The organism is Pseudomonas sp. NFACC43, from assembly GCF_900119645.1.
Classification (GTDB): Bacteria; Pseudomonadota; Gammaproteobacteria; order Pseudomonadales; family Pseudomonadaceae; genus Aquipseudomonas.
This window is the reverse complement of record NZ_FPKK01000003.1, coordinates 223,849-280,626: the sequence shown is the minus strand read 5'-3', so window position 1 is coordinate 280,626 and position 56,778 is coordinate 223,849. Positions and strand designations below refer to the sequence as shown.

Sequence of the window (56,778 nt, the reverse complement as noted above, 5' to 3'; positions counted from 1 at the left end):
GCCATCGTCAACCTGGCCTCGACCCGCGCCGCGCAATCGGAGCCCGATACCGAGGCCTACGCGGCGAGCAAGGGCGGCTTGCTGGCCCTGACCCACGCTTTGGCGATCAGTCTGGGGCCGGAAATCCGCGTCAATGCCGTCAGCCCTGGCTGGATCGACGCCCGCGACCCGTCCCAGCGCCGCGCGCAGCCGCTGACCGACGCCGATCACGCCCAGCATCCGGCGGGCAGGGTAGGGACGGTCGAGGACGTGGCGGCAATGGTGGCATGGCTGCTGTCGCGTAACGCCGGTTTCGTCACGGGCCAGGAGTTCGTGGTGGACGGCGGCATGACCAAGAAAATGATTTATGAATGAACAGCAGCCACAAGTCGCGAGCTACAAGCGGCAAGTGGTTATGCGGTGCTGGGGCTTGCGAGTTGCCGCTTGAAGCGTGCAGCTCGAAGCTGTTTTTGAAAAAAATCCAACCCTGCTATTGACTTAGCTTCGGCACCTGCGTAAATTTCGCGGCCTCAGCGAAGCAAAGGGTGATTAGCTCAGCCGGGAGAGCGTCTGCCTTACAAGCAGAATGTCGGCGGTTCGATCCCGTCATCACCCACCATGTTCCATGAGAGTCTTGCGAAAGCAAGATGGAAGCCGTCAAAAGCCTCCACCGACGCGCAGCGGTAGTTCAGTCGGTTAGAATACCGGCCTGTCACGCCGGGGGTCGCGGGTTCGAGTCCCGTCCGCTGCGCCATATTTACCGAGTCAGGTCAGCCTGGTTCGAGATCGAGGCCTCAAAGGCCCTGGTCAGACGAGTTAACTGGACGCAAGTCCATAGCGATACGCAGCGGTAGTTCAGTCGGTTAGAATACCGGCCTGTCACGCCGGGGGTCGCGGGTTCGAGTCCCGTCCGCTGCGCCATATCTGCTTCGAGGCCCACTGAACGCCTTGAAGCCAGGAAGAAAGCCGTACAGCGGACTTCTGATCGATAGCAAAGACCCTGGTCGAAAGACCGGGGTTTTTTGTTCTGCTGTAACGATATTGCGAAGATCGGAACAAGCCCGTGATAAGCGAGCTTGCTCCCGCTGGGCTGCGAAGCAGCCCTTGCTTGCTGAGTTGGCAAGACTCAGGGGGCGAGCCTCAGAATCCCAATCTATCCCGCAGCCCGTAATACCACGCACCCATCGCCGCAAACGGCGTGCGCAACAGCTGGCCGCCAGGGAACGGGTAGTGGGGCAGATCGGCAAATGCATCAAAACGCTCAGCCTGACCACGCAGCGCCTCGGCCAGGACCTTGCCTGCCAGGTGCGTGTACGTCACGCCATGGCCGCTGCAGCCCTGGGAGTAGTAGATGTTGTCGCCCAGACGCCCCACCTGTGGAAGACGCGACAACGTCAGCAGGAAATTTCCGGTCCATGCGTAATCGATCTTCACATCCTTGAGCTGGGGGAAGGCCTTGAGCATCTTCGGACGGATGATCGCTTCGATGTTCGCCGGATCCCTCGCGCCATACACGACGCCGCCGCCGAAGATCAGGCGCTTGTCGCCTGTCAGTCGGTAATAGTCCAGCAGGTAATTGCAGTCCTCGACGCAATAATCCTGGGGCAACAGACTGTGGGCCAACTCTTCCCCCAGAGGCTCGGTGGTGATCACCTGGGTGCCGCAAGGCATCGACTTGGCCGCCAGCTCCGGCACCAGATTGCCCAGATAGGCATTGCCCGCCACGATGATGAACTTGGCCCTGACCTTGCCTTGTGGCGTATGCACCACCGGGCTTGCACCGCGTTCGATGCGCACCGCCGGCGATTGTTCATGAATGACCCCGCCAAGGGACTCCACCGCAGCGGCTTCGCCCAACGCCAGGTTGAGGGGATGGATATGCCCGCCGCTCATGTCCAGCATGCCACCCACGTACTCTTCGCACGCCACCACTTCGCGAATGCGGCGTTGATCCAGCAGCTCCAGCTGGGTATGGCCGAAACGCTCCCATAGACGTTTCTGCGATTCCAGATGCCCCATCTGTTTAGCGGTAAGGGCTGCGAAGACGCCACCGTCCTTCAAGTCGCACTGGATCTGATACTTCGCCACCCGCTCACGAATGATCCGACCGCCCTCGAAGGCCATGTTGCCCAGCAATTGTGCCTGCTGCGGCCCGACACTGCGTTCGATCACATCGATGTCGCGGCTGTAGCTGTTGACGATCTGCCCGCCGTTGCGACCCGATGCGCCAAACCCCACCTTCGCGGCCTCGACAATCGTGACCTTGAAGCCGTTCTCCAGCAAAAACAGGGCAGAGGACAGGCCGGTATAGCCAGCGCCGATCACACACACGTCGGTTTCGACGTCACCTTGCAGGGCCGGGCGCGACGCAGCCGGGTTGGCCGATGCGGCGTAGTAAGACGCTGGATAAGGAGTGTTCGCCATTCTGCAACCTCTGTTTTATATTTTTTACGAATGCGCCGATCCTACCCGAGATAAAAATCCGCCGCCAGCCACCGCAAATACTTCATTGCCCCGGCGAAATTAAATATTTTGCATATTCATAGGGTTAGGTGAAAAAAAGGTGTTGACACCCCTTCGGAATTCCGTAGAATGCCGCCTCACAGCAGGCACGTAGCTCAGTTGGTTAGAGCACCACCTTGACATGGTGGGGGTCGTTGGTTCGAGTCCAATCGCGCCTACCAAACAAAATCCGCTCTGCTGGGCGGTCTAGAAGGGTCAACCGAGAGGTTGGCCCTTTTTTGTTTGCCGCTGGCAAAAGTCCAGTCCCATCCAGCCGCTCTGGCTCGGCGCAACAGTCCCAACAAACTCCTCCCTCTGCGAATAGACAGAAAAGTGGCGTAGGCGCTGTTCCGTCATTCTTTAGCCGTGAGCGACTATAGGGGGACCGTGGCACCGTAACGCTGGTTGATAGGTGGCTTCTTTTCGACAGTGGCGTACGTAGAGACTGGAAAGAGCTCATCGAACGGTGCAAGTCACTTAAGGGAACTATCGAGTAGCGATGGTGAAGGCTTGCGTTGAACCTGGATCCCGAGAAAAAGCCCGGCGCACCGGGCCTGATCGGGGCCAATTTTCAGCGGGAAATTTCTTTCTCTGTCACGCCGACGGCTGATCTTTCCCTGCGTCTGCGAAGCCAGCTATAGAGTGCATGCACGGGGTGCAGAAATGCCGCAAGCACGGCCACCAGCATGACGATGAAGATGATGATCAGTGGGACGCTTTCGTGCGAGAACATGGTGGTCACTCCTGTAGTCACTATGTTGGAACCCGCAGGGTAGACGCATCGGACCTTGCTTGCGGTGAACGAATGTTCATCATGGGACGCTTGATTTGTGCTAAGGCAGGGCTCGAAGAGTGATTGGGTCGAGTATGCAGTCCCAGCGTCGTCACGATGGAAAGCTCCGTATCGGCGAGAACCCGTGTAATGTTCGAGCATGAGGCGCTCGTGGGGGAGGGAGTGAAGGTTGGCTGCTTGCCGGCTTGGACATCCGCATGGTGTTCTGTTGTTGTGTATTCGCATTGAAGCGGGTGACGCAACACCCTGGAGATAGGTTGATCAATGCCAAAGAAACATCAGGAAAGCAAAGCAGTGACGGCTGCTGATATCGAGCGCTCTATCCAGGCGCTTAATATCATGGCGGAACGCCTCTGGGGCGATGGGCGGGAAGCGGAGGCGAAAGCTCTGCTCAATGCCCTGGATGCCTTAAACAGGGCACTGGATCGGATCAGGATTGGAGAGAGTCGCAGGGTTCTTCATTGAACGGAAAAGGCAGGGTTCTCCTGTAAAAGACTGACCGCTTCGTCAGCTTCTTGACCCGGCTAGTCCTGGGTAGACTTCGCAGGTTGGCTGGATTGGCCGGTCATCTACATGGATTTGGAAATTATGGATAATCCTGCACCTCTGGTTAGGAATATCTCACGCTCGGTCCTGGCAACCTCGCCGTGATCTACTGCCTTTTTCGTACATTCAAAAAATGCCTGCTGGCTGGTCGGCGAGGGCTGGAGCCAAGCCAGAATGGCCGATATCGCGCTCATTAGTCGGCTCCACCTGCTTGCTGCTGGCAATCGCCGGCCTGTTGCTATGGCGGCGTAGCGCAAAGTCATCCTGGGTCCTGTTGGGGGCATTGCTCCTGGGGCTGACATTGATTCCAATCATGCTGCCTGACATCTTCCAAATGCCGGCCAGCCTTTACATCCAGCTTGCCTGGTACCTGCGGCCGGTTATCCTGCAAGCCGTCCTGCTGGTTGCGGTATGGGGCTATAGCCTGCGGTTGCGTAAATCCGGTTATCTGAAATAGAGCTCTCAACTTCGAAGCCCAGCCTATCCCGCTGGGCTTTTTCGTTATGGCTGGCAGGGGTGGCAGAATGGGGCAGGAGCGTCGTATGGACAGAATGTCTCTGGCGTTTTCCCGTTAGAAATCCCTTGGAACCAAAAAACGTTGATAGGTAGCTGGTTACCCAAGTTTAAGCACTTCCGTTGCTCGCTACGACATGCGCGCACAATAAGATGGGGGGCAAATGACGGTTACGAGATGAGCCAATAGCAACGAACTCGAAACGAGCTCTGCCCCCATAGTTTTCGTATCAGGCTTGTCCTTGATAAAAGGTGATCGTCTCTTTTAGAGAGTCCGAGAACCCGTAAATATCGTCAAGCGAGCTTATCGGGTGACGCGTTTCGTTCTTGTCTTTATCGAAGACGCCTAAATATTTTTGCGTTCTATTGAAATGCAACCTTGCGATTGGTTTTCGATTGTTGTCATCCAATAGAATTCCGAAATAACTTTGTGTATCTCGGTGTGCGATCCGCTTTGCATCAATAACTGTGCGCACTATCGCTTTTATTATATGGAATCCTTCGAGTTCTTCCATGGTAGTGAGAACTCTATCTTCTGGTACATCATTAGCATCCGGTTGGGTTTCGGATACTACAACTTCGGCCGGAGTAGGAAGGGGTACGCCACTGATTGCAGATTTTAATCGATCATTTATCTGATCGTTCAGGAACTGAGCAGCGGCTTTTTTTGTAAGCAGTGCAAACTGTTCTCTTACCTTCTGGGTAATCGCGCCTTCGTAGATCCGTGAAGCAAAGAAACGCACGAAATCATCGTCGGGCTGAGTTAGTTGTGAGGCCATTTCTCTTTTGATCTGTCCTACATATTTCAGCTCGCCAGCTGCATTGATAATCGATTCAACGTCGAATGCTGATTTCGTAAGTTTTTGCAGCTCGGGAATAACGTGCTCGTCAATGTCTAAAAGATCTATTTCTAAAAATGGTTTTTCATCCATTTTGTTAGGAGCGTCTAGGTCGGTGAAAAACCTATAGAATCTGCCGTTTGTCAGGATTGAAATTCTAGCGGTTGTGACGTGGAAGTATCTGAATAGTTGGCTGGCGTGGTTTATGTTTAAGGGTTCGCCAATTTTCTTGGTTTCAATAAGAATTTGAATCTGGCCGTTCTTTAGTATTGCGTAATCAATTTTTTCGCCTTTTTTGGTACCAATGTCACATACATATTCGGGCACGACTTCAGATGGATCGAAAACATCGTAGCCAAGCACTGTATGGATGAAGGGCATTACAAACGCGGTTTTAGTTGCTTCTTCCGTTTGGATCGTTGACGCTAACTGACTTACTTTTGCCGACATCGCATTCAAGCGCTCTAAAAATTCCATTTTCCTGGCTCCACTGCAGATTCGCCCGATTGGGCTGATGGAGGCCTAACGCTACTACTTGTTAGCTGTGTTCGAATACTGTGTTTTTATACACGCTGGATACACATGCAGCTAGAAAGGCTTGTACAGCGATCATAGTGAAAGCCTCGTAAATCTGTTACCAAGTTGAACCGCCAATACTATTCAGTGGCCAAAACCCTTATCCACCCCAGAGGACACTGCAATGGCCGATGAAAAGCAAAAAGACCCGCCCAAGAACGACACCCCTGCGCATTCCACAGAGCAGGAACGTGAGCGTCTGAAGGATTTCAACAAGGACGGTATTCCACCGGGGGCGTGCTGATCTGGTGATCTGGCATGCTTCGTAATGTTTGAGGCGGTCCCTCCAATGGGGTGGCAGACGGTCGAAAATGTCTTGCTTCGATGAAGGAGCGGTGCGCGCGTCCTCAATATTCATCTCAGGTCCTTGGGGGACCGCTAGCAAGTCATGGACGTGCTAAAGGCATTGTCTGGGATACGGCGCAAGGGCGTCTTCCTGCCGTGCGGGTTGCAGTCCTTCGGGCCGAGCTTTTGTTTCCAACCGTATCTCGCTTTGTTACCGTGACGGCCTTTTGCATGCTGGGAAGAACAGAAGAGATGGTTCCATTAAGAATGCTGGCAATCGCCATTTGGGCATTGCTCAGCACTGAGGCGCGAGCGTGGTATGTCGAAAATCCGGTCGAGAGAGCATTGACCGCTACGACGCTGGTGCCGACTATGATCGTTGGCGCAACGACGGCCTTCACCGTAGATGGGCCGGCCATATTCAAGTCCGCCAAGAGTGATGCGATTGTATTCATCGGATCAGATGGCGAGATCAGAGGGGCGCATTTTGAGCAGGCCTCCCGTTACTATCGAGCGACCCACAGCTTGCCTCTGATGTCAGATCGGCAACTGGCCCGAGTGATCGTAACGTCTTACTGACCGATTCTCACCTCCCATGCTCAAGCGGCTCATGCTTGGCGACGCCTCATACTTTTCGCAGAGCCTGGCTGAAAATGTTCTGGACTCGTTCGACCTGCCGCTCAGCCTCTTCGCCGATACACTGTTCCTACCCCGTACCGTCTTTACTCGTCTTGGTTCATCCGCAACAGTATTCAGCGAATATCAGCGGTGAATTCTTTGGCAGTGGCTTCGGTACGTTCACATTGGCCTGATGCCGTGAAGCAGAAATAATCCCGCTCTCGGGTGGGGAAGCCCTGGCATATCAGCCGGGGCTTTCTTCGCCCGTGCTGGAAGGCTCCGGTTTTTCTCTAGACGCTCGTTAAAGCCGTCAGATACTCCACGGCCTTGCGATATTTCTCTACCCGCTCCAGGTCTTTCGGTCCGGGCCTGTCGATCCGTGACAAATCGCTGTTTTCCGCAAGATCGGCCAGTTTCACTCGACGAGCCAGGGGATTGCGGGCAGCCCGTTCGATGAAGATTTGGTAAGGCTCGCCTTCGTGCCTGGTGAGAGACTCGATGGCGGCGAGGATCGTTTCGCTGAAGCCATCCTTGCGCAGATCGGCGATGCTCACCCGGGTGTCTTCGATCACATCGTGCAATACCGCGACGATCCGTTCGTCCTCATGGGCCAGGCGCCGCATGACGTTCAACGGATGCAGGATGTAAGGCGCGCCGCCTTTGTCGGTCTGCCCTTCATGGGCCAGAGCGGCAATCGATATAGCCTTTTCAAGTGTGCTCACGACCTTTCCCTCGTCCGCTTTCGATTGTTGCCGGTAAGCGAGAATGTCATGCTTTTTCGACGATTACACCCCGGGACCGTCGGGCTCGTCATTCATCTGAGGTGTCTGCACAGGGACGGCGCCTGATACAGAGGGCGCATTGCACTTGATTGTTGTTCGAGGGAATGAATCCTGGCCGGACGAGACCGAACCACTGCCCAGTCGCCCGCGCAAAAGCGGGCGATGGCTTCCTCAATAGCCAGCCTCGGCAATCAGGCCACGCAGCCAATTCCCTCCGCGAAGCCATGTTCCTGCACCGCGGCCATGAAGTGCAGTGGCATGTCCTGTTTCACTTCGATGGCCGGCATTTCAAAGCCGCCCACGATTTGTCCCTGAAGCCCACTCAGCCGTATCGACTCTTCTTCCTTTGCCTTTGCCATTCTCGCGTGGTTCGCTGCGATTTCGTTGAGAGTTGACACGGTACATCTCCGATGACTGACCAAGCGGTAATTAAAAGGCCGCCGCGTCAGGGTTACGTCGTCCTGAGGCTGCCATGCCAGGTCGGTGCAAGCCTTGAGCCAGACGTGGCGGCTGACGGTGCATGCGGTTCCATTCACGACGAATGGTACGCACGCACAAATTCATACCGGTCACAGATGAATATTTGAAGACGTCAGCCGTCCGTATCGACCCCGTAGCCCTGCGGGCTGCCTTCCCTGTGGCTGAACAACACCAGTACCGCCAGGCCTGTCAGGCTGGTGGCGAGGGCCAGCAGCAGGATCACCTGGCGGGTGCCGAGTGGCGCGGCCAGCAACGCGACCAGCAGGCCCGCCAGGGGTTGCGACAGATTGTTGAGCAGGGTGATGACGCCGACGGTCTTGCCGAAGTCCTGGGGCGGAATGATTTTCTGGCGGACACTGCGCATGTACACGTTGAACATCTTGTCGAAACCGACGATCAGCAGGAAACCAACCACATAGCCCCACGCGGATGGGCTGAGCGCGGTGATGAACGCGCCTGCGGCGATCAGGCTGTAGGACAGGACTCCCAGCAATTTCAGGGGCAAGGTGGCGCGGGCCAGAAAGAACAGGATGAGAATGGTGGTCACGGCTCCGGCGGCTTGCAGTCCGGCATAGTCATCCTTCGTGGCGTCGTATTGACCGATCGCCATGGCGGCGGAAGTGGCGAGGGTGACACCGATGACCAGATTGACCCCGGCTGCCAGGCAGATGAGTTTTTTCAGCTGGGTGAATTTGCCGATGTGGCCCAAAGCAATGCGCAGCGGGCTCAGCCAGGCGTCGTAGCGTTGTTCGAAGATTTGCAGCGTGACCGGGCTGCTCCGCTGCCAGGACAGCATCGCCAGGTCCGCCAGCAGGAACAGGCCGGCAATCGCCAGCACTACCCAATGCCACGCCCATGCCTCGAGCATCAGCGCTGCCACCAGCGGGCCCAGTACCAGCCCGGCCTGGTCGGCGATCTGCGAATAGGACAGGGTCTTGGCATAGGTGTACTGCTTGAAAATGTAGGGCATCACCACTTCGCGGGCCATGATGCCCTGGGTGGTCAGCACGCCGCACAAGGCGGACAGCGCGACGATCCAGTAGATCCCGCCAAAGAGCCCGTAGAATCCCACGCCGACGATGCACGCCACGGCGCGATAGACCTGGCTGATGTGCAGGATACGAATCGGCGAGAATCTATCGCACAGCGCGCCGCAGATCGGGAACGACAAGTAACGCGGCAAGGCTTCGGCGAAGAAGGCCAGGCCCGCCCAGGACGCACTGCCGGTGGTCTGGAACACCATCAGCGGGACGATGAACAGGAGGATCTGGTCGGCCAGCCGGGAAAGAAACAATGAGACGAAAAAGGCCAGGTAATCCTTGCGCATGAAGCTCCTTGGTGACTGTGACAGCGGTTATCCGGTCCAGGCAAGCGACGCACAGTGTGATATGGAACTAATATCACCGTTAGTCTCTATATCTTTACAGGCAAACCCCTTCTTGAGAGAACGGCCATGTTCAAATCGCGTTCGTTGATTGCTGCAGTTACCTGTTTCGCCCTGGCGGCGGGCCCTGGCATTGTTGTCGCGGACCCGGGCAACGGCAAGGGAAACGCTCAATTCGATCAAGGTCCCGGTCAAGGGCAGGGAGGCAAAGGCGGGCAGGGCAACAAGGGCGGTCAAGGAAATCCCGGTCACAAGGGCAATCAGGGCGGCAAGGGAAACCAGGGAGGTGGCGGCGATTGGCACAACGGCCCGAGCATCGACCGTAGCGGCATCCTGGGGGTGATTGGCGGTTATCGCGATTATTGGAGCCCCGGCCCGGCGTTGCCACCCGGCATCCAGAAGAACCTGGCCCGGGGCAAGCCGCTGCCGCCGGGTATCGCCAAGAAGCTCGATGGCCGGCTGCTGGGGCATCTGCCGCACTATGACGGATATGAGTGGCAGCAGGTGGGCACTGATCTGATCCTGGTGGCGATCGCCAGCGGCATCATCTATGAAGTGCTCAGCGGTGCGTTCGACTGACCCTTTGCCTCAGCGACATGGCAGCCTCTTCGGAGGCTGCCTTCGTATCAGCCTTCAAGTTGTCGCAGGCGTTTGTACAGGGTGTTGCGGCTGACGCCCAGCCGTCGCGCCAGGTGTGAAATGTTCCCGCCCACCGCCTGCAACTGACGGTTCAGGTCCTCGGCATCGTTCAGGTCCACCGCCAGGGGCTCCGGCTGTTCCACGGGTTCCATTTCCAGGTCGACGAAAAAGTCGTCCGGCAGGTGTTCGGGTCGGATCGGCTGTTCCTCGGCCATGGCGAGGGCCACCTGCAATACGCTGCTGACCTGTCGCAGGTTGCCCGGCCACGGATGGCGCTCGAAGAGTTCCAGCACCTCGCGGCTCAGGCCGGCCCACTGGGTCGGTTCGCGATGATGTTCCCAGAGCCGCTTGAACAGGGCCTGCTTGTCGCTGCGCTCCCGCAGGGGCGGCAGCTCCAGGGTCAGGCCGCCGATGCGGTAGTAGAGGTCTTCGCGGAACCGGCCCAGTTGCACCTGTTCGCGCAGGGAGCGGTTGGTGGCGGAAATGATGCGGATGTCCACCGGGAACAGCTCGGCGCTGCCCACCGGTTGCACGCAGCGTTCCTGCAACACCCGCAGCAGCCGGGCCTGGGTTGGCAGCGGCATGTCGCCGATTTCGTCGAGGAACAGCGTGCCGCGGTCGGCCTTGCGGATCAGGCCGATGCTGCCCTTCTGGTTGGCGCCGGTGAAGGCGCCTTTTTCGTAGCCGAACAGCTCCGATTCCACCAGCTCGGCGGGGATCGCCGCGCAGTTGACCGCGATGAACGGTTGCTTGCAACGGGAGCTGGCCTGGTGCAGGGCTTTGACGAAGACTTCCTTGCCCACGCCCGTTTCGCCGTGGATCAGCAGCGGAATGTCTTTTTCCAGCAGGCGCTCGGCCTGGCGCACGGCTTTTTCCACGCGACTGTCACCAAAATGCAGGGTGTTGAGGCTGATGGCGTTGCCGGCGGGCGCCGGCGCAGGTGTCGGCTCGGCAAACACGCGCGGCTTGATCGACAACTGGCTCGGACGCTTGAGCATGCACTGGAAACGATTGCGCCCGGCCGCCTGCAAGGAAAACGGCAAGCCGTCGGGTTGGTTCAGCAGGTCCAGCAGCGACACCTTGAACAGGCTTTCGATGCTGACCCGGGACAGGCTCAGCCCCAGCAGGTTGTCGGCCCGGCGGTTGGCGGAAAGCACCTGGCCGGTCTCATCGAAAATCAGCAGGCCGGCCCACTGGCTGTCGAGGTTGTTCAACCCGGTGTTGAACGTCAGCTGGAAATGCTCACCGCGAAACAGGTTGAGGATCAGCCGGTTCTCCACGGTCTGGCTCATCATCTTGACCATGCCCAGGGTATGGGAGGGCGGCAGGTAGCTGTCGCTGGAGACATCCAGCACCGCGATGACCTTGCGCTCGGCATCGAAGATCGGCGCGGCGGAACCGGTCATGAAACGGTTGGCCTTGAGAAAGTGTTCATCGTGTTCGATGTGCACCGCCTGTTCACAGGCCAGCGCCGTGCCGATGGCGTTGGTGCCGGTGCAGCGTTCCATCCAGCTCGCTCCGGCGCTGAAACCATGGGCCAGTTTCGGCTCGATGAAACGCTGGGTACCCCAGGACGTCAGCACCTGGCCCTGGTTGTCCGCCAGCATGATCAGGCAATTGGAGTTGCTCAGGATGTTCTCGTAGTACGGCAGGACTTCCTGGTGAGTGGTCTGCACCAGGGAATGCTGGCTCTCCAGCAACTGGGCGACGCCCTCGGCGGGCAGCGGGTCGAAGGAGGGCACGCTCTGATGGTCGAGGCCGAAGGCACGGCAACGGGACCAGGAGGCCTGGATGATGGCGTCATGGGACAAGACTGGGGCAGGTGCGGCCATGGGGCACTCTCGCAGGAGCTGTTTATTATTGTTGTGGTAAGTCTCGCACAGACTCCTTGTGCGGGGGCAGGCCTGAATAGCACGTAATACACAGCCCCTTATGGGAGCGGGCGCCCACAGGGATCGAAGTCAGGCCAACCGAAAGCGTTCATTCAGTGTTGTTCAAAATTGTTCATTGTCAACCGGCGAATTGTTCAGTTGTTCAGTTCTGGTTGTTCATTTCTGTTCATCAACGAACGTATTTTTCCCACGATTATTGAGAAAAACCCACTACATCAACGTGTTGTGATTCCTGGCACGGCTTTCGCTTTCAAGCTTCGGTCGCTTGACTCCAAAAATAAAAAGGCCGAGCCATGTCATTAACGCTTGAGCACATCTGTCGCACCGTCGAAGGCCAGACCTGGATCGACGATGCCAACCTGAATTTCGAACCCGGATCCTTTAACGTCCTGCTGGGGCGCACCCTGTCCGGCAAGACCAGCCTGATGCGGCTGATGGCCGGCCTGGACAAGCCCGACAGCGGGCGCATCCTGATGAACGGCGTCGACGTGACCCACCGCCCGGTGCGGTTGCGCAATGTGTCGATGGTCTATCAGCAGTTCATCAACTACCCGACCATGACGGTATTCGAAAACATCGCCTCGCCCCTGCGCCAGGCCGGTGTGGCCGACGAGGTGATCCAGGACAAGGTGCTGGAAACCGCCCGGATGCTGCGCATCGAAAAATTCCTCAAACGCCATCCGCTGGAGTTGTCCGGGGGCCAGCAGCAGCGCACGGCCATGGCACGGGCCCTGGTCAAGGACGCCGAACTGATCCTGTTCGACGAACCGCTGGTGAACCTGGACTACAAGCTGCGCGAGGAACTGCGCCAGGAGATGCGCGAACTGTTCCAGGCCCGCCACACCATTGCTGTCTATGCCACCACCGAGCCCAACGAGGCCCTGGCCCTGGGTGGCACCACCACGATCCTGCACGAGGGCCGGGTGATCCAGAGCGGCAAGTCGTCGTCGGTCTATCACCAGCCGCAGACTGTCCTGGCCGCCGAATTGTTTTCCGAGCCGCCCATCAACCTCATGCCTGGTCGTATCGCCGGCAATGAAGTGAGCTTCGCCAATTTCGTGCACTTTCCGCTGAACGTCGACCTGCGTCCGGTGGGCGAGGGTGAGTTCCGGTTTGGCGTGCGCCCCAGCCATATCTCCCTGGTGCCGAGCAACGACGATGACCTGGAGTTGGCGGTGACCGTCGAGGTGGCGGAGATCAGCGGCTCGGAAACGTTCCTGCATGTTCGCAACGAGCATTTCCTCCTGGTGCTGCACTTGCCGGGAGTGCATGAGTACGACGTGGACGCGCCGATCCGCATCTACATTCCGACCCACAAACTTTTTGTCTTCGATGCCTCGGGCAAGTTGGTCCAGGCTCCCGGCCAGCGTATCGCGAGGGTTGCCTGATGGCTGAAATACGTTTGCAGAACCTCGCCCACAGCTACACCAGCACACCGGCGGGCCCAGAGGACTACGCGATCCGCGAGATGAACCACATCTGGGAGCAGGGCGGTGCCTATGCGCTGCTCGGCCCGTCAGGGTGCGGCAAGTCCACCTTGCTCAACATCATTTCCGGGTTGCTCAGCCCGTCCGAGGGCCAGGTGCTGTTCGACAGCAAGGTGGTCAACGAGCTGAGCCCGGAGCGGCGCAACATCGCCCAGGTGTTCCAGTTCCCGGTGGTGTACGACACCATGACGGTGTTCGACAACCTGGCGTTCCCCCTGCGTAACCAGGGTATGGCCGAGGCGAAGATCCACACCAAGGTGCAAGAGATCGCCGAGGTCCTGGACCTGCAGAACCTGCTGGACAAAAAGGCCCGCAACCTCACCGCCGACGAGAAGCAGAAAGTCTCCATGGGCCGTGGGCTGGTGCGCGACGACGTGTCGGCGATCCTGTTCGACGAGCCGCTGACGGTGATCGACCCGCACCTGAAATGGAAACTGCGGCGCAAGCTCAAGCAGATCCATGAGCAGTTCAACATCACCATGGTCTACGTCACCCACGATCAGTTGGAGGCGTCCACCTTCGCCGACAAGATCGCGGTGATGTACGGCGGCCAGATCGTGCAGTTCGGCACGCCCCGGGAATTGTTCGAGCGCCCCGGCCATACCTTCGTCGGCTACTTCATCGGCAGCCCGGGCATGAACCTGATCGAGGTGACCGCCCAACCGGGTGGCGTCGGTTTCGCATCCACCCATCTGCCCCTTTCCGACACCTTGCAGCGTCGGGTCGCCGAAGCGCAGGGCAAGCGCCTGAAAGTCGGTATCCGGCCGGAGTTCGTCCATGTCTGGGACGGCCCCTACGACGATGCGATGCGGGCCGAGGTGGTACACGTCGAAGACCTGGGCACCTACAAGATCATGACCCTCAACCTCGACGGCGCGCCGCTGAAGGTACGCCTGGCCGAAGACAAGCCTGTGCCGGAGGGTACGGCCTATATCAGTTTCCCGGCGCAATGGCTGATGGTCTACGCCGATGAATACCTGCTGGAACCGTTGAGCGAGGTGCAGCGATGAACAAGGTGCAGAACAACAAGGCCTGGTGGCTGGTATTGCCGGTGTTCCTGCTGGTGGCTTTCAGTGCCGTGATCCCGATGATGACCGTGGTCAACTACTCGGTGCAGGACATTTTCGACCAGTCCAGCCGCTACTTCGTCGGTGCCGACTGGTACAGGCAGGTGCTGATGGACCCGCGCCTGCACGACTCGCTGTTGCGCCAGTTCATCTACTCGGCCTGCGTGCTGCTGATCGAGATTCCCCTGGGCATCGCCATCGCGTTGACCATGCCGACCAAGGGCAAGTGGTCGTCCCTGGTGCTGATCATCCTGGCGATTCCGCTGCTGATCCCGTGGAACGTGGTGGGCACCATCTGGCAGATCTTCGGCCGCGCCGACATCGGCCTGCTGGGGTCCGTCCTGAACAACCTGGGGATCAACTATAACTACGCGGCCAACACCATGGATGCCTGGGTCACGGTGCTGGTGATGGATGTCTGGCATTGGACGTCCCTGGTGGCGCTGCTGTGCTATTCGGGGCTGCGGGCGATTCCGGACGTGTATTACCAGGCCGCGCGGATCGACCGGGCGTCCAATTGGGCGGTGTTCCGGCACATCCAGTTGCCGAAGATGAAGAGCGTGCTGCTGATCGCGGTGATGCTGCGCTTCATGGACAGCTTCATGATCTACACCGAACCGTTCGTGCTTACCGGCGGCGGGCCGGGCAACGCCACCACGTTCCTCAGCCAGACCCTGACGCAAATGGCCATCGGCCAGTTCGACCTCGGCCCGGCGGCGGCGTTCTCCCTGGTGTACTTCCTGATCATCCTGTTGGTGTCGTGGCTGTTCTATACCGCCATGACTCATTCCGACGCCAACCGTTGAGGCCCGTGCGATGAGCAAGAGAAAGCTGATTCCGTTGCTGATCTACATCCTGTTCCTGCTGGTGCCCATCTACTGGCTGCTGAACATGTCGTTCAAGAGCAATACCGAGATCCTCGGCAGCCTGACCCTGTGGCCCCAGGATTTCACCTTCCACAACTACAAGGTGATCTTCACCGACCCGAGCTGGTACACCGGTTACCTGAACTCGCTGTACTACGTCAGCCTCAACACGGTGATTTCCCTGTGCGTGGCCCTGCCGGCGGCCTATGCGTTTTCCCGCTACCGCTTCCTGGGGGACAAGCACCTGTTCTTCTGGCTGCTCACCAACCGCATGGCACCACCGGCGGTGTTCCTGTTGCCGTTCTTCCAGTTGTACTCGTCCATCGGACTGTTCGACACCCATATCGCCGTGGCCCTGGCCCATTGCCTGTTCAACGTGCCGCTGGCGGTGTGGATCCTCGAAGGCTTCATGTCCGGGGTGCCGAAAGAAATCGACGAGACCGCCTACATTGACGGCTACAGTTTCCCCAAGTTCTTCGCCAAGATCTTCATCCCGTTGATCGGCTCCGGCATCGGCGTCACGGCGTTTTTTTGCTTCATGTTTTCCTGGGTCGAACTGTTGCTGGCCCGCACGCTCACCTCGGTGAATGCCAAGCCGATCGCGGCGGTGATGACCCGCACCGTGTCGGCCTCCGGCATCGACTGGGGCGTGCTGGCGGCGGCGGGGGTATTGACTATCCTGCCGGGCATGCTGGTGATCTGGTTCGTTCGCAACCACGTGGCCAAGGGCTTTGCCCTGGGCCGGGTCTGAGGAGTCGATGATGGAATGGATGAACTGGACCGTCCCTACGGCGGCCTTCTTTGGCGTCATTGCCCTGTTGCTGGCGGGCATGACCACGTGGGAAATGCGTTCGCCGAGTATTCCTCGGCGAGGTTTCCTGCCGATTGCCACCACCCGTGGCGATCGGTTGTTTATCGGTCTTCTCGGTAGCGCCTACCTGCACCTGCTGGTGATCGGCGCGACCGACTGGAGCATCTGGATAGCGTTCGCGTTGTCTTTGGTGTGGCTGTTGGCAGTGATGCGGTGGGGCTAAGTGGCCTGTGTGGCTAATTCGTGCAGTCAGATTAACCGTACAGGCCACGTCGAAGGTTCGACGATCAGGCTCTTAAACCCAAACAGGAGGTCTCTATGTTCGATAAAAACAATAAGCTGCGACATAGCGTTTCATTGGCAGCCATGCTGGCACTCAGCGGGCTGAGCGCTGCGGCCTGGGCCGACGCCTATGAAGACGCCGCGAAAAAATGGATCGGCAGTGAATTCAAGCCGTCAACCCTGACAGCCGAGCAGCAACTTGAAGAGCTCAAGTGGTTCATCAAGGCGTCCGAGCCGTTTCGCGGCATGAAAATCAACGTGGTGTCGGAAACCATCGCCACCCACGAATATGAATCCAAGGTGCTGGCCAAGGCGTTCTCCGAAATCACGGGCATCCAGCTGACCCACGACCTGCTGCAGGAAGGCGACGTGGTGGAGAAGCTGCAGACCCAGATGCAGTCCGACAAGAACATCTACGACGGCTGGGTCAACGACTCCGACCTGATCGGTACGCACTTCCGCTACGGCAAGACCGAGTCGATCACCGACCTGATGGCCAACGAAGGCAAGAACTTCACCTCGCCGACCCTGGACCTCAAGGACTTTATCGGCATCTCCTTCACCACCGCGCCGGACGGCAAGCTCTATCAACTGCCCGACCAGCAGTTCGCCAACCTGTACTGGTTCCGCGCCGACTGGTTCGAGCGTCCGGACCTGAAGGCCAAGTTCAAGGAAAAGTACGGCTATGAGCTGGGCGTACCGGTGAACTGGTCGGCCTATGAGGACATCGCCAAGTTCTTCTCCGAGGACGTCAAGGAGATCGACGGCAAGCGCGTCTACGGCCACATGGACTACGGCAAGAAAGACCCGTCCCTGGGCTGGCGCTTCACCGATGCCTGGTTCTCCATGGCCGGCGGCGGCGACAAGGGACTGCCCAACGGCTTGCCGGTGGACGAGTGGGGCATTCGCGTCGAGAACTGCCATCCGGTGGGCTCCAGCGTGACCCGCGGCGGCGATACCAACGGGCCGGCGGCCGTGTTCGCCACCACCAAGTATGTGGACTGGATGAAGAAGTACGCACCACCGGAAGCGGCGGGCATGACCTTCTCCGAATCCGGCCCGGTGCCCTCCCAGGGCAACATCGCCCAGCAGATCTTCTGGTACACCGCCTTTACCGCCGACATGACCAAGCCGGGCCTGCCGGTGGTGAATGCCGATGGCACGCCGAAATGGCGCATGGCGCCGTCGCCACGCGGTCCGTACTGGGAAGAAGGCATGAAGCTGGGGTATCAGGACGTGGGTTCCTGGACCTTCATGAAGTCCACGCCTGAGAAACAGCGCCTGGCCGCCTGGCTCTATGCGCAGTTCGTGACGTCCAAGACGGTGTCGCTGAAGAAGACCATCGTTGGCCTGACGCCGATTCGCGAATCGGACATCAACTCCCAGGCGATGACCGACCTGGCGCCGAAACTCGGTGGCCTGGTGGAGTTCTACCGCAGCCCGGCCCGCGTGCAATGGTCGCCTACCGGGACCAACGTACCGGACTACCCACGCCTGGCACAGTTGTGGTGGAGCCATATCGCCGAAGCGGCCAGCGGCGAGAAAACCCCGCAACAGGCCCTCGACGGCCTGGCCAAGGACCAGGACGCGATCATGACGCGCCTGGAACGCTCCAAGGCCCAGGCCACCTGCGCACCGAAAATGAACCCCGAGCGCGACGCGCAATACTGGTTCGACCAGCCGGGCGCACCGAAGCCGAAACTGGCGAACGAGAAGCCTAAAGGCGAAACGGTGAGTTACACCGAACTGCTGAAATCCTGGGAGGCGGCACGCAAGTAAAACGGCATCGCCCATGAACGAACGGCACCGAAAGGTGCCGTTTCTGTTTGTGTGCCACAGGTTGGATGCAACGCCACAGACACCCCAAGTGGTCGTGGATCAACCCGCTTTGGCCGGGCTGGCCTGGGCGTTTCCGGCCACGGGCGACGGTGCGCTTTTGAGCAACGCATCCAGCGCCTGCCGGTACGTCCGGCCCGCCAGGCTCATGCTGTTGTTATGCGTGGCGCCCGGTACCAACAGCAGACGCTTGGGTTCGCGGGCGGCGTTGAACAATTGTTCGCTGAAGCGTGGCGGCACGTAGCGGTCGGCAGCGCCGTGGACCACCAGCAGCGGCATATTGATCTCGCCGATCTTGTCGATGGAGTCGAATTTCTGCGACAGCAGCCAGCGCACCGGCAGGGAGGTGTTCGCCATGGCGGTGGCGACATCCCCCAGGGACGTGAAGGTCGATTCGATCACCAGGCCTCGAGCGGGCACCGGTTTGCCATGTCTTGCCGCCTCCTGACCCAGTTCCGCGGCAAGATCCACCGCGACGGCGCCACCCAGGGAATGGCCGTAGATCAGCCGCAGGGCCGGGTCGGGTTGCAACACCTCGAGACGCTCCCAGGCGATTCTTGCATCTTCGTAGACGCTGGCTTCGCAGGGCAGGTCCCCCTGGCTTTTGCCGAAGCCACGGTAGTCGATCGCCAGAACCGAATAGCCCAGCGCCCGCAATTGCTGGATGCGCAACAGCTGCCCGGTCAGGTTCCAGCGCACGCCGTGCAGGTACAGGATCGCCGGTGCGTCCCGGCGCTCGGCCGGCCACCACCAGCCGTGGATATTTTCCCCGGCCTTGAAGTTCCTGGGCTTGAGATCGAATTCCTGGACACCGCTGGGCAGGCCGCTGAACCAGCTCGCCGTGCCCGGTTCGATGCGGAACACCAGTTCGCGCTCCTTGTGCTGCAACACCCCACAGCCCACCGGTAGCCCGACCACCATCGCGGCCATGAAAAACCAGGCCAGCCAGCGTTGCCTGAGGCGAGAGAGTAAGGATGAAGGCATCGGCGCGATTCGCTACTCGGAACGGAAACTTGCCTTTTAGCAGATTCCTGGGAGGGCCCGCAGGGATTTCGGACGGTTTGCCCATGGTGAGGGAATCTGCCGCGCCAGCCTGTCTCAGGAGGCAACCCGATCGAACTCTCGCCGTTTCGCCCCACTCGAAACTCAATACTCACCCATATCGAGGAACGATGCCATGACGAGCGAGCATTCCAAGGGGCAGGCCCAGGCCGGCAACGCTGCGCCAGCGAAGGACGCTACCGGCGAGCCGGTGGATGTGGTGGAGCGCGATATTCGCCACCCCGATCCGACCACCGACAAGGTGGATAAGACGATCACCCCCAAATCTATCAAGAGCCACGAGCAGGATGCCGAGAAATTGCGGGACAAAGCCACGGACGTGGAGAAAAAGCTCAACCGATAACCGGGTCGTCAATTTTTTCAATCAGCTTATGAACGACACCGCCTCAGGGTTCGGAACGTGTGCACCGGGTATCTCAACGGCAAGGGCGCGATGCCTGAGAGTCTTGTGAGACGGGCGTAGCTCGATCTCACAAGATAAAGGCTTTCATACCAGAGGTGTCATTACGCATCCTCAAGCTGGACGGGTTCGAGCATTCGTTCAGTTTTGCCATACCCCACCTTGGGCACCCCCGCCAGGCGCTGATGCAGTATCTTGCTCAATGAGCAACCAGGAGGCAGGTAGCTATCGCCGAAGTCCCCTTTCAGCTGCGTCGGATGAGTGATCACTTCCAACAAACCGTATTGCGGTGCCGCGGTGTGTTGCAAGTCGGCCGACGTGCAGACGTAGTCAGCCGTCGCGCCGCATAGACGACGCAGGCGGCGGTTGAGCAGGGTCTTGAAGATACGCTTGGCTACATTCAGGTTCGCCCCAACGTTGCGTGCCAGGCGAATGGGCACACCTTGCTGCGCAGCGAAGCGCGCAACCAGTTCGCCGATGGGCCAGATGTTGTGTACATGCTGATGAGAGTCCAGGTGGCTTGGACGCAAACCGTGATCCAGGCAGTGCTGCCATTGCGCCTGAAGTTCGCCCTCGATTGCCGCCAGGTCTTTCGAGCCCAGGCGCAGGCAATAGCGCGACAGGCTGAAATCGAACTGGCCGTGCGCATCGCAAAATGCCCGACGCGATTTTATGGCCTGGCTCAACGGCCACCCATGGCTGAGATTGAAATGCAGGCCGACGCGTCCTTTGAGGCGCGGCCGTCGGGACAGGACACACGCCTGTTTGAAGCCCGGCATATTGGCCATTATGGTGGCGGAACTGATGAGACCTGCTTCGAAGGCTCGAACGATTATCATGTTTTCACTGACGCACAGTCCGAAGTCGTCAGCGTTGATGATCACTTGGCGCGGCATGGGGAATCTCCTTTTCCTTGGGGATAGAAGGTGAATCTGTCGCTTTGGTTTTTTGTGGTGCTTTTTTACGAAGCCAGGGTTTAAGACTTTTCCAGAGACGCAAGGCAAGCCCGAGGACCAGGCCATCGGGTTGCCAGGAATAAAAACTCCAACGCCAATGCTCCAGTTGTCCGGTCATGCGTTCGTGCAATTGATGACTGGAGTTATCGAGACTGACCCGTGACGCATCGATCCACCGCCAGTTTTCCTCCAGTCCCCAGCGGATCCATTCCTCAAGCAATACCCGGCCACTGCCCAAGTCCGAATGCTGCGGCAGGAACGCCAGGTTGTAGTCGTACAGTCGACCTTGATCCAACAGACCGAGGCGATAGCTGATGCACTCGCCATCCAGCTCCAGCATCACTACCCGTACCAGGCCCTGGGCGGCGAGGGCGGTAAAGGCGTGGTTCATCCATTGCCGACGCATGGCGTCAGCGAAGATGCCGACACCTTCCTCGCCTTTCCAGCTGGCGGCCTCGACATCGGCAAGTGCCCGCAGCACCTGTCCCATGCTGATAGCATCCGGGGTCACTCGGCGGATCTGGGCACCGCAGGCGGCGATTCGCTTGCGCGCCCGGCGCAACTTGTAGCGTGGATCACCGGAAATTTCCTGATGATCGCTGTCGCTGATCAGGTGCACCGGCACCCGGCAACTCAGGCGCCGCTCGCCCGTGGAGCTCATGGCCATCCAGGCACTGAGCACGCTTTCTTCCCCGACCGGTTCGGTCAGCTCATTGAATTGCAGCAGTGCGTGGGGCAGGTGCTGGCGAATCTGCGTCAACGCCTGTGCCATGCCTTCGGCATCCAGGCGCACCAGCAGCGCGATGCGGTCGGCCAATGGATAACCCAGGTGGCGCAGTACCCGGAAGCGCAACCCGCCGATACGCTCAAGTCCTGATATCAGGGGCAGGCAAAGGCACAAGGTCTGATCCTGCCAGCCCAGCAGCACATGTAATTGCTGCTCGGGCGACAAGGCGAACTCCGCCGCTTGCAGCCAGGCCAGGGTATTGAACGGTGTCGCGTCGGCCACCCGGGTTCGCAGCTGTTCATAAGCTGTCGCGGGAAAATCCTCTGCGCCCAGGGAGCTACACCATTGGAACCGGATCGCCATGGAAGTCAGGCCGCCGCAGTGGATGCAACCGGCTTGGCCGGTTTGCGAAAAGAGTCGAGGAGCGAGCCGGTGTAGAACGTGTCACGGAAAAACCGCCAGCGGCCGAACAAGCAATACATGTGAGTGATCTGGCCGCGCTCCTGATAGTCCATGCGCAGATGCAGCTTGGCGGCTGGAACGTTGCTCAGTTCGAAGACATCGACCACTTTGTTGCAACCCTGCTCGGCCATGGCTTTCCACAGATCCAGCTGGATATCCACCGATAGCAGGGTCCCCCAGTAAGCGCGGTACAGCTCACCGCCGAACTCGAAGAACTCGCCCGGTCTGACCGGGAACCAGCAGCGAAAGAAATGGCGGTCGAAATAGTCCCGTGTACTGCCCCAGATGAAAGCGACGACGTCGTCCTTGTCGTCCAGATACATGAGCCCGGTATGGCCTTCGGCAGCCAGTTCGCGCATGGTCTCGACGCGGTCGCCAAAGTACGTGGCGAAGGCATCGGCATTGCCGGTGGTAATGTTCTCCCGGCGCAGCGGCGCATAGGGCCTGAGGTTATTGGGCCGTATCGGACTGACCAGATCGCGTTCCATCCACACCAACTGTTCGTGGAAATACACGTAGTGTCTGCACAGCTGATTCAGAACGGCGCGCAGACCTTTTTTGCGAATGCGATCACGCAGTTTTTGCAGAACGTTCATGGTGCCTCCTGGCGTGGGGCGGGTTGGGGATAAACCCCCTCGCGAGCATGCTCGCGAGGGGAGGTTGAAGCGTCATGGACATCAGGCCGGCGCTGTCGACGCAAGCGGCTGGGCCGGTTTGCGAAAGGCATCCAGTGCCGAGCCGCGGTAGAACGTGTCGCGGAAAAACCGCCAGCGACCGAACAGGCGATACACGTGGGTGATCTTGCCGCGTTCCTGGAAGCCCATGCGCAGGTGCATCTTGATCGCCGGGATATTTTGCAAGTCGCAGACATCGACCATCGTCTGGCAACCTTTGCCTGCCATGACCTTCCACATCTCCAGCTGCATGTCCGCCGACATACTGGAGCCCCAGTAGGCGCGGATCATCTCGCCACCGAACTGAAAGTATTCGCCAGGCTTGATCGGGAAGTTGCAGCGATAGAAATGGCGGTCGAAATAGTCTCGCGTACTGCCCCAGGCGAAACCCACGGTGTCGCCCTGAGCATCCAGGTACATCAAGCCCGTATAGCCTTCGGTTGCCAGCTCGCGCATGGTCTCGACGCGGTCGCCGAAGTGCCGGGCAAAAGCATCGGCATTGCTGGTCGTGATGAATTCCAGGCGCATTGGCGGGTAGGGCTTGAGGTGATGCGGGGGCAGTGGGGTTCGCACATCGTGCTCCAGCCACACCAGTCGGGTGTGGAAAAACACGTAGCGCCTGAACAGTTGTTTGAGGACGGCGCGCAGGCCTTTTTTCCGAATGCCATCACGTAATGCTTGCAGAACGCTCATGGTGCCTCCTGACGGGTGGCGGGTTGGGGGAAAGAGAGGGCGGTCCAGCCCAGGGCAAACACCGTTTCTGCTGGCAGGAGAAAACGGGTCTGCCCGGCCTCGCAGTTGAACGGGGCGCTACGGCTTTGGTTGTCGGGGCCGAAATACATCAGTTCGGCTTTCGCCTGGGGACAGGGCCCGCCGTCCAGGCTGACCTGTTGTGGGCGCGTGCTTTTGTTCACGCCCAGCAGGCTGCGCCTCGCGTCGGTGGCCATGGCCAGCACGTCGACTTCGAAGGCGTCGTTATCCAGGCGTAGCACCTGGCTGAGCCAATGCTGTTGGATGAACTGCTGGGCCAGCCCCACCGGCTTGAGTTCGAAGCGCTGGCTGTCCAGCACCCGGACCATGCCCTTGGGGTACTCGGGTTCGTCGGCGAGCATGAACCAGTTGAGCATGTCCAGCCAGCCGTCGGCCGAGGCGTTGACCACCACGGAGGTCCACCACAGGGCGGCGTAATGGGTTTGCTGCTCATAGGGGCTAAGGCTCGAGCCGCTGGACATGTTGGTCTGGTCCAGCAACAAGGCTTTGCGCGGGCGCCCCTGGCTATCCAATCCCACCAGGCGGGCGGCCTGACGAACGCTGTCGCGATAGGCCCGAGTTGCCAGCAGGTCGCGGATCATCCATTCGTGCCAGGCCAGGGCATCTACCTGGTCGCCGTGCTTATCCAGCAAGCGTCGCGCCCAGTCGATGCCACGCTTGTCGGCAGCGTTCTCGGCCAACGGACCGTTGGTGAAACGTGAGCTGGCCGGTATGGCGATACGAACCCCGGCGCGTGCGTTGGCAGGATCGGCGCGGACCTGAGCCGCCATGCTCTGGAAAACCTGCTGGAAGCTGGTGAAGTCCGGGTAGTTCAGGTTCGGCTCATCGGCAAAGCTGATGTAATGGATGCCTTTGCCGCCCAGGGCGCGGGTCGCGGTGAGCCAGGCTTGCAAGCCGCTGTGGCTGGTCCGGTCGGCCTGCAGGTCGGCCCGACGTTGGCTCCCGGCCAACAAGGTGATGTCCCGGTCGATGCCGAAGCGATCCTGATACAGGCGCCGGAATGCGTCTTCATGACTTGCCCTGGCCGCCATGACATCGACCAGGCTGTAGAAGGAAGCCGCTCGGGGTTTGATCGCATCGAGCAGGGGGTAGCTGGACGGCGGCGGCAACACATAGGGCAAATACACGCCCAGCCTCGGGGTTGGGCCGAGCGTCTCGTGGTACAGCATCAGGTGGGTCAGGCCCGGATCCTGGCGCAGCGGCTGCAGGTGCGCCGGGTTCTGGGCGAACAGGTTGGCGCTGCCGTCCAGCCAGAATGCCACCTTGCCATTGCCCTCCAGGCGCAGGCGCCAGATCTGCTCGACGTCGGCAACGGGCAGCGCCAGCTGGTCGAACTGCCAATAGGCGGGGTGCGGCTTGAGGTTGAGCTCAAGCTGCTTGCCGTCGGTGACGCGTCGGGCCTGCAGGCTGCGCACGCCATTGTGGTACTTGCCCGCCAGTACGGCCCGCTCGCCGGGCGCGACCTTGAAATACAGCTCATCGCCATCGTGGGTTTCGGCGCTGAAGTGCACCTTGGCCGGCGCGAACAACGCCCGGGTGCGCGCATCGTGCTCGACGCTGTAGCGACGGAAACTGTAGCCGGGAATCTCCAGGCGGTAACTGGCGTCGGCGGGCGGCAGTGGCCACGTTTGCTCGCCACGGGGCTGGGCCGGCTCCACCTGGCGTTCACCCACCAGGCGACCCTGGCCATCCAGCAGGAACAGGTGTTCGGTATTGGCGTCGGCCTGCCAGGCCGGTACCCAGCGCACGACCAGCTGGTCCGGCCGGTCGGTCTGCAGGTACAGGCTGCCGTCGCGGATACCGGTCCATTGCATGGATGCGCCCTGGGCCAGAAGAGCCAGGCTCCAGAGGCATGGAGCCAGAGCCATTCTCCAGCAGAGCCGGACCGGTCCCTTCGCGAGCCAGCTCGCGATGGCGGCTGGACTGACGATCACCTTCATGCCGATTTCCCCAGCAGCATCTGCCGCATCGGCAACAGGTCACTGGGCAGGATGATCAGCGTCTGCCACCACGGCACGCCGCTGAGACGGCAATACATCGTCAGCAGGGCCAGGGTCACACCCAGATACGCGATGGAGGAGGCGGCGGCCGCGCCGACAATGCCATAGCGTGGAATCAGCAGCAGGTTCAACGCCAGGTTCAACAGCGCGCCGGCGCCCATCAGCCACGACACCAGGCCGGGGCGGTCCTTGCCCAGCAGGTCCAGGCGCAGGATGCTGGCGTAGCACAACCCGAACAGCCCCGGCAGCAACGCCAGCAAGGCCGGGTAGGCAGGCTGGTAGGCGATGCCGAACAGTGTGACGATCAGCCACTGGCCGATCAGCGCCATGCCCAGGCACGCACCGAGCATGACCGTGGCGGTCAGGCGCAGGGCCAGGGGGGTCAGGCGTTGCATGTCCCTGTCCTGTTGCAACAGGCGTTTCATCAACGGCGTAGTGACCGCTTCCGGCACGATCAGCAACAGTTCGGCGGCGGCGCTGGCCATGGCGTAGTGACCCAGGGCCGTACTGCCCAGCAGGGCACCGATAAACAGGAAGTCCGAGCGTAGGATTATCTGCTGGAACAGCAGGTCCGGGTGACTGCGGGCGCCGTAGAGCAGCAGCTCGCCCTGGCCGCTGCGATCCCAGCGCAACGACAGGTCGTGATCGCGTCGCAGCCACATCCAACCGGCCAGCACCACCAGGCTCAGGCCCGCGAGCCAGCTGATCAGCGCCGCCTCCAGGGCGGCATCCTTCCACAGCCAGAACAGCGCCAGGAACAGCAGCAACGGCGCCAGGGATTCGATCAGCCGCAAGGCATTGAAGGCCCCCACGCCGCCGGAGGCATTGTGCAGGGTCAGCAGGCCGCTCTTGAGCACCGTCAGGGGCACGGCCAGCAACAGCAGCCAGGCCAGCAGCCCCAGCTGCGTAGTGATGTCCAGTTCGCTGCCGAACTCCCGCGCCAATGCCACCACCAGCAACGTCAGCAGCCCGGCCATCAGGCAGCCGAAGATCAGCACCTGGCTGAGCAGCAGCCCCATGGAGCGTTGCTGGGCCGCCTGATAGCCCACGGCACTGTTCAGGCCGCCGCTGGTGACGGCGCTGATCAGGTCCGGCAGGGTGCTGAGCAGGGCGAACAACCCGCGTTCGCTGGGCCCCAGGATCCGGGCCAGCAATACGTTGCGCAGCAGGCGCAGGCCGATCATCGCCAGGCGCGTGCCCATGCTCAGGAGCAGGTGCTTGAGGTAATGGGCGCGGCTCATGGGCGTGCTCCGCGGCGGATGCGCCAGGCCAGCAATTCGGGGTGTTGGGCGTTGCGCTGGCTGACACCGAAACGCGGCAGGTTCAGAGGATCGCCGTCGCTGCGATACAGCCCGGTCTCGGTGCCCAGGGCGAACGCAAAGCCATGGGCCGCTACCTGCCGGCGCACGCGTTCGTCGTGATCGCCGTTGGGGTAGCAATACACTGGCAGCGGTTGTGCGCAGCCATTTTCCAGCGCGATGCGGCTGCGGCTGAGCTCCTCATGCAGACGCTGGTCGTCCAGCGCAGTCAGGATCGCATGGCTGGCACCGTGAGGGCCGAAGCGGACCAGGCCGGAGTCTTCGAGCATGCGCACCTGGGTCCAGTCCAGCGCCTGGGGCTGGGCGCCACTGGGACAGGCCTGGTTGAGATCGCTCAACACCTGCGGGTCGAGGGTCTTGAGGCTTTGCAGGTAATGCAGCAGCGACAGGCTGCGACGCTCATCGTCCAGGTCATCGAGCATCACCGGCAACGGTCGGCCAGCCTGTTGCAATTGTTCGATCAACACATGCCGCGCCAACTGGCCATGGCTGCCCCACAGGGTTTCGCCAATGCTTTCCCACCAGAAGTGCTGGCGGCTGCCGATGAAGTCGGTGGACAGGAAAATGCTCGCCGGCACCTGGTACTGGCGCAGCAGGGGAAAGGCGTTCATGGCGTTGTCACGCCAGCCGTCGTCGAAGGTCAGGGCCACTCGCGGGCGGTCCGGGACGCTGGCGGGGTCGGCCAGCAGCAGGGTCATCAGCGGCACGCATTCGAAGTAGCGCTGCAGCCAGATCAGCAGGTGCTCGAAGGCTTCCGGTCCCACGCACAGTTCGTTGCGATGAGGCAGCTCGGCGGCGCGGTCGTTGCTCAGCACACGGTGCAGCATCAGGATGATGCCGGCGCCGCGCAACGGGCCACGTCCCAGGGACGTGTTCAGGTACAGCCAGCCGCCGGTGCGCTTGAAGACTTGTTTGATCGACATCGGCCATGCTCCTCAGCGGTTCTGCTCGGGATTCCATTGGCTGTAGCGCTGGCCGCGCAGGAACTGCCACAGGCCCAAGCTCATGCCCGTCATCGTCACCAGCACGAAAGCGGCCAGGCGAAACGGCCGGGGCAAGCGATGACGGCGGTCCAACAGGCCGACCAGCGCCATGGCATAGCCGAACAGTTGCCCGGCCAGGGTCAGGCGGTAGAACGGGTGGTCGTCCCACAGCCAGGCGTTGCTGAGCAAGAGCGGCAACAGCAATACCGGCGCCAGGCGGCGGATCAGTTTGTGGCTGATCAGGCCGACGGCGTAGAGCCCGTGACGCAGCGGGTTGAGCAACGCCCGGCGATGGGCCAGGCTCAGCAGGCCGCCGACGGTGACCCGCAGGCGCCGGCGAAACTGCTTGTCGGCCTCGTCCACACCCTGGTCGATCACCCGGGCCTGGGGCACGTAGACGATGGACTTGCCGGCCGCCGGGGCGCAGGTGCTGAGAAAGAAGTCATCGTTGACCTGCGCCGGGATCGGCTGGAACAACTCGCGACGCAGGGCCAGCAGGGCTCCGTCGGCCGACACCATGCAGTCGGTGCGGCTCTCTACCCGGCGCAGCCAGCCCTCGTAGTGCCGATACAGGCTGTCGCCCAGGCTCAGGCCCTTGCCCGGCACGGGGATCTCCATATGTCCGGCGCAGGCGCCGACTTCCGGATCGCCCAGGGGCGCCAGTAAATGGCCGAGGGTGTCGTGGGCCCATTGATTGTCCGCGTCGGTGAACACCAGGATCTCGCCACGGCTGTGGGCCACTCCGGTATTGAGGGCGGCGGCCTTGCCCAGGCGTGGCAGGTCGAGCACGCTGATGCGCGGGTCGACCACCTTGCGCGCGCAGGCCACCGTGTCATCGCTGGAGCCGTCGCTGGAGAGAATGATCTGCAGCGAACGGGCGTTGTAATCCTGGGCCAGCAAGGTGCGCAGTTTGTCTTCGATATGCCGCGCCTCGTTATGGGCGGCGATGACGATGCTGATGTCCATCGGCAGGGCCTTGCCGTAGCGCCGGACAGGAAACAAGGGCGACAGCAGGCTCAACATCAGGGGATAACCGAGGTAGGCGTACACCGGCAGCAACAGGCAGGCCCAGTAAATGAATTCAGCCACGGGCAGGTCTCCTGACAGTCCAATGACACAGGTTGAGCAGCAAGGCGGCGCCGGTCAGGTGCAGGCGCACACCATGCAGGGCCCACAATTGCAGGGTCAGTCGCGGGTCGCGTCGGCTCTGGCGCAGGCTGAGGATCAGGGCCGGCAATGACATCGCCAGCAGGATCAGCAGCGCCAGGCGCGGTTGGCCCTGCAGCAGCGCCACCAGGGCCAGGAAGTCCAGCCCCCAGGCGCCGATGGACAGCGCGGGGAAACGCAGCAGGCGCAGGCTCGGGCCATGGCTGCGCAGCAGTTGCAGATGACTGCCCTGGCGCCACAGTTCCTTGCTCATCCATTCGCGCCAACTGCCTTCATAGCCCCAATGCAGGGCCAGGCTATCGTTGACCAGCAACAGTCGCGCGCCGGCCTGGCGCAGGCGCAGGGAGAAATCCTTGTCCTCGCCGGTGCGCAGGGTTTCATCGAAACCACCCACCCGATCGAACCACGAGCGACGCATCAGCAGATTGGCGCTGGGCAGCCATTGCACCCGGTGCAGGGGGCGGGAATCGGCACGCTGGCTACGCCGTTGCCAGGCTTCGGCGAACCAGGGGGCCTGGCGCGGGGTGTCCAGGTCCAGGCCGAGCACATCGCCTTGGCCTTCCAGTTCCAGCATCAACGTGAGCCAGTCGGCCGGCATCTCGATGTCGGCGTCGATGAACGCCAGCCACTGGCCGCTCGCGAGCGCGGCCCCCCGGTTGCGCAGGGCGCCGATATGGACGCCGGGCACGATCAGCACACGCGCCCCCAGTTCGTTGGCGATGCGTGGCCCGTGGTCGTCGGAACCGTTGTCCACCACGATCAGCTCGCATTCCAGCTGTGCCTGGCGAGCGGCTTGCTGCGCCGCCAGCAAGGTGCGGCCGATGTGCCGCGCCTCGTTGTACATCGGGATCACGATGCTCACCCGGCTCATGCGCGAACCTCCTGGGGGGCGGTCTGCTCGGCGTCATGGCGCAGCACACTGGTGAGGGCGAGCATGATCCACAGCAGCTTGTGGTTCGGCGCGCTGAGGAACATCAGGAACAGTGCCAGCGACAGGAAGCTCATGCCCAGGTGGGTCAGCAGGTCCGCCTGCGCCCAATCCCGGCGACGCAACCAGAGCTGGCGGGCGCGCAGCAGGTTGTACAGGCCCAGGCCGAGCATGCCGACGAACATCAGCCCGCCGGGAATACCGATTTCGCTGAAGATCTCCAGATAGGTGTTGTGAGCCCGGCGGTACAGGTCGCTGAGCTTGCGGTTGGCCGAAAACGCCTTGGCGTAGCCGGTGGGGGCGTAGTGCAGGGGGAAGGTCCCGGGACCGGTGCCCAGCACGGGATTGTCCTGGATCATCCGACTGCCGACGACGATGTACGAGGCACGCCGGCCCAGGGATTCGTCCTGGTGGGCACGGGCGCCATTGCTCAGGATGCTCAGGGACTGGATGCGCGCTACATAGCCGTCCGGCATCACGGCAATCGCCACGGGAATCAGAAGGGCCAGCCCGAGCATGGCGAATCCCAGGTGCCGCGGGCGGATGCGCGGCAGTTGGGCGCGATAGTGATACAGGCCGATCATCAGGCTGAGCATCAACACAACCAGTCCGGAGCGTGACTCGGTCTTGGTCATGCCGCCCAGCAACAGGATGAAGCAGCCGCCCCAGAACAGTCGATGCAGCAGGTTCGGGCCGCGCACCACCAGCAGCAACGCCAGGGGGATGGTAAAGGCAATCAGCAGGGCGAAGGAGTTGGGGTCTTCCAGCAGCCCGGAGGCGCGGCCCTGCTCCTGGTACCGGGCCGAAAACATCGCCAGCACGCAGGTGGTGGTCACGCTCAGGGTCACCAGCCGGCAGAACAGGTCGAGGTTCAGTTCGCGACCGATCAGCAAGGTGATCACGAAGAGAATCAGGCCCACCCTCAACTCGCGAAAATGGGTCAGGGACAGGTCCATGTTCTGCGACAGCAACAGGCTCAGGCCATAGAGCATCATGAAGCCCACCAGAGGGCGCCAGATGTTGCTGCGCAGGCGGGTCCCGGGGATCTGGTGCAGGGCCAGCTGCAACATCAGGATCAGGATCAGCGCCACCCCAAGGAACTTGCTGCCGGAAAGGGAGTTTTCCTTGAACAGGCCTTCGAAGGGCACCAGCGCGGCAATGCCCAGCAAGCCCCAGGCGGGCTTGCGGTACAGCATGGCGACCCCCACCAGGCCCAGCACAGCGCCCGGCGCCAGGAACGGGTAGGGGCTGGCCAGCAATGCCAGGCACACCAGGCCCAGCAGGCTGACGAGCGAGAGCGGGACAATCATGGGCGAGCCTCCCTTGCCGTGCGGATATAGAGCTGCGACCAGCGTTCGGCCAGCGTGCGCAGGTCGTAGCGGTCCCGTTGGGTGCGGCGCGCGTTGTCGGCCAGGATCTGCGCCAGGCGCGGTTCGCTGAACAGGGTTTCGATCTGCCTGGCCAGTGCGGCGCTGTCGGCCGGCGTGGCGAGCAGGCCGTTGTGGCGGTCCTGCAACACGTCGGGGATGCCACCGACGCCGAACGCCACCACCGGCACGCCGGCCTGCATGGCTTCGAGCAGGATCATCGGCGTACCTTCGGTGCGCGAACTGATCACCAGGGCATCGAGGCGGCTCCACCAGGCATTCATGTCGGTCTGGTACCCCGGCAGCTCGATGCGCGTAGGCAATCCGGCATCGGTGATGCGCTTGAGCAGGGCCTGGCGTTCCGGGCCGTCGCCGAGCATCACGGCGTGCAACGACCCATGGCGCTGGCACAGCGGGATCATGGCGTCGAGGAACAGGTCCGGGCCTTTCTCACTGCTCAAGCGGCCGACGTAGCCCACTCGCCAGCGCTGCCCGTCGTCTCGGTGGGGCAAAAGCGTGGTGGTGGCCGGCAGGCCGTTGGGGATCACGTCGAGTTTTTCCGCCCGCACGCTGGCCTGGCGGTGCAGCGCGGCAATGCTTTCGGCCACGCAGACCACGCGCTTGACCGAGGCCGTACGGCACAGCTGCAAGCTCAACCAGGTATAGAAGCGCTGCTTGGGGCTGCGCGGCGTGAAGCCATGCTGCGTGATCACCAGCGGCAGGCGCAGCAGCGTGGCGGCCGCCCAGCCGAACAGCAGCCCTTTGAAGTTGTGGGTATTGAGCAGCGGTCGTTCGTGGCGCCGCTGGCGCAGGTGCCGCAACAGCTCGGCCCACGATCCACAGTGGTGGCAATCGACCCCGGCCTGGCGGAAGCGCGTGATCAAGGTCGGCGGCGCCGCCAGGAACAGCACCTGGTGCTGTCCCGGCGTGGCCAGGCAATGATCGAGCAGCATCCGCTCGGCCCCGTAGAAGCCGCCGCTGTCGAGCAAATGAATGATCGGCAGGGGGCTGCTGCGGTGGGACGGGCCGAACGGCGCGTTCAATTGCGCACCCAATGGACAAGGCTGGGCAGGCTCCAGTTGCGATGCGGGTTGACCGGCTCCGCAGATTGCTCGTTGATCACCAGCAGTACCGGCACCTCCAGTTGCTGGCTGATCTGCGCTGGATGCTTGAAGCGATGGTCGAAGAACTCACGCACGTAGACCAGGGCGATGGCCAGCAGCAGGCCGCTGAACAGGCCGAAGACGATGATCAGCATCGGCTTGGGAAAGGCCGCGGCCGTCGGTTCGAAGGGCGGGCTCAGCACCCGGGCGTTGGACAGGTCGTTGTCCAGCGAGCGGGCGGTGCTGGCTTCGGCGAACCGCTGGGCATAGGTTGAGAACGCCGCATGCAGGGCATTGATCTCGGTGTCCATCTGCCGCAGTTTGCTTTGGGCCTCCTGCAGTTGGTGGATACGCTCCTTGAAGGCGCCGATGCGTGCGACCTTCTGATCGATCACCGAACCGACCACCGCCAGGTCGGTGGTGCGTTCCTGGATCCGGTTGTTCACCACCTTTAGAAACTGCTGGCGGGTCCGGACGATCTGTTCGCGGGCCAGCAGCATCGGTTCGCTGCCGGGCTGGAAGATCGCCAGGTCATTCATGTAGCGGCTGACCTGACTGGTCAGTTGCTCGCCCAGTTGCTTGATCTCCCGGTCCTCGAACGCGATGTTGTCCACCGTGGTGGTGAACGTGAACGGGAAGGTGTAGTCGCTGAAGCGCGAACTGTTCGCCGAGGCCAGGCTGGCCTTGAGGTAGTCGAGCCAGCGCTGGCTTTGCAGCAGGCGGTCGCGGTACAGGTTCAAGGCCTGTTCTTCGGTGTTGATGGCATTCAGGCGGAAGGTGATTTCTTCCTTGGGATCGGACGAGCCGACGCCTTCCAGCAGCGCCAGTCGATGGCCTTCCAGGCCGTCGAGCCGCTGCTGGTACTGGGTTTTCTTCTGTTCGTAGAAGGTTTGCGGCAGTTCGATCGATTGCAGTTCCTGGCGCCCGGTGAGGTAGTTCTGCAGCAGCTGCGCCACGAAGCGCGTGCCCTGGGCCGGATCGCCGAAGCTGTAGACGATGGAGATCACGTTGGAGCCGGGCAGGGTCTCGATCTTCAGGTTTTCGATGGCCTCGTCGGTCAGGGTGTCGAGCACGGTATCGCGCACCGGGTCGACTTCCAGTCCCAGGCCATCGCGCAACGGGTTGATCACGTATTCACGCAGCGGCGTGGTGATATAGCGCTTGAGCGGGTCGCTCACCCACTTGTTGAGGATGCCGGGGCTGGGGGTGTACTCGCCCTGTTCGCGCAAGGTGGCGATGGTCTGCCGGATCAGCGCCGGAGAACGCAGGATATTGCTTTCGGTTTCCATGTCCGCCAGGGACGGTGGAATGAAGGTGGCGTTTTCCTGGTTCAGCGACGTGGTGGCGTCGCCCTGGGAGAGCTTTTTCGACTGGACGATCACCTGGGCGGTGATGTCGAAGCTCTGCTTGAGCATCAACGGCAGCACCAGGGCGATCACGGCGAAGATCAGGAAGACGCGCTTCACCCACTGCTTGTTGGCGAAGAAGATCCTGAAGAACTCGTGCAGATAGTTTTCCTTGGGGTTCATGATCGGTCACCTGAGATTCAGTTGTCGCTGCCTTTGTTGTCGACGCGGTAGCCGAAGCTGAACCCCACGCCCTGGAACAGCACCACATCGGCCAGTTGCCGGGCCAGCTCGCCGGCACTGGCAAGCTTGGTCTTGGGCACGAAGAGCATGTCTTCCGGCTGCAGGTAGGCGATCTGCGCCGCGTCGCCGCTCAAGGCTTTTTCCACGTCGTAGTGCCGGGCTTCGACCTGGTTGCCGTTACGGCGCATGATCACCACCGAGTCGAGCCGGGCCTTGACGTTCGTGCCACGGGCCAGGGTCAGCGCCTCGAGTACCGAGATCGGCCGGCGGATCGGATAGGAGCCGGGCTGCGCGACTTCACCCAGCACATAGATTTCGTTGCCGGCGGTGGACTTGAGCAGCACATCGACGGTCATGCGCCCGGGCAGCTTGGCGTAGCGCTCGTTGAGGAAGGCTTCCAGCTGGTTGACGGTCATGCCTTGCAACGGGATGGAGCCGATTTCCGGGAAGCTCGCATACCCGTCGCTGCCCACGGTGATTTCCCGGCTCATGCCGGTGCCCGGGTGCGTCAGAGTGTTCCTGAGGTTCGTCTCGCTGCTCAGTGGGCTGGTCACCAGCACCGTCAACTGGTTGCGGTTGGGCTGGAACAGCATTTTCTGATCATAGGCACGCTGCACCGTCAGGCGGGCTTCGTCGGTGGTCTGGCCGGCGATCTTCACCGAGGTGTTGGCCCCCGGCAGCTCGATGGTGCCGTCGGGCATCACCTGTTGCGTGCCGTTGAGCTGGCTGGCAGCAGTGAAGTTCAGCGCGACCTGGTCGCCGGGTTGCACCCGATAGGACTGGGGGCCGGTGGTGCTGATGTGGAAAATCACATCCAGCACGTCCTGGGGCCGCAGGGTCTTCTCCACCTTGGGCATGTCGGTGGCCTGGGCGTTGGCCGGTGCGGCCGTGAGGATCTGCACCGGCATGGTCATGTTTTCGTTATGGCTGGAGCAACCGGCAAGCGGCAGCAACAGCAGGACAAGCAGTCTGGCGTTCATCTCGTCATCCTTCTGCAGGCTTACAGGTTGTTGTAGAGCCACTTGGGCATGTAGTACTTGCGGCGGTTGAACACGCTGCCCACCACCTTCGCGCCGGCCTGGGCCAGGCGTTGGCGCGCGGCCTGGGCCACTTCCCAACGGGTGTCTTCACCGCGTACCACCAGCACCACGCCGTCTGCCTGGGTGCTCATGACCAGGGTGTCGGAGGCCGAGTACACCGCGTCGGCGTCCACCACCACAAAGCGGTATTGCGCCGCCAGCTGCCTGAACAATGGACGCAGTCGCTCGGGGCTCAGGCGTTCGGCGTTGTGCCCCAGGCGGCCGTTGGGCAGCACGTCGAAAGGCATGCCGGAGGCCTGCACCACGCAATCCTGCAGCAGGGGCGGGGCGAGGCTGTTGAACAGCATGTCGCTGAAGCCACGCTCCTTGTGCAGCAACAGTTGCTGGCTGAGGCTGTGCGGCGACTGGCTGGCATCCACCAGCAATACGCGGCCGCTGCTCATCTGCGCCAGTTGGGCGGCCAGTGCCATGGCACTGGTGGTGGTTCCGGTGCCGGTGTTGGCGGCTGTCAGAAGCAGAATCCGCAAGGAAGGGTCGAGCACGGTCGAGGTCAGGTTGGTCTCGCTCGGGCTTGCGATGGTCAGGATATTCGTTGAACCGTCCATTTAACTCGCTCCGTGGCCGCTGAACACTTTGAAAGGGGTAATCATCAGGATCTTCAAATCCAGCAACAGGCTCTGTTCGGCGATGTAGCTGAGGTCCAGTTCCACACGCTGGTCGAAGTCGATATCGCTGCGCCCGGAGATCTGCCAGAGGCCGGTGAGGCCGGGGTAGATGCTCAGGCGCGCGAGGTGGTTGTCCTTGTAGCGATAGGCGTTGAACGAGGTCGGTCGTGGACCTACCAGGCGCATGTCGCCGGTCACTACATTGATCAGGTTCGGCAGTTCATCGAGGCTGCTGCGGCGCAGGAACCGGCCGATGGGCGTGATGCGCGGGTCGTTGTCGATCTTGAAGTCGATGGCATCGGCGCCGTGTTTGTTGAGGTGGCGCAGCGACTCCTTTAGCGCTTCGGCATTGGCGATCATGGTGCGGAACTTGTACATGCCGAAGACGCGGCCTCGGTAGCCGGTGCGTTTCTGCACGAACAGCACCGGACCGGGGCTGGAGACCTTGACCAGCACCGCCAGGCCCAGCAGCAACGGGCTGAGCAGCACCAGCAGCACCAGCGCGCCGAGGCAGGCCACCACACGATTGGTCCGCGAAACGGTCCAGGGTCGCCCGCCATGGCGCCCGGTCAGCCAGCCACGGCCCTGCCGGTGGATGGCGGCATCCAGGCGCCGGCGATGTTCGGGGTCGACACGCTTGTCGCCGGGGACATTGATGGGAATGTGCTGTTCATGTCGGGTCATAGACTCCTCCGTTGAAGTTCGGCCGCAACGGGCAGGTGGGCAACAGGCAGCGCGTAGTAATCGAGGAACCACCGGGTGAAGCGACCCAGGCCCTCGTCCAGCCCGATGGCGGGCTGGAAACCGGTGGCGCGTGCCAGGTCGCTGGCATCGGCACAGGTGTTGAGCACGTCCCCCGCTTGCAGGGGCAGCAGTTCGATGCGAGCGGTCCGGCCCAGGTGTTTTTCCAGCAGCGCGACATAGGTGCGCAGGGTTATCGGGTGCTGGCCGCCGATGTTGTAGATCCGCCACGGGGCCCGGCTGGTGGCCGGGTCCGGTTGTTCGTGATCCCACAGGGGCGTGACCCGGGGCGCTTGGTCGATCAGCCGGGCGATGCTCTCGATGATGTCGTCGATGTAGGTGAAGTCGCGCTGGTGCTCGCCATGGTTGAACAGCTGCAGCACTCGGTCTTCGGTGATCGCCCGGGCGAACTGGATCGGCGACATGTCCGGCCGGCCCCAGGGACCGTACACGGTGAAGAAGCGCAGGCCCGTGCAAGGAATGCCGAACAGATGGCTGTAGCTGTGGGCCATCAGTTCGTTGGCTTTCTTGCTCGCCGCGTACAGCGACAGTGGGTGGTCGACGCCATCCTGCACGGAGTAGGGCGTGCGCTGGTTGGCGCCGTATACCGAGCTGGAGGAGGCGTAGACCAGGTGCCTGACCGGATAGCGCCGGCAGTTTTCCAGGATGTTGAGAAAGCCCGTGACATTGCTGTCGATGTAGGCTTGGGGGTGCTCCAGGGAATAGCGCACCCCGGCCTGGGCAGCCAGGTGGATCACCACGTCCGGGCGGCGCGACTGGAACAGCGCGTCGATGGCCGTCGCGTCGGTCAGGTCCGCCCGCACCAGGGGAAACTCGCCGGCCTGGTCCTGCACCCAGGCCACGCGGTCATGCTTGAGCTGGGGATCGTAGTAGTCGTTGAAATTGTCCAGCCCGCAGACCCGGTGGCCGTCGCGCAGCAGCCGCAGCACACAGTGGGCACCGATGAAGCCGGCCGCGCCGGTCACCAGGATGTTCATGCTTGCGGCCCTTGGACCGGTACCGTGTGCCGCAGTCCGATCCCGCGGTACAGCAGCCCGGCGGCCGCCAGGTGCTCGGGGTTGTACAGGTTGCGTCCGTCGATGACGAGGCGGGCCCGCAGTTTGCTGGCCAGCAGGTCGAAATCCACCACGCGGAAGTTCTTCCATTCGGTGCAGATCACCAGGGCGTCGGCATCCTCCAGGGTGTCGTCACGGGTGGCGCACAGGTTCAGGTCCTTGCGGTAGCCGTAAATACGCCGGCATTCGGACATGGCCTCGGGGTCGTAGGCCTGGACCCGGGCACCTTCGCGCCACAGTGCCTCCATCAGGTAACGGCTGGGGGCTTCGCGCATGTCGTCGGTGTTGGGCTTGAAGGCCAGGCCCCAGATGGCGATCGATTTGCCCGCCAGGCCGTCGGGGAATTGCCCGGCGAGCTTCTCGAACAGGATATGCCGCTGGCTGTCATTGACATCGGTGACGCTGCGCAACAGGCGCAGCGGCATGCCGCTCTGTTCGGCCGTGTGCAGCAGGGCGCGCAGGTCCTTGGGAAAGCACGAGCCACCGAAACCACAGCCGGGGTAGATGAAGTGATAACCGATGCGCGGGTCCGAACCGATGCCCTTGCGCACGGCCTCGATGTCGGCACCCAGGCGCTCGGTGAGGTTGGCCAGTTCGTTCATGAAACTGATGCGAGTGGCGAGCATGGCGTTGGCGGCGTACTTGGTCAGTTCCGCGCTGCGGTTGTCCATGAACATCAGCTTTTCGTGGTTGCGACAGAAGGGCGCATAGAGTTCGCTCATCTGGTCGCGGGCCAGCGGGTCGGCCGTGCCGATGATGATCCGGTCCGGCCGCATGCAATCGGCCAGGGCGCTGCCTTCCTTGAGAAATTCAGGGTTGGACACCACGCGCACGTTCAAGCGTTTCAGGCCGCGCCGGGCCAGTGCCTGGCGGGCGCATTCGGCGACTTTGTCGGCCGTGCCCACCGGCACCGTGGACTTGATGATCAGGGTGCGGTCGCTGTCCATGAAATCGGCGATCTGCCGGGTGACCGCCAGCACATGGCTCAGGTCCGCCGAGCCGTCTTCATCGGCAGGGGTGCCCACGGCGATGAAGATCAGCTCGCCATGGTTGACCGCGTCGCTGGCCTGGGAGCTGAACGACAGGCGCCCTGTCTTGATGTTGTCTTCAAGCAGACCGGACAGCCCCGGCTCGCTGATTGGCGGTACCGCTTGCTGCAGTTGCCGGATCTTGTTCGGGTCGATATCGATGCACAGGACGCGGTGGCCTACATCGGCCAGCGCTGCTGCCTGGATCAACCCAACATACCCCGTCCCAAATACGCTCACGTCCATTTTGGCGCGCCTCGTAAATCGGTTGATGTAACTCGGATGAAACTGTTAGAGGGGGTATAGCGCAGCTTCAGAAAAGCGTGTCAGCAAAATGACAGTTGTCAGTGTTGGCAAAACTAGAAAGGTTCGGGCCTTTTGATATCAAGTTATTGACTGCCTTGAGAAAGTCCCGGTTTTAAAGGGTGAAAATGGATTTTAAGAAAGCGATGAACGGTATTTATCCATAGGTTTTGACGATTTGTGTCTCAAAAGTGTGTCATTTTTGGGCTAACTTTTTTTTGACGCTTGCGCCGTTCGTCTCTTTTCTTGCGCATTGGAAAGTCGCTGCTACTGTGCAGAAACGAACCGTTTCTCAACGTCGCGATTTCTGCCGAGACAGACATGGGCCGATACATCAAGGAACTGCTGCTGGCGCTGTATCTGATTCGGGGGTACGACTATTACGTCGACCGCCTGGCGACGTTGGGCCTGGGTTTGGCGACGATCCTCTTCGGTGCGATGTTCGTGGCGCTGGTGGTCGCGCTGTGGATGACCGCCCACATTCGCCATGCCTTCATCCGGCATCTGTTTGCGCTGGCGATGTTTGCCTCGGCGGTATTCTTCGAGGTCTACACCCGGGTCACCGATAGCTACCTCACCTACGCACAGTTCGTGTCGCTGGTGTATTCCGGTGGCTTTATCCAGGAGGCCGCCTGGCAGTATCGAGAAGTGATCGTCAGGGCGATGGCGGCCGGTTTGTTGCTGTTGTTGGGAATCGGGCTCAAGCCGCGTCGCCGGGTGCCGTTGCCGGGTTATCTGCCCATCGCCGCGCCCATGCTCGGGGTGCTGTTGCTCAGTGCCGTGCTGTTCCTGCGGGCCGGTGAGGGCGCGCGCGGTTTGCCGGTGATGTACACCCCGCTGGCGTACCTGAACCTGTTTGCCTATGAGGCCCTGCACAACACCGTTGGTCCACGGGAGCCGATCCGCCTGGCGCGGCGAACGTCAGCGATCGGGCATGACCTCGTGCTGATCATCGACGAAAGCATTGCCGGCAACTACCTCGATATCAACACGCCGTACGGGGTGCACAGCGGGCTCAAGGCGCCGGTGCCGGGCGTGGACATATTCAATTATGGTTTTGCCGCCTCTATCGCCAACTGCAGCGCCGATACCAATGTCACGCTGCGCTATGGCGGCACCCGGGCCGATTACATGCGCATCAACAGCACCCAGCCGTCGATCTGGCAGTACGCCAGGGCCGCCGGGTTGCGCACCGTCTACATCGACGCCCAGCGCACCGGAGGCAATCTGCAGAACCTGATGACCGAGCTGGAAAAACAGGACATCGACGAGTTCGTCCAATTCGACCAGACCCGCGTGCGCGACCGGGACATGGCGGTGGCGGACAGGCTCATCGCATTGCTGGGCAACGACCGCGCCGAACTGGTGGTGGTCAACAAGATGGGCGCGCATTTTCCGGTCCATGACAAATACCCCGACGACTTCATGAGCTACCGTCCGGCCCTGCCGCGAGGGCACTTCCAGGAGGTAGCCGATACCGGAAGCCGCGATGGTTTCAACGGCCGACAGGATGACTGGGTGTTGTACCGCAATGCATACCAGAACACCGTGCTGTGGAACGTCGGCGAATTCTTCCAGCGCCTGTTCCGCCAGGGCGACCTGAGCAACGCTGTGCTGATCTACACCTCCGATCATGGCCAGGACTTGCACGAGCGCGGCAACCCGGGACTCAACACGCATTGTGGTGGCGACCCGGTGGAGGAGGAAGGCCTGGTGCCGCTGGTGCTGATCCAGGGCAGCCAGTTGCAGACCCTCGATTGGCACGGAGCCCTGGCGCAGAACAAGGACCGCTCCAGCCACTACAACATCTTCCCGACGCTGTTGCAGTTGATGGGCTACGATCCGGCCGGTGTCGAGTCGGCTTATGGAAAATCCCTGAACCAACCGACCGAGGACGCGTTCACCTTCAACTATCGCTTCAACGCCCGCCTCGGCGCAAAACCGGCCTGGAAGCACATTGACCTGGACAGCATCGTGACACCTCCACCGGCACAGACTGAAATGGCGGCGGGGCATTGACGGCGACCGCGTCGGGCATCAACCTCGCATGGGGGTGGTCGCGGTATAGGGCGGTTCGTGGGTGCGATGGTCCACCTTGCGCTCAGTCCGCTATCCTGACGCTCACGATTATCCAGTGAGCCTCTTCATGCTTGAAGTCCGCGATGTCTTCAAAAGCTACGCCACGCCCCAGGGCCCCTTGCCGGTGCTGCAGGGTGTCGACCTGACGCTGCCTCCTGGCAGCAGCATGGCGTTGATGGGGGAGTCCGGAAGTGGCAAAAGTACCTTGCTGCACCTGGTCGCCGGGTTGGACAAGGTCGATGGCGGGAGCATTCGCTGCGGCGAATACCGGCTCGACGGCATGAACGAAAGCCAGCTCGCCCATTGGCGACGCACGGAGATCGGCCTGGTGTTCCAGCAGTTCAACCTCATCAGCAGCTTGTCGGTGGAAGACAACCTGGCGTTCCAGGCGCGCCTGTGCGGTCGCCATGACCCACGCTGGCACGCGCACCTGGTGCGGCGACTGGGGCTGGGGGAATTGTTGCAGCGCTATCCCGAACAGCTTTCCGGCGGGCAGCAGCAGCGGGTGGCGTTGGGGCGGGCGCTGGCTTCTCGGCCCCCCCTGTTGCTGGCCGACGAACCCACCGGCAGCCTCGACGAGGCGACCAGCGACGAGGTGTTGCGACTGTTGCTGGAACTGCTCGATGACAGTCCTACCAGCCTGCTGATGGTGACCCACAGTCCGCGGGTGGCGGCTCGCCTGGCCCACCGTGTGGTGCTGCAACGCGGGCGGCTGGCGCCGATGCGAGCGCAGTGATGATTTTGCGCCAGACCCTCAAGGCCTTGCTCAGCCACTGGCGCCAGCATCCGGTGCAGTTCTTCAGCGTGCTCACCGGCCTGTGGCTTGCCACCAGCCTGCTCACCGGTGTCCAGGCACTGAACAGCCAGGCTCGGGACAGCTACGCACGTGCCAGCCAGCTCATCGGCGGCGAACCCCAGGCCAGCCTTGATGCGCCCGGCGGTGGCACCTTTGCCCAACAATGGTTCATCGACCTGCGCCGCCAGGGGTGGCCGGTTTCGCCGGTGCTGCAGGCCAGGGTGACCCTGGAAGGGCACGAGGACCAACGCCTGCAATTGCTGGGCATCGACCCGGTGTCGCTGCCGCCCGGTGGCGCATTGGCAGGGCAGGCGCGGGAGATGAGCGAGGTGGTGGCGTTCTTCACCGAGCCCGGTCGTACCTGGATCGCCCCGCCAACCCTGCAGGCCCTCGGGCTGCGAGAGGGTGACCGGCCCCGGACCGTCGAGGGGCAGACGCTGCCACCCCTGCATACCCAGCCGGACATGGCGCCGGGCATCCTGCTGATGGACATCGGGTTCGCCCAACAGGTGTTGCGGTTGCCGGACCAGTTGTCGCGGCTGTCGCTGCCCGCCAGTTTCTCCGCCGCGCTACCGGAGGCCTTCAACGGTCGGCTGCAATTGAAGCACGCCAATGAAGAAAACAACCTGTCGCGCCTGACCGAAAGTTTTCATCTGAACCTGGATGCTCTCGGGTTCCTGTCCTTCGTGGTGGGGCTGTTTATCGTCCACGCGGCCATCGGCCTGGCCCTGGAACAACGTCGTGGTCTGCTGCGAACCCTGCGTGCCTGCGGCGTCAGTGCCCGCTTGCTGATCGGCAGCCTGGCCCTGGAACTGGGGGCGCTGGCCCTGCTCGGCGGAGTCGCCGGGGTGCTCAGCGGCTATTGGCTGGCCAGTTTGCTGTTGCCCGATGTCGCGGCCAGTCTGCGAGGACTCTACGGCGCCGAGGTGGCCGGGCACCTGAGCCTCAGCCCGTGGTGGTGGCTCAGTGGTGTGGGCCTGAGCCTGCTCGGGGCAGTGCTGGCCGGGGCTGACAGCCTGTTGCGCGCCGCGCGCCTGCCCTTGCTGGCCTTGGCCAATCCTCAGGCATGGCATCAGGCCCACGCACGTTGGTTGAAACGCCAGGGATGGATCGCGGCCCTGGCGGCGCTGGTCGCGGTTTCAGCGCTGATGTGGGGCGATAGCCTGGCCAGCGGGTTTGTCCTGATGGCGACGTTGCTGCTGGGGGCGGCCCTGGCCTTGCCGGTGTTGCTCAATAGCGCCTTGAACCTGCTGCGTCACCGCACCCACGCCGTGCTCGGCCAGTGGTTTCTCGCCGATTGCCGGCAGCAGTTGCCGACATTGAGCCTGGCGCTGATGGCCCTGCTGCTGGCGCTGGCGGCGAATATCGGGGCCGGCAGCATGACCTCCGGCTTCCGCCAGACGTTCAATGACTGGCTCGAACAACGGCTCTGCGCCGAGTTGTACGTCAGCCCGCAGAGCCCGGCCCAGGCCGGCGAGCTGCAGGCCTGGCTGAAGCAGCAACCGGCGGTCACCGCCATCTTGCCCAACTGGCAGGTGTCGATTCCGTTGCAGGGATGGCCGACGGATATCTTCGGCATCGTCGACCATCCCGGCTATCGCCAGCACTGGCCGTTGCTGGAAGCCGCCGGCGATAACCCGTGGGAGCAACTGGCTGGCGCCGACACGCTGATGCTCAGCGAGCAACTGGCCCGGCGCCTCAGGCTCGGTATCGGCGACCGGCTGAGCGTGCCGACGCCGCAGGGGCCGTGGGTTGCGCGCATCGTTGGCATCTATGCCGACTACGGCAACCCCAAGGGGCATGTACTGGTCAATGCCGAGCATTTGCTCAGGCATTGGCCAACGTTGACGCCGTATCGCTTCAACCTGCACATTGAAGCGTCGGCGATTGCCGCATTGGTGACGGACCTGCAAGCGCGATTTGCCCTGGATGACAGTCGTATCGTCGATCAGGCCCGGCTCAAGGGGTGGTCGACCCAGGTCTTCGAGCGCACCTTTGCCGCCACCGCTGCGCTCAACGGCCTGACCCTGGCCGTGGCCGGGGTGGCGCTGTTCATCAGTCTGCTGACCCAGAGCCAGAGTCGTCTTGGCCAGTTGGCGCCGCTGTGGGCGTTGGGGGTGACGCGCCGGCAGCTGATGTTGCTCAACCTGGGGCAGACCTGGCTGTTGGCGATGTTGACGTTGGTGCTGGCCTTGCCGCTGGGGATCGCCCTGGCCTGGTGCCTGGATGCGGTGATCAACGTGCAGGCCTTTGGCTGGCGGCTGCCGCTACGGGTATTTCCACTGCAACTGGCGCAACTGCTGGCCCTGGCGATGTTCGCCACGCTATTGGCGTCGGCCTGGCCGCTGTACGCGTTGTATCGCACGCAGCCGGCCGATCTGCTGAGGCGCTTTTCCCAGAAAGACAGCCCATGAGGCTTCGAATTGGCTTGATGTTGCTGGCGCTGTGGCTGGGCGGCTGTGATGACGCCTCGTCACCCAAGGGCTTTGCCGGTCTTGGTGGCGAGGCCGTTGCGTTCACGCCGGTGGTGCCGGGGCGGGTGTTCGGTTTTCCCCGGGATCACGGAGCCCATGAGGGGTTTCGCATCGAATGGTGGTACGTCACCGCCAATCTCAAGGATGCCCAGGGCCGCGATTTCGGCGTGCAATGGACGCTGTTCCGCAGCGCCCTGAGCGCCGCCCCACAGGCCGAGGGCTGGCGCAACCAGACAATCTGGCTCGGCCACGCCGCCGTCACGTCCGCCACCGTCCACCACGCCGCCGAACGCTACGCCCGGGGCGGGATAGGGCAGGCCGGGGTCCAGGCGAGCCCTTTCGATGCCTGGATCGATGACTGGCGGTTCGCTACCCAGACCTCGGGAAACGATCCTTTGGCAGACATGCAGTTGAAGGCTCGCGACCCGCGTTTCAGCTATGAGCTGCGGCTCGTTTCAAGCCGGCCGCTGGTGTTGCAGGGAGAAGCCGGTTTCAGCCAGAAATCCGAACAGGGCCAGGCGTCGTATTACTACAGCCAGCCTTTTTTCCAGGCCAGCGGTCACCTCGATATCGACGGCCAGCGCTATCAGGTCAGTGGTCCGGCCTGGCTCGATCGCGAATGGAGCAGCCAGCCGCTGACCGCCAACCAGACCGGATGGGACTGGTTTTCCCTGCACCTGGACAGCGGTGAGCACGTGATGCTCTATCGCATGCGACACAGCAATGGCGAGCCCTACCTCACGGGCACCTGGATCGATGCCCGGGGCCAGGCGCAGACCCTGCATGCCGGGGAAATCAGCCTGGAGCCACTGGACAGGGCCAAGGTCGCCGGGCGAGCGATGCCGGTGCGCTGGTCCATCAAGATCCCCGGCAAGCAGCTGGACATCACCACCGTCGCCCTGAATCCCGACGCCTGGATGGACCTGCGCATTCCTTATTGGGAAGGGCCGGTGAAAATGAGTGGCAGCCATGGCGGCACCGGTTACCTGGAAATGACCGGCTATTGAGAATCCCGGAACTCCCCGCCGACGCCAGCCCTCATAGCTTATGAAGCACCTCATCAGGAGCCCGTCATGAGCGATGACCTCAAACCTCCGTCAGTGGCCGATTGGCAGCGGCTGTTCGACGACAAGGCCTACTGGCAGCAATCGCCCGATGCGCATTTCGCCGAATTGATGCGGGTGGCCAATGATCTGTTCGGCCAGGGGGCCGTCGATCTGGCGCAATGGCAGGACCTCAAGACCCGGGCCGAGCAGCTTCACCAGCGCTCGCCGGACGCCAACGTTGCCGAAGAAGTCGCCGACCCCGAAGCCTGAGCATCCCAGGAGATACCATGAAACCTTCCACCCAGAACCCCGATGAGCCGGCGATGCCCGGCGAAGTGGAGCGCGATAACGACGCCCTGCGTCCCAATGATCCGGCCAAGCGCAAACAACAGCAGGGCGAGCCAGGCGCCGAAGACACCGATGCACAGAAAACCGGACGGCACCCTTCAGGTCATCGCCCGGTGTAGATCGGTCCCGGTAGTTACACTTGCAACTTGCCAGCCGGGGAGTGATAAGTTGTATTTGTACTACCCCGGCTTATTTGTATAACTGTTTGTATAACTCACTGGGATATCTGGAGAAATTGGCATCCAGATTAAATAATTATTTAACTGGGCGGCCGGACATCCTCCTGGAGTTGCTCTATTATTGCTTTCGTTCGCCCAGTGTCTGGCTCTTTACCAGTGCATGGAATGCCGAGGCCGTTGCACTGGGCGAACACCGTTCGAACTTCTCGCCCGTTCTTGTCGGGCCCGCCCATCCCGGCGCAGACAAACCCTAAACCTGAATGCTCAATGCCTCCCTGCATTGATCGATGGAGCGCTGTTGCGTCTCGGCATACAACCGCAGTTCATCGATCGTCGCCCGTCCCAGTGCCTCTTCGAAGGCCTGGCGGTTGGACTGCCCGGCATAATGGCTCTGGGCGTCGTCGCCGAGGTTCGACTGGAAGATCCCCGCGGCACTGACCGGCAGGAAATCCTCGTACACCAGAGGCTCGGCGCGCAGGTAACCCTGTTCCACCAGACGTTCCAGCTCAGTTGATTGCTCCAGTGTGCCCTTGGCGGCCAGGCCTTTTGGCGTGACGAAATAGCGGAAGTACGCCAGTGCCTGTCGACGCAATTGATCCTGGTCGTCAGGGAACTGCAGGAAGTGCTCGGCCATCAGTGTGTTGTAGCGCTGGGCATTGGCCTCGTTGGGAAATTCCCCGAGGGCGTCCCGGGCTGCGTTCAGCAACTGATCGTAGAGCGCGCGCCCCTTGGGCGTAAGGGCGGCGCCTCGTTGTTCGATTTCACCAAAGCGGGCGCTATGGCTGCCCTGGGTGCCGGCCGGGTCGGTGAACGCGACCGGTTCGTCCAGGGCTTTGAAACTGGTCTGGCGCAACAGGATCGGACACCGGCGGCGAGGTGGGCCTTCGACCACCGCTTTGGGAGTGATGCCGTGGACGGGCATCTGGGCCTGGACGATGTCGATGTCCAGGGTGCGTGGCGTCAGGTGGTTGATGTGCGGGCCCTTGAAGGCCACCACGTCAGCGATCAAGCGATGCTGGGCGCTGAGTTGACGGTACTGCTCGGCCGTGACGGTGGCGTGGCTGTGCCAGCGAAACGTCTCCAGGGCCTGCAGGACGAAGTCTTCGGCTTGTGGTTCGCTCAGGCCACCCTGGCGCTCGGCAAGGTCGATGAGCTGAAGGGCCAGGGGCGTGAAAATCTGCCGTTTATCCAGCACCGATTGGGCAAAGGCCCGAAGCTCGCTGTTCTCGATCAGTTCCAGGCGCAGCAACGAGGTGAATACCCGGAACGGACTGACCTGCAGTGCGCTTTCATGCACGGCGCGAAACGCGGTGGAGTGCACCGGCACCCCGGCCGGCGTCAGGTCGTAGTAACCCACCGGTTGCATGCCCATGACCGCGAACAGCCGGGCCAGGGTGGCCAGTTCCGTCGCGGTGCCGACGCGGATCGCCCCATGGCGCTCCATGTCCAGGCGTTGACGTTCGCCAGTGCTGTCCAGGTGCTCGGCCAATTGTGGATCGTTGAGCAACACCTGGGCATTGGTGTGCTCCACCAGGTTCATCAGTGCGCCGTACAACGGCACCTCGTCACGGTACATCTCGGACATCGCCTTGGAGAAGCGTTGGCGGATCAGGTCGGGACTGACGAAGCTCATGGCGGGGATTCCTGGTTCGGGCAATGGAAATCGGCGGGCAAGTACAACGAAAGATCGCAGCCTTCGTCAGCGGCGACAAACGAAGAATCTTCACGACTTCATTCTGTGAGGGACTGATCCACCAGTTCGATCCAGTGTCGCACGGGGGTGCGCCCGGCGCCGTCCAGGTGGTTCTGGCAACCGACGTTGGCGGTGACGATCAGTTCCGGATGGCCGCTTTCCAGGGCATTGAGGCGGTTGTCCCGCAGCTGTCGCGCCAGGGTCGGCTGGGTCAGGGAATAGGTGCCGGCCGAGCCGCAGCACAGATGGCCGTCGGGAACCGGGGTGAGGTTGAAGCCCAGCCGTGCCAGCAAGGCCTCGACGCTGCCGCCGAGTTTCTGTGCGTGCTGCAGGGTGCAAGGGCAGTGGACCGCGATGCGACGGTCTTTCGCTGCGCAGATCTGTTCCAGGGGTTCGCTGCCGAGCACTTGCACCAGGTCCAGGGCGCGCGCGCTCACCTGTTTCGCCTTGGCGGCATAGTCAGGATCGTGCGCCAGCAGATGGCCGTAGTCCTTGATGAAGGCACCACAACCGCTGGCGGTCTGGACGATGGCTTCGGCGCCATTGGCCAGGTGCGGCCACCAGGCATCGATGTTGCGTCGGGCGCGGTCCAGCCCGGTGGCCTGGGCGTCGAGGTGATAGTCCAGCGCACCGCAGCAGCCCGCTTCTTCACAGGCGACGACGCTGATGCCGAGGCGGTCCAGCACGCGTGCCGCCGCCGCATTGGTGTTGGGAGACAGGCCCGGTTGCACGCAACCTTCGAGCATCAGCACGGTGCGCGTATGGCGCGCCACCGGGCGCTCGGAGAGGCGCGCGTGCGTACGGGGCAGCTTGGCGCTCAACGTCGCAGGCAACAGCGGACGGAACACGCTGCCCAAAAGCAGCAGGGCCTTGAACCGCTCGGGGCTGGGGGCCAGGCCCCGCAAACCCAGGCGCAGCACACGTTGGCCGGCGGGGCGCGGTACCGCGGCATCGACCACCGCCCGACCGATGTCCAGCAGGTTGTGGTAATCCACGCCCGACGGGCAGGTGGTCTCGCAGTTGCGACACGACACGCAGCGGTCCAGATGCAGTTGAGTGCTGGTGGTGGCCGGTTGGCCTTCGAGCACTTGCTTGATCAGGTAGATGCGGCCTCGCGGACCGTCCAGTTCGTCCCCCAGCAATTGATAAGTCGGGCAGGTGGCGTTGCAGAAGCCGCAATGCACGCAGCTACGCAGGATCCGTTCGGCTTCTTCGGCGCGGGGCAGTTGTCGGGCTTCGTCGCTGAACCGGGTTTGCATCGCAAGGGACCTCCAGGCTCTGTCTGAAATATATCCGTACACGGCCATGCCGCGTTGAAACCGGCCTCGTGCACACAGTCCGATCAGAATGCCCATGTGCTCCAGTACACTGCGCTTGCTCGCCGTTTTTTGCCTTGCCTGACCGTCATCTCAAGGCTTTTCAAACAGAGCCTAGAACTGCGGATACATCCGCCCCGGGTTGAACAAACCCAGGGGATCGAGCTGGGCCTTGAGGCTGCGGTGGTAGCGCAGCAGCGCCGGGGCCAACGGTTGAAACGGCGTGTCGGTGGCGCCATGACTGTAGCAGGTGGCATGGCCGCCCACTTCCCGGGCCAGGGCCTGCACCGTATCGGCGTCGGTTTTCAACCAGCGTTGCGCGCCGGCCCAATCGAGCAGCTGCGGGCCTGGCAGGTCCAGCGGGCCGACGTGGTTGGGCACTGACAGGCGCCACAGGGGAAGTCCTTCATCGAAGAAAACCAGGCGATGTTCATTCAGGTCCGACCAGTACCGGCTGTCGATCACTTCGCCGCCGAACCGCTGGTGAGCCGCGCTGACCGAGCCTTCGCCACCTTCCAGGCGCAGGTGCAGGCAGTCGCCGTCATGGCTGGCGGCACTGATGGGCAAGGGCTGCCGGCCCCATTCGGCGAGGTTCTCCAGCGCTTCGGCGCTGCCCATTTCCAGGCGGATGCTCAGGCTGTGGCGGGGCTTGGGCAGGACCTTCAAGGACACTTCGATGATCACCCCAAGGCAACCCAGGCTGCCTGCCAGCAGGCGTGACAGGTCATAACCGGCAACGTTCTTCATGACCTCGCCGCCAAAGCGCAGCAACGTGCCGTGGCCGCTGATCAGGCGGGTCCCCAGGACGAAGTCGCGTACCGATCCGGCCCAAGGGCGGCGTGGCCCCGACAGCCCGGTGGCGACCATGCCACCCACGGTGGCGTGCTCGCCGAACGCCGGTGGTTCGCACGGCAATTGCTGGCCGGCGTTGTCCAGGGCCGCGAGCAGTTCGCGCAGCGGGGTGCCGGCGCGGACGGTAACGACCAGCTCGGTGGGGTCGTAGTGGACGATGCCCCGATGGACCCGGGTGTCCAGCACCTCGCCGGCCACCTCCCGTCCCAGGAAGGCCTTGCTGTTCGAACCCTGGATGCGCAACGGCGTCGTGTTGGCCCGGGCACGGTTGACCTGTTCGAGCAACAGGTCGCTGGCGTCGCGGTCGACTTCGCCGCTCATCAGAAACGCTCCAGTTCGGGGAAGGGCAGTTGCCCGTCATGGATATGCATCGCTCCGAATTCGGCGCAGCGGTGCAGGGTAGGGATGTTCTTGCCGGGATTGAGCAGGCCGGCAGGATCGAACGCCGCTTTTACGGCATGGAACAGGTTCAGTTCGTCGCTGTTGAACTGGGTGCACATCTGGTTGATCTTTTCCCGTCCCACGCCATGTTCACCCGTGATGCTGCCGCCCACCTGGACACAGAGCTCGAGGATCTTGCCGCCCAGGGTTTCGGCGCGCTCCAGTTCGCCGGGCTGATTGGCATCGAACAGGATCAGCGGATGCATGTTGCCGTCGCCGGCATGAAACACGTTGGCGACCCGCAGCCCGTGTTCGGCGCCGAGGCTGGCGATGCGCTGCAATACTTCGGGCAGGGCGCGCCGGGGAATGGTGCCGTCCATGCAGTAGTAGTCCGGCGCCAGTCGGCCCACCGCCGGGAAGGCGTTCTTGCGTCCGGCCCAGAACCGCAGGCGCTCAGCCTCGTCCCTGGCCTGGCGCACCTCGGTGGCGCCGGCCTGGTGCAATACCTGGCGGACCCGTTCGCAGTCGTCATGGACATCGGCCTCGACCCCGTCCAGTTCGCACAGCAGGATGGCTTCGGCATCCACCGGATAACCGGCGTGGATGAAATCCTCGGCGGCGCGGATCGCCAGGTTGTCCATCATTTCCAGGCCGCCAGGAATGATGCCGGCGGCGATGATATCGGCCACCGCCCGGCCGGCCTTGTCCACCGAGTCGAAACTGGCCAGCAGCACCCTGGCGACCTGGGGACGTGGCAACAGTTTGACCGTGACTTCGGTGATCACTCCCAGCAAGCCTTCTGAGCCGGTGAACAGTGCCAGCAGGTCCAGGCCGGGGGAGTCCAGGGCCTCGCTGCCCAGGGTCAGGTGTTCGCCTTCGATGGTGAGCATTTCCAGCTTCAACAGGTTGTGCACCGTCAGCCCGTACTTCAGGCAATGCACGCCCCCGGCATTTTCAGCGACGTTGCCGCCGATGGAGCAAGCGATCTGGGAGGAGGGATCCGGTGCGTAATACAGCCCGAAAGGCGCCGCCGCCTGGGAGATCGCCAGGTTGCGCACGCCGGGTTGCAGGCGTGCGGTGCGAGCGTCGGGGTCGATGTGCAGAATCTGGTTGAAGCGGGCCATGACCAGTAGCACGCCGCTTGCCAGGGGCAGGGCGCCGCCGGACAAGCCGGTCCCCGCGCCCCGGGCTACCACCGGAACGTTACGCTCATGGCACACCTTGAGTAGCGCCTGGACCTGTTCGACTCGCCGCGGCAACACCACCAGCATGGGGGTAGTGCGATAGGCCGAGAGGCCGTCGCATTCGTAGGGCTTGAGGTCTTCCTGGCGATGCAGGACTTCCAGGTCCGGAACCTGGGTCTGCAAGGCCTGGAGAAGGGCCTGTCTGTCCACCTTTGGCAGAGTGCCGTCGAGGTGTTCGTCATAGAGAATGTTCATCGCGCGTGTTCCCGTTCAGCGACCGGCCCCGGCATTGGATGACTGTCGTGGCGGGCCAGGCAGTCGGGGAGAAATCCTCCTGCCAGAGCAAGTCGCAAGAGCCTTGAACCATCGTAGGTCATTGCCCTAGTCCCTTGAGAAAATCCCGATACAACGCCGCAGTCCTTGCTGGTTTTTCCATGGGCGGCAAGTGGCCGAGGCCGTCCCAGATTTCCACTCGCAAATCCGCGATGCCCTTGCTCCATACAGGGACGCAGCTGACGTCGATCATCCGGTCTTGCCGACCCCAGACAAGCAACGACGGCGCACGGATATCACCCAGGCGCGGTTCCATCGGCGGGCTGGCGGTAAAGTCCGCGTAGATCTCCGCCAACTCTTCCCGGCGCTGGACATACTGCTCGGCCACCGCCGCCAGTACCACTTTCGGCACCCAGGGCGGCGAGGCCATGGTCAAGGCGTAGAACGGTGGGAAATCATCCCGCGAACCCATGAGGGACGGGTTTCGGCCGGCGGCCACCAGGCGATCCATGTCGCTGGGTTGCGGGGACGTGACGCCGGCTGGATTGAGCAGCGCCAGGGTCAGTACGCGCTCCGGCGAAGTGGCCGCCAGCCATGCGGCGAGATAGCCGCCCATGGAGTTGCCGATCACGTGGACCTTGTCCAGGCCACAAGCGTCGAGCAGTTCGATCACCCGCCTGGCCTGGGTCGGGATGTCGTAGCCACCACCAGCCTTGAAGCCGGTTTCGCCATGGCCGGCCAGGTCGGGAATCACCACCCGGTAGTCATTGACAAAGGACCTGGCCATGCGCAGCCAGAGGTTCTTGTCGGCACTGTAGCCGTGCAGCATCAGTATGCTGGCGGACGCTTCGTAAGGTCCGCCTTGCAGCGTCGATACCGTCATCTCGCTGATCGGCACCGTGATCTTGCGCAACCGGGAGAGGCGCGTTTCCAGTGCCATGCTCAAGTCGAACAGTACCTGGCCAATACCCGGATAGGTCAGCCAGCACCAGGCGACAAACACGGCGAGGAGTACCCACAACACCAGCATGTATGACCTCCATGAGTCACGACAGAATTCGATTGCCCAGCCTTGGGCTACCTGTATAGCAGTAGTAAGTGAAGCTCAAAGGCGGGCACACCGCGACGGCAGGGTTGCTTTTGCTTGGGTGGAAGTTGTGAAAGCCATGGCATTCCTGATGGTGCGTTGCTTCTTGTTGTGAGTCATCTGGAGTGGCGCGGCTTCTGGTAGCTGTCGAGCGGGACGTGAGGAGGCGAGAGCAAGGGATGTCCCCGGCTTGTACCGGGGGTATGTCGCTTCTTTAATTGGAGGAGTGGTCACCAGTGACAGTGATGGATCAAGGCATATCTGAGGTCAAATCTAGTTTGATTCCTTTCAATTCTCCGTTTGTTTTGTAATATGCGGTGTTTCTGTATTTGTAGATCGTATCCAGGGTCGTAAGTTTTACTCTTCCTGGCAGAACTGTTCGGACAGCATTGGGGCTTTTGGTTACAAGAAATGGATGGGATGATTTGATTTTATCAAGTGCCTCAACGGGGTCGTTAATTTTTTCCATAAGGAAATATCGATAGATGAAAGGGACGGTCGCTCCGCCTGAATTGTAAAGTACTTCGTAAATAGCGCCTGTTGAGTCAACAGGGGTTACTGAAATTATTTCTGACGGTTCCGGTGTAGCGGGGGACTCCATGTAAATGTATATCGCCTGCATAATGCAGACTGCTGACAGAATCAGGCAGGTTCGTTTAGATGTCCTTGCTTTGAGCATACCTTATCCCTGCTTTTATCCAGATTTGGTCCAATTCGTCATCGCCGTAAGGCGATTCTGCCCACCACTTTCCAAACTCTTCCTCTGACGTCCCTGCTATGGATTGAGCCGCTCCTGCCGCTCTTAGTAGGATCTGTTCTGAAATTCCTGCTACTGTGCCGGTAGCGCCATAATTGAAATTTCCAAATTCCTCATATTCCCTGCCGCGCTGTTCGGCCTGGACTCTTTTCTCCAGGCTGGCCTTGTCCAGTTGATATCGATTGATAATGGCATTTCTTTCCTGGTGTATCGGTTGGTCCAAACGGCTATATGTTGTTTCTCTTAGCTCCTGTGGTTGCGATGGTTGAGGCGAGTTGCTTGGATTTTTCCGTAAGAATTTTTATTTTTGCGGCAAACATCCTGGCCGTGTACGTAGCGGTGATGGAGGTAAGCCATCTGTTGTAGGTTGTTAGTGAAGGCTCTCTGCTTGTGTGAAAAATATTTACAAAGTCAACGGCGTTTTGTTTGAAGTCTTTATCGAAAGGGCTTCTTCCATAAAAAGTCTTCGCTGTCGCAGTGATTTTTTGCAGTTCGCTGTTCTTGATCTTAAGAAGTTCATCGACGATAGATTTTTCATGTTTGTATTGCTTTAGTGCACTTGGTTACCAGGAGCTGGTTTTTTGGCAATTTCCTCGGCAAGCTCGGACCTGAAAAACGGAGCGTGTGAATTATAGGCTTTTTCTATTCTGTTTAGTTGAGTGGCAATGGTAGCGAAGATGATTGTCGATTGATCGGGATGCTTGATGTTTTTCTTGCTGAAGAGCGTGTTTCTTTCAGGTTGTTCAACAACTATTCCGCTCCAAGGGAGCGGTTTGGCGGTGTACCCAGGGGGGATTTTCGGCGAACTGGGCAGTGGCGACGGTTGTGGTGGCTCGGGCGTAACAACTATGGGTGGCAGATTTATTGTTTTAGGTGGTCTGTTTGATTTTTCAAAATGCCTCCCTGGCAATGAGTTTGTAGAGCGTTCGCTAATAACTACGCTAAACGTCCGCCTTCCGAGCGGCAACCTGAAAGGTGCGTCGGAAAGTTCTGGGGAGTTTGTCGTATCGCCCTGCATTTCTTTATTTTGCTTCCCTCGTTCCTACGACTGTTGTCGGTAGAGGACTCGTCCGCGAGGGCTTGTTGATTGTACGGCTAGAGCCTTGCGTCATTGTCGGGTAGGGTGCCAAGGCACTCACTCGATACGGAACAAGGATGAAACCATGACGATTACCTCGCTTCGCTCCCGTCTGGCCGTCAGTCTCGGCTTGAGCCTGGCCCTCGGCGCCTTCGCCCCCGTTGCCTTCGCGCAGCCTCATCAACCGGTATTGACTCAAGCTGAACAGTACAAGGGCGAGGCCCTGAAATTGCTCGAACGGTTGGTGAACATCGATTCCGGTTCCGGCTATGTGCCGGGGTTGACTCAGGTCGGTGAGATCGCCATCGATGAGCTGAAGAAGCTCGGCTTCAGCTTCGAAAAGGTGCCGAATTCGGATGGCACTCAGCATGTCCTGGCAACCCTCAAGGGCACCGGCAAGGCGAAGATCCTGCTGATGGCTCACATGGACACGGTGTTCAAGGAAGGCTCGGCCGCCGAGCGGCCTTTTCACATCAAGGACGGGCGCGCCTATGGGCCGGGGGTGATGGATGACAAGGGCGGCATCGTCGCCGGGATTTATGCGCTGAAAGTGCTGAAGAATCTCGACTTCAAGAACTACGCGCAGATCACTTTCCTGCTTGATGCCAGCGAAGAGACCGGCTCGGACGCCGCCACCGACCTGATCAAGAAAACCGCCAAGGCCCACGACGTGACGCTGAACCTTGAACCGGGGCGCCCGGCCGATGGCCTGGTGGTATGGCGCAAGGGCAGTGCCACGGCGCTGGTGGAGGTCAAGGGCAAGGCCTCCCACGCCGGCGTCGCGCCGGAGTTGGGGCGAAATGCGGCGATGGAAGCGGCGCACCAGATTCTGCAATTGGGCAAGCTGGGCGATGCGGAGAAGAAAACCACCATCAACTTCACGGTGCTCAACGCGGGTGACCGGACCAACGTGATTCCCGACCAGGCCAGCGCCAAGGCCGATGTGCGGGCGGCGGTGCCGGAAGAGTTCGACCGCATCGAAAAGGACCTGGCCCGTGTGTCGCAAGACAAGCTGATCCCCGACACCGAGGTTACCACCAGCCTCAAGCGTGGCTTGCCACCCATGCCGCAGACGGCCGAGTCGGATCGCCTGATGGCCATGGCCCAGGGCATCTATGGCGAGCTGGGGCGCAAACTGACCGAAGAAGGCAGCGGCGGGGCGGCGGATGCCAGCCTGTCCGCCGGCGTCGGTACGCCGACGCTGGATGGTTTCGGCGTCGTCGGCGGCAACATTCATACGCCGCAAGAGTACGCGGAAGTTGAGAGCGTGGTACCGCGGATTTATCTGTTGTCGCGGATGATCATGGAGTTGGCTGATCGATAGCCGTCAGCCTGCACAACCTGCCTGCGACAACCCCCTGTGGCGAGGGGATTTATCCCCGTTGGGCTGCGCAGCAGCCCCACACCGGACGCCACGGAGAACAGATGAACCGCGTCGGCTGGTTGACGACTGCTGCGCAGCCGAGCGGGGATAAATCCCCTCGCCACAAAGCTGGTTTCCAGCGATGATAAATCCCTCGCCACAAGAGTGGCGTCTGTCTTGATATCGCTAGTAGACCCAAACCTCCACTCGTCGATTCCTGATCCTTCCTTCATCTTCGTTGTTGGCCGCCACCGGCATCAGCGCGCCGAAGCCGCGGACTTCCCGCAGTGTCACGCCGTACTTGACCAGTTCACGCCGCACCGCCATGGCCCGCAACCTGGACAGCAGGTCTGCCCGCGCCGGGTCGTCCTTGGCGTCGCCGAAACCCACCAGCGTCACTCGGCGCTCGGTCTTGCCGTGCCTCTGGATATAGTCGAGCACCCGGCCCAGGTCCTGATGAGCCTTGCTGTCCAGGCTGGCGCTGCCTTCCTCGAAGCGGAAATTCACGCTCAGGCGCTGGGCGTGGCGGCTCAGGGCCTGGTAGCCCTCGGGCATCAGTGCATTGGGGGTAACGGCCATGGCCTGGACTGTCTGGGCAATGAACCCGTTGGCCGCGACGATGGCCTGGCCCTGGTCGCTCTGGGCGAACTCCACCAGCGCCTCGGCCCAGGGGTTGGTCGGCGATGCAGGCAGATAGAAGAACAGGCGCCGGGACAGAGGATAGTCTTCGGTGGCAATCAGGCTGTTGAGTGGCAGCATGGGCTGGGAGTCGCCATCGACGATCGCCACTGCCTTGGCCTGGCGGACATAGGGCAGGCCGATGAACCCGATTCCTTGCGGATCCTGGCTGACGGCGTCAGAGAGCTGTTCGCTGGATTCGTAACGTCGGGCTGTAGGATCCAGCCGTTTACCTTGCCGGCTCAGGACCAGTTCCTTGAAGGTATCGTAGGTGCCGGACTGTTCGTCCCTGGCATATAGATGTATGGCGCCGCCAACGCCGCCCAAGGCTTCCCAGGTTTTTGCCTCGCCGCTGAATATTCGGGCGAGCTGCAAGGTATCAAGCTGACGCAACGGGTTTTGGGGATGAAGAATGATCGCCAGGCCATCGATGGCGATGACTTGCTCGGCGCCGGGACTTTTCAAGTCGCCGAGGGACTTCAGTTCCTGCAGCTCGCTGTCCTTGATCGGTCGGGAAGAGGCCGCCAGATCGGCGCTGGCCTGCTTCAGGGCGGCGAAGCCGGTGCTGGATCCGTGGGCCGCAATGTCGATTTCCACGCGCCGGCCTGCGGCGGTCTGGCCGACGATTCGTTGTTCGTTTTCACGTCCGGTGATTT

Annotated in this window: 51 protein-coding genes and 4 tRNA genes (2 of these 55 cut by a window edge); 23 read left to right on the top strand and 32 right to left on the bottom strand. The window is 61.6% G+C overall.

The genetic code is table 11. From position 1 onward, the window contains the following. The 4 genes from BT179_RS08165 to BT179_RS08150 all read left to right on the top strand — a co-directional run. Positions 1-354, top strand: the end of a protein-coding gene (locus BT179_RS08165) for an SDR family oxidoreductase (protein ID WP_072392297.1). It extends 402 nt beyond the left edge of the window; the window shows 354 of its 756 coding nt (coding positions 403-756); the start codon falls outside the window, past its left edge; the stop codon is at positions 352-354. A gap of 168 nt (positions 355-522) precedes the next feature. Beyond that, positions 523-598, top strand: a tRNA-Val gene (locus BT179_RS08160). A 58-nt stretch (positions 599-656) separates the two neighbouring features. Continuing rightward, positions 657-733: transfer RNA gene (locus BT179_RS08155), tRNA-Asp, on the top strand. 90 nt (positions 734-823) lie between these two features. Further along, positions 824-900, top strand: a tRNA-Asp gene (locus tag BT179_RS08150). Between the two features lie 219 nt (positions 901-1,119). Here BT179_RS08150 and BT179_RS08145 read toward each other — a convergent pair. Then, positions 1,120-2,403, bottom strand: a complete 1,284-nt coding sequence (locus BT179_RS08145; protein ID WP_072430680.1) for an NAD(P)/FAD-dependent oxidoreductase — start codon at positions 2,401-2,403, stop codon at positions 1,120-1,122. Positions 2,404-2,586: 183 nt separating this feature from the next. Here BT179_RS08145 and BT179_RS08140 point away from each other — a divergent pair. After that, positions 2,587-2,663: transfer RNA gene (locus BT179_RS08140), tRNA-Val, on the top strand. Between the two features lie 389 nt (positions 2,664-3,052). Here BT179_RS08140 and BT179_RS26735 read toward each other — a convergent pair. Further along, entirely contained in the window at positions 3,053-3,214 is a 162-nt protein-coding gene (locus BT179_RS26735) for a hypothetical protein (RefSeq protein WP_165887429.1), read from the bottom strand. A gap of 324 nt (positions 3,215-3,538) precedes the next feature. Here BT179_RS26735 and BT179_RS08135 point away from each other — a divergent pair, with 324 nt between their 5' ends. Further along, positions 3,539-3,739 (top strand): hypothetical protein, encoded by a 201-nt coding sequence (locus BT179_RS08135; RefSeq protein WP_072392303.1) that lies wholly within the window; start codon positions 3,539-3,541, stop codon positions 3,737-3,739. 394 nt (positions 3,740-4,133) lie between these two features. After that, positions 4,134-4,277, top strand: coding sequence for a hypothetical protein (locus BT179_RS26730; RefSeq protein WP_177305103.1), 144 nt, complete (start codon positions 4,134-4,136; stop codon positions 4,275-4,277). 286 nt (positions 4,278-4,563) lie between these two features. On the opposite strand, the gene BT179_RS08130 is transcribed toward BT179_RS26730, so the two are convergent. Next, on the bottom strand, positions 4,564-5,649 hold the full coding sequence (locus BT179_RS08130) for a type I restriction endonuclease (RefSeq protein ID WP_072430679.1): 1,086 nt from the start codon (positions 5,647-5,649) through the stop codon (positions 4,564-4,566). A gap of 651 nt (positions 5,650-6,300) precedes the next feature. Here BT179_RS08130 and BT179_RS08125 point away from each other — a divergent pair. Continuing rightward, positions 6,301-6,612: a DUF2388 domain-containing protein gene (locus BT179_RS08125; RefSeq protein WP_256343834.1), complete on the top strand. Its 312-nt coding sequence runs from the start codon at positions 6,301-6,303 to the stop codon at positions 6,610-6,612. 329 nt (positions 6,613-6,941) lie between these two features. Here the strand turns inward: BT179_RS08125 and BT179_RS08120 are convergent, their stop codons facing one another. From BT179_RS08120 to BT179_RS08110, 3 genes are all read right to left on the bottom strand, one after another. After that, positions 6,942-7,373, bottom strand: coding sequence for an HD domain-containing protein (locus tag BT179_RS08120; protein ID WP_072392314.1), 432 nt, complete (start codon positions 7,371-7,373; stop codon positions 6,942-6,944). A gap of 251 nt (positions 7,374-7,624) precedes the next feature. Further along, positions 7,625-7,831, bottom strand: a complete 207-nt coding sequence (locus tag BT179_RS08115) for a hypothetical protein (protein ID WP_072392317.1) — start codon at positions 7,829-7,831, stop codon at positions 7,625-7,627. 194 nt (positions 7,832-8,025) lie between these two features. After that, positions 8,026-9,240, bottom strand: a complete 1,215-nt coding sequence (locus BT179_RS08110; protein WP_072430677.1) for an MFS transporter — start codon at positions 9,238-9,240, stop codon at positions 8,026-8,028. Between the two features lie 126 nt (positions 9,241-9,366). Here BT179_RS08110 and BT179_RS08105 point away from each other — a divergent pair, with 126 nt between their 5' ends. Beyond that, positions 9,367-9,876, top strand: a complete 510-nt coding sequence (locus BT179_RS08105; protein ID WP_072430676.1) for an anti-virulence regulator CigR family protein — start codon at positions 9,367-9,369, stop codon at positions 9,874-9,876. Between the two features lie 47 nt (positions 9,877-9,923). Here BT179_RS08105 and BT179_RS08100 read toward each other — a convergent pair whose 3' ends face one another. After that, positions 9,924-11,768 carry a sigma-54-dependent Fis family transcriptional regulator gene (locus BT179_RS08100; RefSeq protein WP_072392325.1) on the bottom strand — a complete coding sequence of 615 codons (1,845 nt, stop codon included), beginning with the start codon at positions 11,766-11,768 and terminating at the stop codon, positions 9,924-9,926. A gap of 353 nt (positions 11,769-12,121) precedes the next feature. Here BT179_RS08100 and BT179_RS08095 point away from each other — a divergent pair, with 353 nt between their 5' ends. The 6 genes from BT179_RS08095 to BT179_RS08070 all read left to right on the top strand — a co-directional run bounded on the left by BT179_RS08095 (position 12,122) and on the right by BT179_RS08070 (position 18,120). Further along, positions 12,122-13,216 (top strand): ABC transporter ATP-binding protein, encoded by a 1,095-nt coding sequence (locus tag BT179_RS08095; protein WP_072392327.1) that lies wholly within the window; start codon positions 12,122-12,124, stop codon positions 13,214-13,216. After that, entirely contained in the window at positions 13,216-14,325 is a 1,110-nt protein-coding gene (locus tag BT179_RS08090) for an ABC transporter ATP-binding protein (RefSeq protein WP_072392331.1), read from the top strand. Before BT179_RS08095 ends, BT179_RS08090 begins: the two co-directional genes overlap by 1 nt. Beyond that, positions 14,322-15,188, top strand: coding sequence for a carbohydrate ABC transporter permease (locus tag BT179_RS08085; protein ID WP_072392335.1), 867 nt, complete (start codon positions 14,322-14,324; stop codon positions 15,186-15,188). The genes BT179_RS08090 and BT179_RS08085 overlap by 4 nt, the downstream gene beginning before the upstream one ends. Before the next feature lie 10 nt (positions 15,189-15,198). Continuing rightward, positions 15,199-15,999 carry a carbohydrate ABC transporter permease gene (locus tag BT179_RS08080; protein WP_072392338.1) on the top strand — a complete coding sequence of 267 codons (801 nt, stop codon included), beginning with the start codon at positions 15,199-15,201 and terminating at the stop codon, positions 15,997-15,999. Positions 16,000-16,009: 10 nt separating this feature from the next. Then, entirely contained in the window at positions 16,010-16,282 is a 273-nt protein-coding gene (locus tag BT179_RS08075) for a DUF2160 domain-containing protein (protein ID WP_072392341.1), read from the top strand. 95 nt (positions 16,283-16,377) lie between these two features. Continuing rightward, positions 16,378-18,120, top strand: a complete 1,743-nt coding sequence (locus BT179_RS08070) for an ABC transporter substrate-binding protein (protein ID WP_072392344.1) — start codon at positions 16,378-16,380, stop codon at positions 18,118-18,120. A 99-nt stretch (positions 18,121-18,219) separates the two neighbouring features. Here the strand turns inward: BT179_RS08070 and BT179_RS08065 are convergent, their stop codons facing one another. Beyond that, a complete protein-coding gene (locus tag BT179_RS08065) occupies positions 18,220-19,161 on the bottom strand; it encodes an alpha/beta hydrolase (protein ID WP_072430675.1) in 942 nt (313 codons plus the stop codon). A gap of 193 nt (positions 19,162-19,354) precedes the next feature. Here BT179_RS08065 and BT179_RS08060 point away from each other — a divergent pair, with 193 nt between their 5' ends. Continuing rightward, the gene (locus BT179_RS08060; RefSeq protein WP_072392350.1) at positions 19,355-19,582 is read left to right on the top strand and encodes a hypothetical protein; all 228 of its coding nucleotides are present in this window, start codon (positions 19,355-19,357) and stop codon (positions 19,580-19,582) included. Positions 19,583-19,743: 161 nt separating this feature from the next. On the opposite strand, the gene BT179_RS08055 is transcribed toward BT179_RS08060, so the two are convergent. The 17 genes from BT179_RS08055 to BT179_RS07975 all read right to left on the bottom strand — a co-directional run bounded on the left by BT179_RS08055 (position 19,744) and on the right by BT179_RS07975 (position 38,481). Next, the gene (locus BT179_RS08055) at positions 19,744-20,535 is read right to left on the bottom strand and encodes a carbohydrate deacetylase (RefSeq protein ID WP_072430674.1); all 792 of its coding nucleotides are present in this window, start codon (positions 20,533-20,535) and stop codon (positions 19,744-19,746) included. Then, positions 20,507-21,685 carry a GNAT family N-acetyltransferase gene (locus BT179_RS08050; protein ID WP_072392356.1) on the bottom strand — a complete coding sequence of 393 codons (1,179 nt, stop codon included), beginning with the start codon at positions 21,683-21,685 and terminating at the stop codon, positions 20,507-20,509. Before BT179_RS08050 ends, BT179_RS08055 begins: the two co-directional genes overlap by 29 nt. 5 nt (positions 21,686-21,690) lie before the next feature. Continuing rightward, positions 21,691-22,380: an N-acetyltransferase gene (locus BT179_RS08045; protein WP_072392359.1), complete on the bottom strand. Its 690-nt coding sequence runs from the start codon at positions 22,378-22,380 to the stop codon at positions 21,691-21,693. Positions 22,381-22,461: 81 nt separating this feature from the next. Continuing rightward, complete coding sequence (locus tag BT179_RS08040) at positions 22,462-23,151, bottom strand: GNAT family N-acetyltransferase (RefSeq protein WP_072392362.1); 690 nt, start codon at positions 23,149-23,151, stop codon at positions 22,462-22,464. Then, on the bottom strand, positions 23,148-25,097 hold the full coding sequence (locus tag BT179_RS08035) for a hypothetical protein (protein ID WP_072430729.1): 1,950 nt from the start codon (positions 25,095-25,097) through the stop codon (positions 23,148-23,150). The genes BT179_RS08040 and BT179_RS08035 overlap by 4 nt, the downstream gene beginning before the upstream one ends. Before the next feature lie 68 nt (positions 25,098-25,165). Next, a complete protein-coding gene (locus BT179_RS08030) occupies positions 25,166-26,470 on the bottom strand; it encodes a lipopolysaccharide biosynthesis protein (protein WP_072392368.1) in 1,305 nt (434 codons plus the stop codon). After that, positions 26,467-27,471 carry a polysaccharide deacetylase family protein gene (locus tag BT179_RS08025; RefSeq protein ID WP_072392371.1) on the bottom strand — a complete coding sequence of 335 codons (1,005 nt, stop codon included), beginning with the start codon at positions 27,469-27,471 and terminating at the stop codon, positions 26,467-26,469. Before BT179_RS08025 ends, BT179_RS08030 begins: the two co-directional genes overlap by 4 nt. Before the next feature lie 12 nt (positions 27,472-27,483). Beyond that, positions 27,484-28,620, bottom strand: a complete 1,137-nt coding sequence (locus tag BT179_RS08020) for a glycosyltransferase (protein WP_072430673.1) — start codon at positions 28,618-28,620, stop codon at positions 27,484-27,486. Next, entirely contained in the window at positions 28,613-29,569 is a 957-nt protein-coding gene (locus BT179_RS08015; protein WP_072430672.1) for a glycosyltransferase, read from the bottom strand. Before BT179_RS08015 ends, BT179_RS08020 begins: the two co-directional genes overlap by 8 nt. Further along, entirely contained in the window at positions 29,566-30,936 is a 1,371-nt protein-coding gene (locus tag BT179_RS08010; RefSeq protein ID WP_072392382.1) for an O-antigen ligase family protein, read from the bottom strand. Before BT179_RS08010 ends, BT179_RS08015 begins: the two co-directional genes overlap by 4 nt. After that, positions 30,933-32,036 carry a glycosyltransferase family 4 protein gene (locus BT179_RS08005; protein WP_072392385.1) on the bottom strand — a complete coding sequence of 368 codons (1,104 nt, stop codon included), beginning with the start codon at positions 32,034-32,036 and terminating at the stop codon, positions 30,933-30,935. Before BT179_RS08005 ends, BT179_RS08010 begins: the two co-directional genes overlap by 4 nt. Beyond that, positions 32,033-33,625: a GumC family protein gene (locus tag BT179_RS08000; protein ID WP_072392389.1), complete on the bottom strand. Its 1,593-nt coding sequence runs from the start codon at positions 33,623-33,625 to the stop codon at positions 32,033-32,035. Before BT179_RS08000 ends, BT179_RS08005 begins: the two co-directional genes overlap by 4 nt. A gap of 17 nt (positions 33,626-33,642) precedes the next feature. After that, positions 33,643-34,665 carry a polysaccharide biosynthesis/export family protein gene (locus BT179_RS07995; protein ID WP_072392392.1) on the bottom strand — a complete coding sequence of 341 codons (1,023 nt, stop codon included), beginning with the start codon at positions 34,663-34,665 and terminating at the stop codon, positions 33,643-33,645. Between the two features lie 20 nt (positions 34,666-34,685). Beyond that, positions 34,686-35,330, bottom strand: coding sequence for a CpsD/CapB family tyrosine-protein kinase (locus BT179_RS07990; protein WP_072392395.1), 645 nt, complete (start codon positions 35,328-35,330; stop codon positions 34,686-34,688). Next, positions 35,331-36,074, bottom strand: coding sequence for a sugar transferase (locus tag BT179_RS07985; RefSeq protein ID WP_072430671.1), 744 nt, complete (start codon positions 36,072-36,074; stop codon positions 35,331-35,333). Further along, a complete protein-coding gene (locus BT179_RS07980) occupies positions 36,071-37,129 on the bottom strand; it encodes an NAD-dependent epimerase (protein WP_072392401.1) in 1,059 nt (352 codons plus the stop codon). The genes BT179_RS07985 and BT179_RS07980 overlap by 4 nt, the downstream gene beginning before the upstream one ends. Next, complete coding sequence (locus BT179_RS07975) at positions 37,126-38,481, bottom strand: UDP-glucose dehydrogenase family protein (RefSeq protein ID WP_072392405.1); 1,356 nt, start codon at positions 38,479-38,481, stop codon at positions 37,126-37,128. Before BT179_RS07975 ends, BT179_RS07980 begins: the two co-directional genes overlap by 4 nt. 378 nt (positions 38,482-38,859) lie before the next feature. Here BT179_RS07975 and BT179_RS07970 point away from each other — a divergent pair, with 378 nt between their 5' ends. From BT179_RS07970 to BT179_RS07945, 6 genes are all read left to right on the top strand, one after another. Further along, positions 38,860-40,557: a sulfatase-like hydrolase/transferase gene (locus BT179_RS07970; protein ID WP_072430670.1), complete on the top strand. Its 1,698-nt coding sequence runs from the start codon at positions 38,860-38,862 to the stop codon at positions 40,555-40,557. A gap of 127 nt (positions 40,558-40,684) precedes the next feature. Continuing rightward, positions 40,685-41,353 carry an ABC transporter ATP-binding protein gene (locus BT179_RS07965; protein ID WP_072430669.1) on the top strand — a complete coding sequence of 223 codons (669 nt, stop codon included), beginning with the start codon at positions 40,685-40,687 and terminating at the stop codon, positions 41,351-41,353. Next, positions 41,353-43,827: an ABC transporter permease gene (locus tag BT179_RS07960; protein WP_371264379.1), complete on the top strand. Its 2,475-nt coding sequence runs from the start codon at positions 41,353-41,355 to the stop codon at positions 43,825-43,827. The genes BT179_RS07965 and BT179_RS07960 overlap by 1 nt, the downstream gene beginning before the upstream one ends. Continuing rightward, positions 43,824-44,894 carry a lipocalin-like domain-containing protein gene (locus tag BT179_RS07955; protein ID WP_072430667.1) on the top strand — a complete coding sequence of 357 codons (1,071 nt, stop codon included), beginning with the start codon at positions 43,824-43,826 and terminating at the stop codon, positions 44,892-44,894. The genes BT179_RS07960 and BT179_RS07955 overlap by 4 nt, the downstream gene beginning before the upstream one ends. Before the next feature lie 66 nt (positions 44,895-44,960). Beyond that, positions 44,961-45,203: a hypothetical protein gene (locus BT179_RS07950; protein WP_072392423.1), complete on the top strand. Its 243-nt coding sequence runs from the start codon at positions 44,961-44,963 to the stop codon at positions 45,201-45,203. A 17-nt stretch (positions 45,204-45,220) separates the two neighbouring features. Next, a complete protein-coding gene (locus tag BT179_RS07945) occupies positions 45,221-45,400 on the top strand; it encodes a hypothetical protein (RefSeq protein WP_072392426.1) in 180 nt (59 codons plus the stop codon). 310 nt (positions 45,401-45,710) lie between these two features. Here BT179_RS07945 and BT179_RS07940 read toward each other — a convergent pair whose 3' ends face one another. The 6 genes from BT179_RS07940 to BT179_RS07915 all read right to left on the bottom strand — a co-directional run bounded on the left by BT179_RS07940 (position 45,711) and on the right by BT179_RS07915 (position 53,226). Then, positions 45,711-47,093 (bottom strand): 2-oxoadipate dioxygenase/decarboxylase HglS, encoded by a 1,383-nt coding sequence (locus BT179_RS07940; protein WP_072430666.1) that lies wholly within the window; start codon positions 47,091-47,093, stop codon positions 45,711-45,713. A gap of 98 nt (positions 47,094-47,191) precedes the next feature. Next, positions 47,192-48,412, bottom strand: coding sequence for a glycolate oxidase subunit GlcF (gene glcF / locus BT179_RS07935; RefSeq protein WP_072430665.1), 1,221 nt, complete (start codon positions 48,410-48,412; stop codon positions 47,192-47,194). 171 nt (positions 48,413-48,583) lie between these two features. Next, positions 48,584-49,642 carry a glycolate oxidase subunit GlcE gene (glcE, locus tag BT179_RS07930; protein WP_072430664.1) on the bottom strand — a complete coding sequence of 353 codons (1,059 nt, stop codon included), beginning with the start codon at positions 49,640-49,642 and terminating at the stop codon, positions 48,584-48,586. Further along, positions 49,642-51,141 (bottom strand): glycolate oxidase subunit GlcD, encoded by a 1,500-nt coding sequence (gene glcD / locus BT179_RS07925; protein ID WP_072430663.1) that lies wholly within the window; start codon positions 51,139-51,141, stop codon positions 49,642-49,644. Before glcD ends, glcE begins: the two co-directional genes overlap by 1 nt. Positions 51,142-51,259: 118 nt before the next feature. Beyond that, a complete protein-coding gene (locus BT179_RS07920) occupies positions 51,260-52,189 on the bottom strand; it encodes an alpha/beta fold hydrolase (protein ID WP_072392441.1) in 930 nt (309 codons plus the stop codon). 713 nt (positions 52,190-52,902) lie between these two features. Continuing rightward, on the bottom strand, positions 52,903-53,226 hold the full coding sequence (locus BT179_RS07915; RefSeq protein WP_072392444.1) for a polymorphic toxin type 44 domain-containing protein: 324 nt from the start codon (positions 53,224-53,226) through the stop codon (positions 52,903-52,905). A gap of 940 nt (positions 53,227-54,166) precedes the next feature. On the opposite strand from BT179_RS07915, the gene BT179_RS07910 reads away from it, so the two are divergent. After that, positions 54,167-55,405: a M20/M25/M40 family metallo-hydrolase gene (locus tag BT179_RS07910; protein WP_072392447.1), complete on the top strand. Its 1,239-nt coding sequence runs from the start codon at positions 54,167-54,169 to the stop codon at positions 55,403-55,405. Positions 55,406-55,630: 225 nt separating this feature from the next. Here the strand turns inward: BT179_RS07910 and BT179_RS07905 are convergent, their stop codons facing one another. Then, positions 55,631-56,778: the 3' portion of a substrate-binding domain-containing protein gene (locus BT179_RS07905; RefSeq protein WP_072392467.1), read on the bottom strand. 187 nt of this gene lie beyond the right edge of the window; only the last 1,148 of its 1,335 coding nucleotides appear in the window; its start codon lies off the right edge, out of view; the stop codon is at positions 55,631-55,633.

Excerpts from the sequence above, each read along its gene's own strand:
- BT179_RS08145 (WP_072430680.1), bottom strand. The coding sequence starts at position 2,403 with ATGGCGAACACTCCTTATCCAGCGTCTTACTACGCCGCATCGGCCAAC.
- BT179_RS26735 (WP_165887429.1), bottom strand. The coding sequence starts at position 3,214 with ATGTTCTCGCACGAAAGCGTCCCACTGATCATCATCTTCATCGTCATG.
- BT179_RS08135 (WP_072392303.1), top strand. The coding sequence starts at position 3,539 with ATGCCAAAGAAACATCAGGAAAGCAAAGCAGTGACGGCTGCTGATATC.
- BT179_RS26730 (WP_177305103.1), top strand. The coding sequence starts at position 4,134 with ATGCTGCCTGACATCTTCCAAATGCCGGCCAGCCTTTACATCCAGCTT.
- BT179_RS08130 (WP_072430679.1), bottom strand. The coding sequence starts at position 5,649 with ATGGAATTTTTAGAGCGCTTGAATGCGATGTCGGCAAAAGTAAGTCAG.
- BT179_RS08125 (WP_256343834.1), top strand. The coding sequence starts at position 6,301 with ATGCTGGCAATCGCCATTTGGGCATTGCTCAGCACTGAGGCGCGAGCG.
- BT179_RS08110 (WP_072430677.1), bottom strand. The coding sequence starts at position 9,240 with ATGCGCAAGGATTACCTGGCCTTTTTCGTCTCATTGTTTCTTTCCCGG.
- BT179_RS08105 (WP_072430676.1), top strand. The coding sequence starts at position 9,367 with ATGTTCAAATCGCGTTCGTTGATTGCTGCAGTTACCTGTTTCGCCCTG.
- BT179_RS08100 (WP_072392325.1), bottom strand. The coding sequence starts at position 11,768 with ATGGCCGCACCTGCCCCAGTCTTGTCCCATGACGCCATCATCCAGGCC.
- BT179_RS08095 (WP_072392327.1), top strand. The coding sequence starts at position 12,122 with ATGTCATTAACGCTTGAGCACATCTGTCGCACCGTCGAAGGCCAGACC.
- BT179_RS08090 (WP_072392331.1), top strand. The coding sequence starts at position 13,216 with ATGGCTGAAATACGTTTGCAGAACCTCGCCCACAGCTACACCAGCACA.
- BT179_RS08085 (WP_072392335.1), top strand. The coding sequence starts at position 14,322 with ATGAACAAGGTGCAGAACAACAAGGCCTGGTGGCTGGTATTGCCGGTG.
- BT179_RS08080 (WP_072392338.1), top strand. The coding sequence starts at position 15,199 with ATGAGCAAGAGAAAGCTGATTCCGTTGCTGATCTACATCCTGTTCCTG.
- BT179_RS08075 (WP_072392341.1), top strand. The coding sequence starts at position 16,010 with ATGGAATGGATGAACTGGACCGTCCCTACGGCGGCCTTCTTTGGCGTC.
- BT179_RS08070 (WP_072392344.1), top strand. The coding sequence starts at position 16,378 with ATGTTCGATAAAAACAATAAGCTGCGACATAGCGTTTCATTGGCAGCC.
- BT179_RS08065 (WP_072430675.1), bottom strand. The coding sequence starts at position 19,161 with ATGCCTTCATCCTTACTCTCTCGCCTCAGGCAACGCTGGCTGGCCTGG.
- BT179_RS08060 (WP_072392350.1), top strand. The coding sequence starts at position 19,355 with ATGACGAGCGAGCATTCCAAGGGGCAGGCCCAGGCCGGCAACGCTGCG.
- BT179_RS08055 (WP_072430674.1), bottom strand. The coding sequence starts at position 20,535 with ATGCCGCGCCAAGTGATCATCAACGCTGACGACTTCGGACTGTGCGTC.
- BT179_RS08050 (WP_072392356.1), bottom strand. The coding sequence starts at position 21,685 with ATGGCGATCCGGTTCCAATGGTGTAGCTCCCTGGGCGCAGAGGATTTT.
- BT179_RS08045 (WP_072392359.1), bottom strand. The coding sequence starts at position 22,380 with ATGAACGTTCTGCAAAAACTGCGTGATCGCATTCGCAAAAAAGGTCTG.
- BT179_RS08040 (WP_072392362.1), bottom strand. The coding sequence starts at position 23,151 with ATGAGCGTTCTGCAAGCATTACGTGATGGCATTCGGAAAAAAGGCCTG.
- BT179_RS08035 (WP_072430729.1), bottom strand. The coding sequence starts at position 25,097 with ATGGCTCTGGCTCCATGCCTCTGGAGCCTGGCTCTTCTGGCCCAGGGC.
- BT179_RS08030 (WP_072392368.1), bottom strand. The coding sequence starts at position 26,470 with ATGAGCCGCGCCCATTACCTCAAGCACCTGCTCCTGAGCATGGGCACG.
- BT179_RS08025 (WP_072392371.1), bottom strand. The coding sequence starts at position 27,471 with ATGTCGATCAAACAAGTCTTCAAGCGCACCGGCGGCTGGCTGTACCTG.
- BT179_RS08015 (WP_072430672.1), bottom strand. The coding sequence starts at position 29,569 with ATGAGCCGGGTGAGCATCGTGATCCCGATGTACAACGAGGCGCGGCAC.
- BT179_RS08010 (WP_072392382.1), bottom strand. The coding sequence starts at position 30,936 with ATGATTGTCCCGCTCTCGCTCGTCAGCCTGCTGGGCCTGGTGTGCCTG.
- BT179_RS08000 (WP_072392389.1), bottom strand. The coding sequence starts at position 33,625 with ATGAACCCCAAGGAAAACTATCTGCACGAGTTCTTCAGGATCTTCTTC.
- BT179_RS07995 (WP_072392392.1), bottom strand. The coding sequence starts at position 34,665 with ATGAACGCCAGACTGCTTGTCCTGCTGTTGCTGCCGCTTGCCGGTTGC.
- BT179_RS07990 (WP_072392395.1), bottom strand. The coding sequence starts at position 35,330 with ATGGACGGTTCAACGAATATCCTGACCATCGCAAGCCCGAGCGAGACC.
- BT179_RS07985 (WP_072430671.1), bottom strand. The coding sequence starts at position 36,074 with ATGACCCGACATGAACAGCACATTCCCATCAATGTCCCCGGCGACAAG.
- BT179_RS07980 (WP_072392401.1), bottom strand. The coding sequence starts at position 37,129 with ATGAACATCCTGGTGACCGGCGCGGCCGGCTTCATCGGTGCCCACTGT.
- BT179_RS07975 (WP_072392405.1), bottom strand. The coding sequence starts at position 38,481 with ATGGACGTGAGCGTATTTGGGACGGGGTATGTTGGGTTGATCCAGGCA.
- BT179_RS07970 (WP_072430670.1), top strand. The coding sequence starts at position 38,860 with ATGGGCCGATACATCAAGGAACTGCTGCTGGCGCTGTATCTGATTCGG.
- BT179_RS07965 (WP_072430669.1), top strand. The coding sequence starts at position 40,685 with ATGCTTGAAGTCCGCGATGTCTTCAAAAGCTACGCCACGCCCCAGGGC.
- BT179_RS07960 (WP_371264379.1), top strand. The coding sequence starts at position 41,353 with ATGATTTTGCGCCAGACCCTCAAGGCCTTGCTCAGCCACTGGCGCCAG.
- BT179_RS07955 (WP_072430667.1), top strand. The coding sequence starts at position 43,824 with ATGAGGCTTCGAATTGGCTTGATGTTGCTGGCGCTGTGGCTGGGCGGC.
- BT179_RS07950 (WP_072392423.1), top strand. The coding sequence starts at position 44,961 with ATGAGCGATGACCTCAAACCTCCGTCAGTGGCCGATTGGCAGCGGCTG.
- BT179_RS07945 (WP_072392426.1), top strand. The coding sequence starts at position 45,221 with ATGAAACCTTCCACCCAGAACCCCGATGAGCCGGCGATGCCCGGCGAA.
- BT179_RS07940 (WP_072430666.1), bottom strand. The coding sequence starts at position 47,093 with ATGAGCTTCGTCAGTCCCGACCTGATCCGCCAACGCTTCTCCAAGGCG.
- glcF (WP_072430665.1), bottom strand. The coding sequence starts at position 48,412 with ATGCAAACCCGGTTCAGCGACGAAGCCCGACAACTGCCCCGCGCCGAA.
- glcE (WP_072430664.1), bottom strand. The coding sequence starts at position 49,642 with ATGAGCGGCGAAGTCGACCGCGACGCCAGCGACCTGTTGCTCGAACAG.
- glcD (WP_072430663.1), bottom strand. The coding sequence starts at position 51,141 with ATGAACATTCTCTATGACGAACACCTCGACGGCACTCTGCCAAAGGTG.
- BT179_RS07920 (WP_072392441.1), bottom strand. The coding sequence starts at position 52,189 with ATGCTGGTGTTGTGGGTACTCCTCGCCGTGTTTGTCGCCTGGTGCTGG.
- BT179_RS07910 (WP_072392447.1), top strand. The coding sequence starts at position 54,167 with ATGACGATTACCTCGCTTCGCTCCCGTCTGGCCGTCAGTCTCGGCTTG.